Origin of the sequence: Pseudomonas boreofloridensis, assembly GCF_030580795.1 — a bacterium.
GTDB lineage: Bacteria > Pseudomonadota > Gammaproteobacteria > Pseudomonadales > Pseudomonadaceae > Aquipseudomonas > Aquipseudomonas boreofloridensis.
In genome coordinates this window covers 1-55706 of the sequence record NZ_JAUQOQ010000022.1, presented here as the reverse complement: position 1 = coordinate 55706, position 55706 = coordinate 1, and the positions used below count along the sequence as shown (strand labels likewise).

Below are 55706 nucleotides of genomic sequence, written 5' to 3'. Positions count from 1 at the left end.
TACTGCCGAACACCGCGGCACGCGGCACACCCACTTTCGAGGTGTGCTTGAGCAGGGCCGGCGCGTCGCCGCGCTTGGCCAGCGAGTACATCATGCGCGAGGCGATGTAGATCGACGAGTTCATGCAACTGGTCACCGCCACCAGCACCACCATGTCGACCATGAAGGCGGCGTTGGGGATGTTCATGATCTCCAGCGCGCGCTGGTAAGAACCCACCACGGCCAACTGCGGATCATTCCACGGCACCACCGAGATGATCACGAAGATCGACAGGATGTAGAAGGTGCTGATCCGCCAGATGACCGAGCGGGTGGCCTTGGCGATGTTGCGCGACGGGTCGCTGGACTCGGACGCGGCGATGGTCACCGCCTCGGTGCCGATGAAGCTGAACATCACGGTGATGAACGCACCGATCACCGCCGACCAGCCGTTGGGGGCGAAGCCGCCGTGTTGCGCCACCAGTGTGCTCAGGCCGCTGACTTCGCGGTTGGGCAGCCACCCCATCAGCGCGGCGAAGCCCAGGCCGATGAAGCCGAGGATCGCGGTGACCTTGAGAATGGCGAACCAGAATTCGAACTCGCCGTACTTGGCGACGCTGAACAGGTTGGTGCACGCCAATAGCAGCACCGAGGCCAGGGCGAAGATCCAACTGTCTACCTGCGGGAACCAGGCGTTGAGCACGTGCCCGGCGGCGAGCGCTTCGATGGGAATGACCAGCACCCAGAACCACCAGTACAGCCAGCCGATGGTGTAGCCGGCCCAGCGGCCAATGGCCTGGTCGGCGTAGGTAGAAAACGAGCCGGTGTCGGGATGGGCGACAGCCATCTCGCCGAGCATGCGCATCACCAGCACGACCAAGGTGCCAGCAACGAAATAGGAAAGGATGGTAGCGGGTCCGGCGGCCGCGATGGCGTGTCCGGAGCCGACGAAAAGTCCTGCACCAATGATGCCCGCGATGGACAGCATCGTTACATGACGTGGCTTGAAACCTTGAGCAAGGTTGCCATCAGTACCCACGGTGTTCATTGATATTGTTCTCTTTTTGCTGACACAAGTAAGGACGGGCAGGCGTAGGCGGAAACGATCTCCTTTTAAAACAATAAATTGCACGCAGTCCACGTGATGTTGTTGAGGTTGTTCACGGGTTGACGGACTGGGGCGTCGAAGTGGGCTTCATTCAAACAGTGCGGGTGCCGGGCTAATTGTTCGAGAGCGCCGCGAAGGTGTTCGATCACGACACCGTTTATCCGTGCACGCCACCGAGGGGGGCGCCGATGGCGGTGCGGGGTATGTCGGTGGCAGCAGGCTCACCCGCGAACGGGCGCCGCCTGCGTCAGGACTCAGCGCAGCGCCCGGTCCACCAGCACTTGCAGGCGGCCACGCGAGCATTGCTCGACCCGCGCCTCGACGCCGTACACCTGCGCCAGCAAGTCCGGCGCCAACACCTGGGCCGGAGTGCCGCAGGCCACCACCCGGCCTTTCTCCAGCATCACCAGGCAATCGGCATGGCTGGCCGCCAGGTTGATGTCGTGCAGCACCGCCACCGCCAGCAGGCGATGGCGCACGACGCGCTCGCGCACCGCATCCATCACCCGCAGTTGGTAGTGCAGGTCCAGCGCGCTGGTGGGCTCGTCGAGCAGCAGCACCTGGGGGTTGCGCGCCAGCAGTTGAGCCAGGGCCACCAACTGGCGCTGGCCGCCGGACAGGCTGTCGAGCCCCTGCTCGGCCAGGTGCTCGATGCCGAGTTGGCGCAGCGCCTCGTACGCCGTGCCCAGCACGTCCTGCGCCGCGCCCACGCGCAGGGCGGCGACGATGCTCTCCAATACGCCCAAGGCCAACCCCGGCGGCAACTGCTGGGGCATGTAGGCCAGGCGCCGGGCGCGCTCGGCGAACGGCAGGCGGGTGACGTTCTCGCCATCGAGATGCACGGCGCCCTGCATCCGCTCCAGCCCGGCCAAGGCGCGGAGCAAGGTGGACTTGCCGGCGCCGTTGGGTCCGACCAGCGCCACCAGGCTGCCGGCCGGCAGTTCCGGCAGGCTCAGGCCCTGGATGATCGAACGTCGGCCATAGGCCACCGAGACCTCGTCGATACGCAGACTCACAGTCGCCTCCCGCGCTTGAACACCAGCGCCACGAACACTGGCACACCGACCAGCGCGGTGACGATGCCGACCGGCACGATCACCCCCGGCAGGATCAACTTGCTGGCGATCGACGACAGCGACAGCAGCAGCGCCCCGACCAGGGCGCTGGCCGGCAACAGGAAGCGCTGGTCCTCGCCCACCAGCAAGCGCGCGATGTGCGGGCCGACCAGGCCGATGAAACCGATGGTGCCGACGAAGGCCACGGCGGTCGCCGACAGCAGGCTGATGCGCAGCAGCGAGGCCACACGCAAGCGTCGGGTATCCACGCCAAAACTGCGCGCGCGGTCCTCGCCCATGCGCAGCAAGGTCATGGCCGACGCGCTGCGCAAGGAAAACGGCACGACCAGCGCCAGCACCGCGGCGAGGATGCCAAGCTTCTGCCAGTTGGCCCGGGCCAGGCTGCCGAGGGTCCAGAACACCAGTTGCTGCAACACGTCCTCGGTGGCCAGCAGTTGCAGCAACGACACCAGCGCGTTGCAACTGAACACCAAGGCGATGCCGAACAGCACCAGGCTTTCGACCCCCGCGCCGCGCAGCCGCGACATGCCCTGCAACAGCAGCACCGACAGGCACGCGAAGACGAACGCCATCACCGTCACCTGGGCGCTGGGCGAGAGCCAGGCCACGCTCAGCGGGTAGGCGATGGCCAGCGAGGCGCCGAGCGCGGCGGCCGACGACACGCCCAAGGTGAACGGGCTGGCCAGGGGGTTGTCGAGGATCGCCTGCATTTCGGCGCCGGCCAGCGCCAGGGCCGCGCCCACCAGCACTGCCATCAGCGCATAGGGCAGGCGCACGTTCCAGATGATCACCCGCTCGGTGGCGCTCAGCGTGCTCGGGTCGAACACCCCGTGCAGCAATTGCCCCAGGCCCATGCCCGAGGCGCCGCTGGCCAGGTCACCGAGCACCGACAGCAGCAACAGCACGGCCAGGCCGCCGACCAGTGCGGTACGCCGCCACAACAGGCGTCGATACTGCCAGGCCGCCTGTTCGACGCCTGGCAGCGCCTGGGCCTGGGCCGTCACTGGGCGTCGATCCAATAGTGGCCATCCAGGCCGACTTCGAGCATCCGGTTGATCTGGCCCATGGTCGCCTGCGGGTCCAGGTCCTTGAAGCGCTCGGGGTGAATCCAGCGGGCCATGGCTTCGATGGCCAGGATGTTGAACGGCGAGTTGTAGAAGTCATGCCACAGGCCATGGGCCTGGCCCTCGCGGATCGGCCGCAGCGGCGCGAATTCGGGGCGCGCGGTGATCTTCGCCAGGCTCTGGCGTGCGCTGTCGGCGCTTACGCCAGCCCCGAGCAGCACGCCTGGAGCACGGTTGCCGGTGGCGATGTAGACGTCCGGGTCGGCCTTGAGCACGTATTCGACGCTGACATCGCCCAGCGCGCCGGGCACCACGTCGGCGGCGATGTTATGCCCACCGACCGCCTCGACCACGCTGCCCAGGCCGCTCTTGCCCGTGGTGTGGCCCGGCGCCTGCCAGACACCGGCCAGCAGTTCGAGGAACACCTTGGGCCGCTGGCTGGGCTCGAGCCCCGCCAGCGCATCGGTGACTCGCTTGAGGTGACTGTCGTAGAAGCTCAGGTACTGCTGCGCTTGCTGCTCGCGGCCGAGCAAAGTGCCCAGCGCTTGCAGGCTGACCCGGGTGTTCTCGATCGGGTGCACGCGAAAATCGATGAACAGCACGGGAATGCCCGCCTGCTCCAGCAGGTCGGCCACCGGGCTGTGCTGGGTCGGCCCTTCGCCGGCGATGCTGAAGATCGCCAGGTCCGGCTTGAGCGCCAGGATCTGCTCGGCGCTGACGCTCTGCTCCGAGGCCTGGCCGATCAGCGGCAGCTTGGCCACCTGTGGATAACGCTTGGCGTAGACCTCATAGGTGTGCGGGTCGAGCAGGCGCATGTCGTTCTGCCAACCGACCACTCGCTGGAACGGGTTGTCGCGGTCGAGCAGGGCCAGGGCGAAGAACAGCCGGCCCTCGCCGAGGACGATGCGTTGCGGCGCGTGGTCCATTTCGACCTTGCGTCCGAGCACGTCGGTGACTTGGGTGGCGCTGGCGGTCTGGGCGATGCCCAGTCCGGCCGCGAGGAAGACCACGAGCGGCAGCAACTGCCGCGCGCGACGGAGAATGGCGGACATGCAAGGGCTCCTGCGACTGCGGATGCGTGACAGAGAATCGGTCTCATTCAAGCCGCGCATTCTAGTCGCCGCCATGCCCTGGGCAGCGTGTGGGAATGTAATGGAATGTCATGCGCTGGCGCGGTGACTGTGAGGCCGTACCACCCCATGCTCCAGGGGTTTATGCGGACATCGCGCGGGCCAACTGTCTTTCACCTACCACCGACCCGCGGTCTTGCTCAACTTCTTGGGGGCTGCTCGATCTCGTGGGAGCGGCCTTGCGTCGCGATTGGACCGCAGAGCGGTCCCGGCAATGGCAGCGGCGAAGCTGAAAACCTGGGACCGCTACGCGGTCCAATCGCGACGCAAGGCCGCTCCCACAAAGCCGCGCTGGACGCTGGAGATCATGCGCTGCTGATGAACAGCAAACGCATGTTCACGCGGTGTCGCAATCTCGGCGCCAGCGGCCGTCAGTCCAACATCGCCTTCAAGGCCCGGCAATCCGCAGCGTGCCAGTCGGCCAGGCCCGGCCAAGGGTTGTCCGCCAGGTTCACCAGGACCGTGCCGGCACCGGCGGCGCGACCGCAATCCAGGTCGTGGCGGTGATCGCCGACCATCAGCAATTGCGTGGGAGCTACGCCCCAGGCCTTGGCGATGTGCAGCAGGCCTTCGGGTTCGGGTTTGGGCGCTGCTTCGTCGCGACCCAGCACCTGCTCGACGGGGAAACAGTCGGCCAAGCCAATCGCCTGCAAGGTGATATGCGCCAGCTCGCGGGCATTGCGGGTGAGGATCGCCAGGCGACAGCCCCGCGCCGCCAACTCGCGGACCAACTCCACGGCGCCGCTGGCGGCGGTCGAGGTCAGCGCCAGTTCGCGCTCATGCTCCAGCAGCCAGGCGTGCTTGGCGGCCGCCTCGGCCGGCGGCAGAGCGGCGAGATGGCCCAGGATGTCGTCCTCGGGCGGAATCTGCAGCGTGCGGCGGATGGCGGCGAAATCGTGCACCGCCACGGTGAGGGTGCCGTCCATGTCGAACACCCAGTGGCGCGCCTCGTGCAGCTTCATGCCCAGTCCTTGCGGTGGCGGATCAGGCCTTCCTGGGTGGTCGAAGCCACCAGTTGCCCGGCGCGGTTGAAGATGCTGCCGCGGCTGAAGCCGCGGGCGTTGCCGGCCCAAGGGCTGTCGGTGGCGTACAGCAGCCACTCGTCGGCGCGCAGGTCGCGGTGGAACCACAGCGCGTGGTCGAGGCTGGCGATCTGCATGTCCTTCTGCCACACCGAGCGGCCATGGGGCAGCAGCGCAGTGGTCAGCAGGCCGAAGTCCGAGGCATAGGCCAGCAGGTACTTGTGCAGCGCCGGAGTGTCGGCCAGGTTGCCGTCGGCGCGGAACCAGGCGTACTTCACCGGATCGCCGGGCTTGGGGTCGAACGGGTCACGCTCGGTGACCGGACGAATCTCGATGGGCTTGGCGCACAGCACCTTGTCGCGGATGCGCTCGGGCAGCTTGTCGGCCATGGCCCGGGCCAGTTCCACTTCGCTGGGCAGGTTTTCCGGCCCGACCACCTCGGGCATCGTCGCCTGGTGCTCGAAACCGCCCTCGTCGTACTGGAACGAGGCGCTGCAGGTGAAGATCGGATTGCCCTTCTGGATCGCCGTGACCCGGCGCGTGCTGAAGCTGCCACCATCGCGCACCCGGTCCACCGAGTACACCACCGGCATGCTGGCATCGCCCGGGCGCAGGAAGTAGCCGTGCAGCGAATGCACGTGGCGAGCGTCCTCGACCGTCTGGCTGGCCGCCGACAGCGACTGGCCCAGCACCTGGCCGCCATACAGCTGGCGGAAGCCCAGGTCCTGGCTGCGACCTCGGAACAGGTTTTCTTCGATGGGTTCGAGGCTCAACAGGTCGACCAGGTCGTCCAGTACGTGGCTCATCGGCGATATCTCCTACGGCATTGCGGCAATCGGTTGAATGGCGCGAATCATACAGAATTTGTCAGCGCCGCCGCGCGCGAGTGCCGTTCAGCCGCGCACGCTGCGTTCCCAATGCGCACGGTCCATGCGGTAGAGCACGTGCGGGCGCAGCGGATGGCCCTCGGGCAGACGCGGGTGCTCGAAGCGGGCCGCTTCGTCCTCACGCATGCCGATGGCCTGCATCACTTTCTGCGACGGCACGTTGTCCTGGCTGGTGAAGGCCACCACCTCGTCCAGACGTAACTGCGCGAACGCGCAGCGCAGGCAGGTCCACGCCGCCTCGCTGGCGAAGCCCTGCCCCCAGTGACGCCGGGCCAGGCGCCAACTGATTTCCACGGCCGGTGCGAAGGGCGCTTCGAAATTGACGTTGAGCAGCCCGGTCAGGCCGATGAACGCGCCGCTGTCCATGCGCTCCAGGGCCCAGAGGCCGTAGCCGTATTCGCTGAAATGCCCGCGAATGCGACCGATCAGCGCGGCGCATTCCAGGCGCGTCAAGGGCGCTGGAAAGTAGCGCATCACCTGCGGATCGGCGCACATCTCGGCAAAGGCCGGCAGATCGTCGTCGTGCCACTGGCGCAGGTTCAGGCGTGCGCTTTCGAGGGTGAGGATGGGGGTCATGGACGGGGCTCCGGCTGGCACTGGGCTGCAGTCTACAGCGTAGGCAATGGATGAAGATTTCCTCATGTGCCGGGGCCAATGGATTTTTCACAACGGCTTCACCGGGCTCCCACAGATCCGTTCGCACAATTGCCCCACACCCGCCGCCGCCCTGTTCGCGGCCCTTTCCTGCCGGAGCCCGCGCATGCTGTCGAGCGACACCTTCACCCCCTTGGTCATGCCCACGCGCCGTACGTGGCAGCGCCCGCCGCGCATCACCCTGGCCCTGGGCCTGGCACTGCTGTTAACCGCCACATCGGCACTGCTGTGGGCGTCGACGAGGACCGCCATCGTGAACCTGGGCAACGAACGACAACTGAACGCCAGTGGCCTGCTGCAGCAGTGGGCCGAAGGTGCGGTCATCGTGATGATCCGCCATGCCGAGCGCTGCGACAGCGCGCCCGGCCCGTGCCTGGACGACGCCACCGGCATCACCGTGGCCGGCAGCCAGGCCGCCAGCCGCGTCGGCGAAGGCCTGCAGCACCTGGGCCTGGCGGGCGCCGACCTGCTCAGCAGCCCGAAATTGCGCACCCGCCAGACCGCGCACTTCATCGTCGGTGACACGGTCACCAGTGAGGACTGGCTCGAAGGCTGCAACGCCCACTTCACCGAACAGGCCCTGGCGCACAAACGCAGCGGCCACAACCTGGTGCTCATCACCCATGACGGCTGCGTCGATCATTTCCAGCGCTCGCTGAGTGTCGCGCCCGGTCAACGCGACAGCGCCTACGCCAGTGCCCTGTTCGTCTCGGTCGATGGCAACGGCAAAGCGCGGATTCTGGGGCGCATGAACGAGCCGGACTGGCAGCGGGTGCTGGCCACGCGGCAGCGCTGAGCGCTCGTCTTGCGCCGCATCGCCGGGGACAGGCAAGATCAGCGCTGCCTTTCGCCGCGACCCTCGCCATGTCCCTGCCCCTGATCTACCACGACGACTACAGCCCGGAATTCCCGCCCGAGCACCGCTTTCCAATGGACAAGTTCCGCCTGCTGCGCGACCACCTGGTCGCCAGCGGCCTGACCCAAGACGAGGCGCTACTGCGCCCGGCTATCTGCCCCGATGACATCCTCGCCCTGGCCCACGACCGCGCCTACATCGACCGCTACATGAGCGGCGAGCTGTCGCGCGAAGACCAGCGCCGGCTCGGCCTGCCCTGGAGCGAGGCGCTGGCCCGGCGGACCGTGCGGGCCGTCGGCGGCTCGCTGCTCACCGCCGAAATGGCCCTGCAACAGGGTATCGCCTGCCACCTGGCCGGCGGCACCCACCACGCTCACTACGACCATCCGGCCGGCTTCTGCATCTTCAACGACCTGGCGGTGATCAGCCGCTATCTGCTCGAAGCCGGGCGCGTCCAGCGGGTACTGATCTTCGACTGCGACGTGCACCAGGGCGACGGCACCGCGCGCATCCTCGAGGACACCCCGGACGCCATCACCGTCTCGCTGCACTGCGAGCAGAACTTCCCGGCGCGCAAGGCGCGCAGCGACTGGGACATCCCGCTGCCACGCGGCATGGGCGATGCGGCCTACCTACAGGTGGTGGACGATGCGCTCAACTACTTGTTGCCGCTGTATCAGCCTGACCTGGTGCTGTACGACGCCGGCGTCGATGTCCACCAGGACGATGCCCTTGGCTACCTGCAACTGACCGATGCCGGGGTTGCCGCGCGCGACGAGGCGGTGCTGCGTCATTGCCTGGGCCGCGACATTCCGGTGGCTGGGGTGATCGGCGGCGGCTACAGCAAGGACCGCGAGGCCTTGGCCCGTCGTCACGGCATCCTCCACCACAGCGCAGCGCGGGTGCTGGGTTACGCACAATGACTGTGGAACCGCCTGTGGATAACCTGAGCGAAAGCCGCTACAGCCCTTTAACTGCCTGATCTGCAAGCATCTGATCATTTTTTGTACAGTGCCTGTGGACCCAGCGCTGGGGTAGAATGCCGGGTCTTTTCCACAGCCGCCTGCCGCCATGACCGATTCCTGCTCCGCTCGCCCTCCCCTCGTCGCCGTGATCGGTGCCGGTCCTGCCGGCCTCATGGCCGCCGAGGCGCTGGCCCAGGCGGGTGCGATGGTGGAGGTGTTCGACGCCATGCCCTCGGTCGGCCGCAAGTTCCTGCTGGCCGGCGTCGGCGGCATGAACATCACTCACTCGGAGCCCTACCCCGCTTTTGTCGGTCGCTACGGCGAGCGCCGCGACGCACTCGATGCGCTGCTGCGCGACTTCGACGGGCAGGCGCTACGCCAGTGGATTCACGGCCTGGGCATCGAGACCTTCGTCGGCACCTCGGGCCGGGTGTTTCCCACCGACATGAAGGCCGCGCCACTGCTACGCGCCTGGCTCAAGCGCCTGCGCGAAGCCGGCGTGGTTATCCACACCCGGCACCGCTGGCTGGGCTGGACTGCCGAAGGGGCGCTGCGCATCGGTTATCCACAGGGCGAACGGCACGTGCACGCCCAAGCGATGGTGCTGGCCCTGGGCGGCGGCAGTTGGGCGCGCCTGGGCTCGGACGGCGCCTGGGTGCCCGTGCTGGCCGAGCGGGCTGTGGATATCTCGCCCCTGCGCCCGAGCAACTGCGGGTTCGAGGTCGAGGGCTGGAGCGAGGTGCTCAAGGCCAAGTTCGCTGGGGCGCCGCTGAAGAACATCGCCCTGAGCGTGCCGGGCAGCGCGCCGCGCAAGGGCGAGTTCATCCTCACGGCACTGGGGGTCGAGGGCAGCCTGGTGTACGCCTGGTCGGCGCCGCTGCGCGCCAGCCTGGAACGCGAAGGTCGCGCCACGTTGTTGCTCGACCTGCTGCCGGACCGGCCTGTGGACAAGATCGCCCAGGCCCTGGCCAAGCCGCGCGGTTCGCGGTCCATGGCCCGGCACCTGCAAGGGCAATTGGGCATCGATGGGGTGAAGGCTGCGCTGCTGCGCGAACTGACCGACCCGGCGACCTTCGTCGATCCGCAGCGCTTGGCCGAAGCGATCAAGGCGTTGCCCATCGAGTTGCTGCGCACACGGCCACTGGACGAAGCGATCAGCAGTGCCGGCGGGGTGCGCTTCGAGGCGCTCGACGACGGCTTGATGCTCAAGGCACTGCCGGGCGTGTTCTGCGCCGGCGAGATGCTGGACTGGGAAGCGCCGACCGGCGGCTACCTACTCACCGCCTGCTTCGCCAGCGGCCTGCGCGCCGGACGGGCTGCGGCGCAGTGGGTCGCTGAACACCAGCCCGCCTCGACTAACCCATGACACCCCACCTGCCGTGCAGCCTCGTCTCGCGGTCGGCCTTGGGCCACTAGGGTTTGCGCTTACGCGGTCCGCCATTGAAACTCGGCACCTTGCGTACCGGCTTGACCGTCGGCGCAGCGTCCTCGGCGCTGTCCATCCACTTGCCCAAGCCGCGCTTGGCGCTGTTCTCCTTGGGCTTCTTGGGTTTCTTCGGCTTCTTCAGTACCTGGCCGCTGGCATCGGTCATCGGCACCCGGTGATCGGGGATGAAATCCGCCTCTTCATGGCGCGGCAAGGTCTGGCGAATCAAGGTTTCGATGGCCGACAGCAGTTGCACTTCATCGGCGCACACCAGCGAGATCGCCTCGCCCTTGTTGCCGGCACGACCGGTGCGGCCGATGCGGTGCACATAGTCCTCGGCGACGATGGGTAGATCGAGGTTGACCACCAACGGCAGGTCGTCGATGTCCAGACCGCGCGCCGCCACGTCGGTGGCCACCAGCACCTGGATCTCGCGCGCCTTGAAGGTATCCAGCGCGCGCTGGCGGGTGGCCTGGGGACGGTCGCCATGGATGCCGTCGGCCTTGATGCCGTCGGCGAGCAAGCGCTCGACCAGTTGATCGACACCGTTGCGCGTCTTGGCGAACACCAGCACCTGGCTCCAGCGCTGCTTGCGCAGCAGGTGGCAGAACAGGTCGGTCTTGCGCTTCTTGTCCACCGGCACCAGCCACTGCTTGACCGTGGTGGCGGCGGCATTGCGCGGGCTCACTTCGATACTCAGCGGATCGCTCAGCGCCAACCCGGCGAGCAGGCGGATCTGCTCGGAGAAGGTGGCCGAGAACAGCAGGGTCTGGCGCTTGCGCGGCAGCGCGGCGTACACCGCCTGCAATTCTTCGGCGAAACCCAGGTCGAGCATGCGGTCGGCTTCGTCGAGTACCAACATTTGCACCTGAGCGAATTTCAGGGCGTTCTGGCGGAATAGGTCGAGCAGCCGGCCGGGAGTGGCCACCAGCAGATCGACACCGCGGCGCAGGCGCATCATCTGCGGGTTGATGCTGACACCGCCATACACGGCATAGGTGCTCAGCGGCAGTTGCTCGGCATACTCGCGGATGTTGGCGTGGACCTGCTCGGCCAGCTCGCGGGTGGGCACCAGCACCAGGGCGCGGATCGAGTTGCTGTCCACCTTGCCGCCCTCCAGTGCCAGGCGTTGCAACACGGGCAGGGCGAAGCCGGCGGTCTTGCCGGTGCCAGTCTGGGCGGCGGCCATCAGGTCGCGGCCGGCCAGCACGGCGGGAATGGCCTGGGCCTGGACCGGCGTGGGAGTGGAATAGCCCAACTGCTCCAGGGTGCGCAGCAGCGGTTCGATCAGGCCGAGTTTGGCGAAAGTCATGGGTGTACCGTCAGAGGGGGTTCAGCGAAGGCGGCAGTTTACCGCAAGCCTGCCTTCGCTGTGGCCTTGCGCTGCTCACGCCACCTGACGCGGCGCCCGTCGCCACTGCGGCAAGCCGATCAGCACCACCGCGCCGACGATCACGCCCATGGCCAAGGCTTCCTCGGCACCGATCTGCTCGCCGGCGAAGGCGATGCCCAGCAGCACCGCCACCACCGGGTTGACGTAGGCATAGCTGGTGGCGGCAGCCGGGCGCACGTGCTTGAGCAGGTACATATAGGAACTGAACGCCACGATCGAACCGAACACCACCAGATACGCCAGCGCACCCCAGCCCGCCGCGCTCGGCATCTGCGTCAGGCGCTCGCCGCTGAGGGCGCTGCCCAGCAGCAAGGCGCCGCCACCGACCAGCATTTCCGCCGCGCTGGCCATGGCGCCCTGGGGCAGCGGCAGGGTCTTGCTCCACACCGAACCGAAGGCCCAGGCAGCGGCAGCGAAGATCAGCAGCGCCGCGCCCATGGGGCTGGCCTGCAGGTTCGAGCCCAGGTTGAGCAGCGCGATGCCGCCCAGCCCAAGCAGAATGCCCGCCCACTCCAGGCGCGAGTTGCGGTGGCCGAACCACAGGCCGAACAGCAAGGTGAACAGCGGCACCGTGGCCACCGCCAGGGCGGCAACGCCCGAGGCGACACCGGCATGCTCGGCCAGGGTCACGCCGCCGTTGCCGCAGCTGAGCAGCAGAAAGCCGATGGCGCCGGCCGAGCGCCACTGCGGCCAAGTGGGCGCCGGCACGCCGCGCCAACGCAGGAAGCCATACAGCAGGCTGCCGGCAATGACGAAGCGCACCCCCGCCATCAACATCGGCGGCCAGGATTCGACACCGATGCGGATGGCCAGGTAAGTGGAACCCCAGACCAGGTACAGCGCCGTGAAGGCGCCCAGGAGCAACCAGGGAAAGCGACGGGAGGCGGGCATGATAAAAGACTCGAAATCCGTTTGCGGGTGTCTTAGTTTAGAAAGGCGCCTGGGCAAACATAAGTTACAAAACAGGTTTAATCAGGCATGACACTTTTCAATCAACGGTAATTGCACGGATTTACCGTCGATTACCGGAACGAGGCTCCGATGGACAAGTACGACCGCATGCTGCTCGCCGCCCTGCTCGAAGACGGCCGCGCCTCCTACGCCCAACTCGCCCGCCAGGTCAACCTGTCACCCCCGGCCGTGGCCGAACGGGTGGCCAAGCTCGAGGCCAGCGGCGTGATCACCGGCTACACCGCCAAGGTCGATCTGGAAAAGATCGGCCTGCCGATCCAGTGCGTCATCGAACTGCGCCTGAACAGCCATGGCAACCAGCAGGCCTACGACGCCCTCACGCGTATTCCCCAGCTCACCGAATGCCATCGGGTCACGGGTGACCCCTGCGTGATCATGCAGGCGGCGGTGGCGTCGATGCCCGAGCTCGAAGCGCTGATCAATCAGGTGTCGCAACTGGGTTTCAGCAAGACCGCGATCATCTTGTCCAGCGCCGTGGAACGGCGGGTGCCGCTGGATCACCTGAAACCTGACGCGATGAGATCCACCACACATTCCACTAAGCGTTGAAGGGCGCATCAGTCAACGTAACAATGCCTCCAGACGCTGACAGCCCTCTTTATGTCGCTTTCAAGCGCTGCGTGCAATGGCGGGATTGCCGAGGGGCAGCAGCGATCCCACGTCGTCACGAACAGTTGCGCACCTTCAGGCAGCGACCGCCCACGGCAGGTCGAAGTCGCGTTGGATGGTTGGGGAGCGATGAGCAGGGCCTGCGAGCAGAGGCTGCAGGCCATGGGTCGCCTTCAGTGGCCCACATCGCCGTGACTCAACCCGCATCGAAACACTATGACCAAACGAAGTATCTATACACTTCAGCTACTAACTTTCCACCGTGTAGGCTATTTCCGACACTCAAATGAACGCCTACTTTCGCCTCAGCCCCTCGCTTGTAGATATAACAAAACGTTCACTGGACTTCCGACCAGCGGAGTCTCTCCACTGCAATCAATTGAGTTCATTGATTTTTATCAGGTGTTGATTATCACATTTGCATGCGGCCTTGCTGCATCCGCTTGACTGGACACTTGCACCGGGGGCGTTTCGAACTAGCCTAGTGAACCTGACCCGTCCTAGAAGACTAGTTAAAACACATGCATTGGATAATTAATCTACCCCCTCACAACTCTGATCTCGGTGACGCCAGAACATCGATCCCACGACCACTGGTCGAATGGAATTCAAAGGGCGGTGAGTTCGAGCGGTGAGTTCTAATTGTCGAACATGGAGAGTCGAACGATGAATGCACCCGTAGCATCCACCTCTACACACCGGGCCCTTGGGCTTCCCCACACCATGCAAGCGCACACGATAAGACCGGAGCGCTATGGCCCACCGCTGAAAGCGTTCGCCCTGGAACGTGTGACCCTTCCTCCGGTGGGAGACGATGAGTGCCTGGTAAAGGTCATGGCTGCAGGCGTCAATCACAATGGCATCTGGGCAGCACAGGGCCATCCGGTCGATGTCGTCGCACTGCAGGGTGGCGGTGGGCAGCAGCAGGGATTTCATATTGCGGGATCGGACGCCTCCGGGATCGTCGTCGCCATCGGGGAGCATGTAACCGACGTCCAGATTGGGGACGAAGTGGTCATGCATTGCGGTTGGTGGGATGAGGATGCGGTCGATGACCAGATCATGGACAGGTCTGCAAAGATATGGGGGTATGAAGTCAACTTCGGCGCGTTCGCCGAATATACCCGCGTCAAGCAAACAGCGTTGCTGCCAAAGCCCAAACATCTCTCTTGGGAGGAAGCGGCCTCCTACATGCTCTGTGGAGCGACTGCCTATCGAATGTTGTATGGATTCGCACCCCATACCCTGAAGCCAGGGGACGTGGTTCTCATCTGGGGCGGTAGCGGGGGTATGGGAACGATGGCTACCCAGTTGGTACGGGCGGCAGGCGGCATTGCAATCGTAGTGGTCAGCAGCGAGGAAAAAGCTGCGTACTGCATGGAGAACGGCGCGCACGGAACGATCAATCGCCGCGACTACAAGCACTGGGGGCCCCTCGATGACCTGCAAGATAGCGCGCTCTACCATGACTGGATGATGGAAGCTCGGCGCTTCCAAAAAGAAATATGGCGCTTGGTGGGTGCACGTAAAAACCCATCGATCGTGATCGAACATCCCGGCGAAGATACGTTCCCAACATCAAATTTCGTTTGCGCACCCGGCGGCATGGTCGTGATATGTGCCGGCACCAGTGGTTACAGGGGCACGTTCGATATCCGCTACCAGTGGATGAGGCAAAAGCGACTTCAAGGTTCGCACTTCGCCAATAGAAAACAGTGCGAGGCATTCAACGCCTTAGTTGAACAGAAAACAATAAGACCCTGTTTGACTCGAACTTTCGAATTCCACGAGCTTGCCCAGGCGCATCAACTCATGTTTGAGAATCGCGACCCCATGGGCAACATGGCCATTCGTATTGGCGCCGGTAATGGAGCATGAGCCATGGACTTTATCGAGCGGTTCATCGACATTGCACGTGCTCATCCTGAGCGTATTGCCGTTACCCAGACTGATCATTCATTGTCGTATCGGCAACTGTACCGCCGCGCTGCGGCACTGGCGCTCACCCTGCAAGCAGCCACCACCGCCCCGCTTATTGGCTTGATGATGGCAAAAAATATCAACTACATCGTCGCGCTGCTGGCGGTGCACATCTCGGGACGAACGGCCGTTGCGCTGGACCGCGGGTATCCCATCGAGCGTCAAAAACAGCTGGCCGATGCCGTTGACCTGGCGCTCTGCATTGTGGATCGACACGTCACCGAACCTCTCGACTTGGTGCGTGCTGGGACGGTCTTGCTCGACATGAGCGAAGTCCACCCCGGCACCGAGCCGTCCGAGCCCACGGGAGTCAACGAACGTCAGGAGGCTGCTGCCTACATAGTCTTTACCTCGGGCACGACCGGACGCCCCAAGCCGGTCATGGTGCCCTACCGCTCGTTGAGCGCACTGATCGCCGGCATGATCCAACCCGATACCGCACAGGGCTGCACGCTTTTCTATGCCGCGCAGGGCTTCGACGTATCTTTTCAGGAGATCTACAGCACGCTGTGTTGCGGCCACACCCTTCATTTGATTGAAGACGATATCAAGAAAGACCTGCACATCCTCTATCGCACTCTGCACGACAGGCAGGTCACCCGGCTGTTCCTGCCCACTTCCATGCTCATCCCTTTCACGATGTTTGATCGCAATGGCGCCTTTGACCTACCGCGGCTGACACAGATCCTGGTGGCAGGTGAACAGTTGAGGATCAATCCCGCAGTACGTAGATGGTTCCAGGAGCACCCAAACTGCCGGCTGATCAATCATTACGGGCCATCGGAAACTCACGTCGTGATGGAACATGTGCTCGAGCAGCCACCCAAGCAATGGCCCGATCTCCCTCCCCTCGGAGACGTGCTGCCTTGCAGCCGGGCCTGTGTACTGAACGAGGACCTGCAGCCGGTAGCGCCAGGCGCGTGCGGTCGTCTGTACATCGCCGGTAGATCACTGGCTCTGGGGTACTACGGCATGGCGCAGCAGACAGCCGACAGGTTCATCCATGATCCTGTATCCGGTGAGCGGATGTATGACACGGGCGATATTTGCTATCAGGACAGCAACGGCCTCTATCACTATAAAGGGCGTCACGACCGTCAGCATAAAGTGCGAGGGCATCGCGTCGAACTCAAGGAAATCGAGGTGGTGGTGTCCGACTCGGGCCTTGTTACGGACTGCCTGGTCGTTGCGCGCGAGTCGGGGGCCACGACGGTGTTGATCCTCTACTACACCACACACGCAGCGGATCAAGACGTCACCCTCGCTCTGCACACGCACTTGGCCGCGCAATTGCCTGAGTACATGCTGCCCTCTTTCTATCAGCGGATAGCCGCCATTCCGCTCAACCATAACGGCAAAGCCGATCCGCAACGTTTACCTCGACTCGGTAGCGCACGCGATCAACTCCCAGGGCATTACGAGCCCCCGCACGGCCCCATGGAAATTCAGTTGTGCGCAATCGCCGCCCCCTGCCTCGGACTGGACAAGGTCGGCGCACTCGACAACTTCATGGACCTGGGCGCCAGTTCAATCACTTTGCTGTTGCTCATGGCGGAGTTGCGTCATGCGCTGGGTCGCGATCTGCGTCTGACAGACCTGTATGAATTCCCCTGCGCACGCCATCTCTGCGCGCACTTGGCCCGTCCTCACAGCGTCACACCGCCGCCCGATAGACCGTTGCCGGTCAGTGATCGCAGGCAGCGCTGTGCTGCCATGGCAACTCTATCGGCCAAGAGGAGGCACTGAAGATGAGCGAGCTCAATGACCAACAGTCGGGATTCGAAGACACCGCGATCGCCATCGTCGGCATGGCATGCCGCTTCCCGGGTGCCAATTCGGTGCATCAATACTGGCAGAATCTCCTGAATGGCGTGGAGAGCATCGAGGTTTCCCAAGATCAGGCAGGCAGAATTCACGCCAAGGCGCAGATCACGCACATCGAGTGCTTTGATCACGAATTTTTCGGCTTCAGCCTCAAGGAGGCGATGTTGTTGGATCCGCAACAGCGGGTGTTGCTCGAATGTGCGTGGGAAGCGATGGAAGATGCCGCGCTACATGGCCGAACAGCAGCCACTGGGGTGTTCTGCGGTGCGGGTCCAAGTTCGTATTTCATTAACAATGTCTATGGCTTGCAAGCACACGACAGTGCATGCGCCCTGTACCAGTCCTCTGAAGCGCTCGCCCGCTTCATGGCCACTGACAAGGAATTCCTTGCCAGCAGAATTGCCTACAAACTCGATTGCCGTGGGCCGGCGGTGAATGTTCAGGCCGCATGCGCAACCTCTTTGTTTGGCGTCCAGGCTGCCGTACAGGCCCTGCTTCTAGGCGAATGCGAAAGCGCGGTGGTCGGCGCCAGTGCTATCTCGGTACCTCAGACGATTCCTTACTTCTTCGAGCCTGGGATGCCGTTCAGCTCGGACGGTCACTGCCGTCCGTTCGACGCCCAGGCCAGCGGCACCATCTTTGGTTCCGGGGCGGCGGTCATCGTGCTCAAGCGACTGAGCGACGCGCTTGCCCAAGGCGATGAGATTCATGCGCTCATTCGGGGTATTGCAACCAACAATGACGGTGCTCACCGGGCAGGCATGTCGGCGCCATCCGTGGCAGGCCAGACTCAAGTGGTGAGTGAAGCGTTGAGTCTTGCAGAGAGCTCGCCGGAACGCATCCACTACATCGAGGCCCATGGCACCGCCACGCCCATTGGCGACCCGATTGAAGTCAAAGCCTTGGCCAACGTCTTCGCTGAACGCTCCAGGCAGTCACTCTGCTATCTGGGCAGCGTCAAGGGCAACATCGGCCACTTGGGATGGGCAGCAGGCATGGCAGGACTGATCAAAGGGATCATGATCGCCAAGTACCGCAAGATTCCGGCGACGCTCCACCTACACACTTACAATCCAGAACTGCACATCGAAGACACGCCATTTGAAGTCAACCGGAACACGATTGACCTTGATGTCGATCGTGTCCAGATCGGCGTCAGCAGCTTCGGCTTGGGTGGCAACAACGCCCATTTGATCCTGGAAACGGCGCCTACGCACGCTCATGCCCCAGCAGTGCCCGCGCTCCCGGCAGGTCTCGTTCCTCTGTCAGCACGCTCCCCGCAAGCCCTACGTGAATTGATAGCGCAATACAGGGAGTTTCTACATACCCAGCCGGATGAGGCCTACGCCACATTCGTGGCCAACCTGTGGCAACGGCGCACGCACTTTGACCATCGCGCTTGCCTGGTCGCTACCGACCGCTCACAAGCCATGCAAGGCCTGCAAGACCTGCAGGACATCCCACTGCCCATCAGGCACTCGCAGCCGGTTCGAGTCGCTTTGATGTTCTCGGGCCAGGGCGGCGAACATCGGGGCATGGCGCGCGCGCTGTATGAGCGAGAGCCCGTTTTCCGCCAGGCAGTGGATGAGTTCGACGCGATCTGCAGCACGACGTTCGCGGCACGGGCAGCGCAATTACTGTTCGATGACCACTTCAGTGGCGCGCTCGAAACGGATATCTCTCGCTCCCAGCCTTTGATCTTCATTGTGCAAGTGGCGATGGCGCGCTTGCTCCTGAGCAACCTTCATGCACCTGACGCGTTACTGGGGCACAGCCTGGGAGAATATGCTGCGGCCTGCATCGCAGGCGTCTTCACCCCTGAGCAAGGCTTCATGATCGTCACCGAGCGCAGCCGTCTACTGCATTCGATCGGCGAGCAGGGCGCCATGCTGATGATCGCAACGGACCAGGAACAAGTCATCGGGCTGATGCAAGCGTGTGGCGTCAGCGCATCCATCGCGGCAACCAATACGCAGGCCAACACCGTAGTATCGGGAAGCGTTGCCGACATCGAGACCCTGATGCGACATGCTGATGCCTGCGCAGTCACCCACCAGCGCCTGAACATCAGCAGGCCGGGACATTCGGCGCTCCTGGAGCCCTTGCTGGAACAGTTCGAGGCATTCGTCTCGCAGTTCGAACTGGCCTCCCCGTCCATGCCGCTGATCTCGGGCCTGACCGGAACAATGGCAGACAGCACGGTGGCCCAGGCCGCTTACTGGCGTCGCCAACTGCGCGAGACCGTCAACTGGCAGAGCGCTTACGCCTGCGCCGTGGAGCGAGGGTGTACCCATTTCGTCGAGGTCGGCGTATCCAGTGCCTTGTCTGCGATGGCAGTCGGGCAATCCCCTTCAGAGGTCATCGTTCTTCCAATGACTCGCAAGGGGCGCGCTAGCGATCAGCAATACCTCGCGGTGCTCGCACGGCTCTACAGCCATGGCGCCCAACTCAGCAGTTCGCTGGCACCGTCGCCCCACTTGCTCGAAGGATTGCCAAGTTATCCATTTCAACGGGTGCGCTGCTGGATCGAAAGCAACGTCCCTGAGGCGAGCACACCAAGCCTTTACAAAACCACTTGGCATCCACTTTCCTGGGAAAATGCTCAATCGATCAGCTCGCCCCCCACGAACGTGTTGTTGCTCACCCCAGATTCGAATTCCAGATACGGCTCAGCACTGCAACGGGCTTTCGGCCACGTCTGGGCTGTGGACTCGGCCCCCTGGATAGGGGCTGCCCAAGGATCCGATCACTGCGCGCCTGCCGCAGTCGACACGCTTTGGCGAGAGTACCCGGAAGGATTCGACTGCGTTTACGCAGACCTCACTCATCTGCCGACAGACGAGCCAGACGCGGCAGTCGCGGTGTGTGCCTATCTTCTGGACCTCGTGCGTAGCCTGACGCGAACGTACGCACAACTGCCTCGGCTTTGTGCGATCTGTGCAAGTCCGGCCGCAATGGCCCATCCCGATCATCCTTCAGCACTCGCCACCAGCGTGGCCGCCTTGTTCCGCACTGTCATGATCGAATGTCCACAACTGCGGGCGTGCGTGGTGCATTTCGTCCAGCCTTCGCCTGCGCAACCGGATGATGAAAACGAGTGGAGGGTGTTACGGCAGGTGCTGCACAGCGATGAAGCGCTGGTGCACTGTAGCGACGGCACTGCTCAGGTCCCGCGCCTGGAGGCAGCGCACCTCGAGCAGACACCCATGAAGTTCGACAACGGCATAACGTATCTACTGCTGGGCGGCGGCGGAGGGATTGGCAGACATTTGATACAGCGTCTTGTGGACGATCATGTCAGCGCTATTCATGTGATTGGACGATCCCTGCGGCCGGCAGATGAACTGCAGGCAATCATGCGTTGCCATCCTCAGGTCCACTACCACTGTATGGATACCAGCAGTGAACAAGGGCGGGAAGAATGTCGTGCCTGGGCCAGCAGCGCTCGCCTGGGCAAGCTGTGCCTGTTCAATCTGGCGGTGGATCTGCAAGACAAGTTGTACGAAGACGTCAGCTTCGAGGATCTGCGACGGGCATTCGCAGCCAAGTGCACAGCCATCCTCACGCTGTGCACTGTGCTTGCCGAACGAGGCTTGCAGGTCCAGTGGGTGATCAACTTCTCCTCCGCTACTGCGTTGCTGGGCAATGGCGGACAAGCGGCCTACGGGGCTGCCAGCGCCTTCCTCGACGCATTGCCAACCCAGTGCTTTGGCACCGCAGCCAACGTCTCCACCATCAACTGGGGCGTTTGGCTCGACGCCGGAGCACTACGCGATCAGCCTCAACGTCAACACGTCTTGCAAGCCGGCGGACTGCTGGGGCACTCGAGCGCCCAAGGCATCGATTACTTGAGTCAACTGATGGCACAACCGCCTGGCAACAGCGCATTCATGAAGTTGGACGTCGAGCAGCTCGCTGCTCGCTCGCCCGCATGCGCCAGGTTGCTTGAGCAGTTGCCCCCCTCAGCCCAGGCCAGCGCGATCTCGACCCCGGATTCTCTCACCCTGGCTGAGAGGCTCGGTACCTGTCACGACGAGCGCGCCAGGCGCTCGGAGCTCGAGCCGTGGCTGATGAAAACTGTGGACAACCTGGTAGGACTGAACGCCTCTACACAACGCAGCTTCCAGGACATCAGCCAGGCGACGCTGGCCGAGTTGGGTTTTGACTCACTGGCGAAGGTGCAATTGCGCAATGCGCTCACCACGCAGTTGGGTATTGATTACAGCATCAAGCAACTGCAGCAGATCGCCAATATGGACGCGCTCGCGCAGGTGGTCGCAACCTTGACCGGGACCGAACAATGGCGGGCGCCCGGCGCTCGACCGCAGTCACTGGATAGCGTGGAAACAGGGGAGCCCCCCGTGTCGATCCAGCAGGTTCGCTGGCTTTCGCTGATCGCCAAAGGGTACGGCCTGCGGGTCATTCCCTATCGAATTCATGCGCCGCTTCAGCGCGAGCATTGCTATGCGTCCTTGTCTCAAGTGCTGGACGAAGAGCCGCTGCTGCGCACCTTTTTCCCGCAAGGTAGACCACAGATCCGCTCGACCCACGAAGTACTTGACAGCTTCGACGCGCTGTTCGTGGACCTGCGAGATGTCGCCGATCCAGCCCAGCAGCTTGGTGAGCAGGTGCGCGCAATGGCTCGCACGCTACCCCAGCCGCAGGTGAACGTGACCTGGGCACTGCGTTTCATTGACGTGGGAGAACCCTTTTTCATCGCGCTGCTAGGTGTGCAGCACCTGGAGTTCGATGGCAAATCGCTGACGCTGATGCTCGAGCGATTCGCCCATTGCCTGCACGCCTTCATGCGAGATCAAACGCCACGCGCACGCGCAGAGGGCCTGCGCTACGCCGACTACGCCAGAAGGCAGGCCCAGTACCAGAGCACTTGGGCGGAAGATGCCGCCTTCTTCCGGGGGCTGTTCAACGCCTTCGAGGGTCCCACAGCACTGCCTGACCACCCAGGGTTCACCTCGACGACGGTGGCGCCTTCAAGCCGATACAGTATTGAATTGCCATCGGCCAATCGGCGCCTGGCGACCTTGGGGGGCGAATACGGTTTCAGCGTATTCAATGCGGTCTTGTATGCCTATGCCTCCACCATGGCACACGTGTTGCGGTGCGACAAGCTGATGATAAGCACGATCAATAGCGGCCGCGGTCTCGAGGAGCTCAACGATGTCATTGGCCCCTTCACTTCGCCTTGGCCCATTCCAATTACGGTGCATCACCAGTGGCTTGATGGCATAGGGATGGTCGCACGCACGATCAACGCCATGCAGGACTATCCGTTGATGCACCCAAGTATGCTGATTGATGTTGTCCCAGCATTCGCGGGTATGGCACTGGATACCTACTTCTCCGATCTGGGCATCAACTTCCTCAACTATCGGCACACGGTCCCGGCGCCAGATCAGGTGCGTGTGGAAGGTGTAGAAATTCTCGGGCCCATCTCAGACCGTCTATTGGCCCAAGCGAATATAGAAGACATGCAGCGTGTCCCTGGCCTGCACTTGGTAGTCGAGATACTTGACGACGACCTGCGCTTGAATTTCTGGCATCACAGTCAGCGCTTCAGCCACAAGCAGGTAGAAGGTTGGGCACAGTTGATGAGCCAGAAGCTCGATGCCCTACTCCAACTGAAGGAGCGTGACGTGTGAGCCAGGACCGTATTTCATTGCTGTGTTTTTCCTACGCGGGAGGTAGCGCGAGTTTCTACGCACGCTGGCAACGTCTACTACCGATGGCCCAGGTCATACCTGTGGACTTGCCGCCACGGGGCCAGTCGCCCGGGGCCCCTGCGTTCAACAGCCGTGAAGCCACGATCACCTATCTGCTCGAACAGGTGCAAAGCCGCTGCCGCGGCCGGTTTGCGTTGTTCGGGCATAGTCTTGGCGGTCGGCTCGCCTTTGAGCTGCTCGTCAGTCTTGAGCAGCGTCTGGAACTGCGCGCAGAGGCACTGTTCGTCAGTGGCTGCCTGGCACCCGAGCGCTTCGCCGTTGCCATGGGCGCCTATGAACGTGATCTGAGCGATCAGCGCCTGCTGCAGGTTCTCCAGGACTTGGGCGGTACGCCGCCAGAACTGATGAGCAACCCTGAACTCATGCAACAGGCTCTGCCGGTCATACGCGCAGATTTTCAGCTGGCCATCGACCTCTCCAGATGCCCGCCTGCGCAGGTATCGGCGCCCGTTCATCTCATACTGGGCGATAACGACCCGGTGACCGATCAGCAGCCCGATTACTCGGGCTGGGCGCGTCAAACGTTGGGCAGGTGCCAATTGACGACGGTCGCAGGCGATCACTTCTTCATCCGTACGAACTTCGCAGCCGTAGCTGAGACGGTGGCACGAACGCTTCGTGAGGTCACCGCACATGCCTATTGAACTGCCCGCTCACCAGTACCCAGCGCGTTGCTCGACGATTCAGGACATTCATCAGTGCATGCTCACGCTGTCACGAACAGGGCCAGGTTGCGCTTATCGATGGTGCATCCTCGACTGGCAGACAGGCTCGCGCTTCGAACAGGCAGCCGATGCGCCATGCCCTGCCTCGAGTACCCGCAAACTGTTCATCCTCATTGCGGTACTGCGCGAAATCGAAACCGGTAGCTGGCGGCTCGACGACCGGCTTTGGCTCCTTCCGCAGGCGGCTGGCCAGCAGACGTGCGGGGCATTATGGCTACTGGACGAACCCCGCGCGTTCACCATTGCGGAGTTGCTCAAATGCATGATGGCCCTGAGCGACAACGTAGCCACGTTCCATCTCGTGCGTCGGCTCGGCCTGCAGCGGCTCAATGCGTTTTCAAAGACGTTGCAGTTGCAGCACACCCATCATGTCGGTGCCGTCCCCAACCCGCTGCTCGATGCAGACCATCCCCTGGAAGCGGTGAATACCACCACCGCTTCGGACCTGGTGAAAGCCCTGGAGTTGATGGTGCAGGGCGTTCAAGGCACCGGCAGGGGCCCCACATTCATTGCCCAAGAACTGTGTGAATTCGGCTTGGCGTGCATGCGTGGGCAACAAGACACCACGGCAATCCGAAGTTGGCTCGACGAGGCCAGTCACGTAGGTGATAAACACGGCATTGGTTATCGCAACTACAACAACGTGGGTTACTTCATGCGCCAAGGTCAGGTGAAGGTGATCGTTTCGGTCATCGTTGACGACCTGAACCACGTCGCTCCCACCACATGCGCCTTTGCCCACGCCAGGGACTTCATTGGGCTGTTTTCACGCCTGCTCGATGACTACTGCACACTTCAGCATGATTAACGGAGCCCGGACCCATGACCCTCTCATTGGCGAAGTCCTACAACGGCAAAACTGACGTGTACGAGCGCGCAAGACCGCTCTACCCCAGTGCCGCGATCACGTGGATCAATCAGTGCGTTCCACGCCTGTCCACGCTACCGATTGTCGATATCGGTGCAGGCACAGGTATTCTCACCCGCCAGCTTGGCGCTTTAGGGCTCCCCATGATCGGCATCGAACCCAATCGTCAGATGCTCGCTCAAGCGCGTGACCGTGACCAGAACGCAGACTATCGACAGGGATCTGCCGAAGACACCGGACTGGCCCCAGGCTCGGCCCGTGCAATTGTGTGCGGGCAATCCTTCCATTGGTTCGATACTCGGCGAGCGGCTGAGGAGTTTCGCCGAATCCTGAACGTCGGCGGACCGGTCATACTGGCGTGGAACATCAGAAGCCCTGACCACGACGCCTTCCATATCGCTTATGAAGCCATGCTCGCACAGAGCTTCGAGCACTATGCACAGACGCTCGAGATCGACCGGGAACTCGAGGACCGCGTGAACGACTTCTACGCTGGGCAGTTCGAAGAACGCAGATTTGCCAATGCCCAGCAGTTGGGAATTGATGAATTCATCGACAGAACCTTGTCGTGCTCGTACGCCGCGTTGCCGGGAACCGCCGAGTACGAAGCTGCGATTGCAGCCCTGCAAGCGCTTCATCGTCAATTCCAGGTGCAAAGTCAAGTATCGCTTCGGTACTCAACGCGTGTCGTCCATGGCGTTATCTAAACCTCTGGCGCTTGCGTCGCTGTTTCACGGCCGTGGATTGATCGTTCCTTTGTCGGCCTTGCCGACATTGGCGCGTGCCGCATTCATGGCCTACTTCCTGGTGTACTTGAAGGTCAACTTCGGCCTCGCAGTGGACCAAATAGGACTGTTCATCGCTGGCTTTGTCTTGTTCAGTTCACTGGTGAGCTTAGTGGCGGGAGCGCTGACCGATCGGCTAGGGCCCAAGTGGGTGATCGTACTTTCACCCCTGCTGCAAAGCGCGGCCTATGTGGGACTGCAACTGTGCGACTCGTTGATCGTCGCGTTCATGCTGTGTCTGATCCTGAACCTGGCGTACCTGGCTTCGGAGACTGCGGTGCGTCTGTGCATCGCTCGCTGGTTCGGTGCGCATCAGACGGCAGGCGTCCTCTCGGTGAAGTACAGCCTGACCAACATCGCCTACGCCGTCGGGCCATTGATGGGCCTTTGGTTGCACAGCCTCGGCGGAAATCCGCTACTACTGTGCGCAGTCATGGCTTCACTGTTGATGGCTGCAATCTTTCTCCCCTGGCAGCCAAGCGACTCTGGCAGCGACGACTCCACCCCCCAGGAAACGATGCGGTCGACCCTCAGGAGCATGGTCGCAGACCGAACATTACTGACCTACACGCTGGCGACTATCTTGCTCGCAGGCGTGTTTGGCCAGTTTCATCTCTACATCGGCCAATATCTGCTGACGCGCTACTCGGTCCAGCAGATGTACGAAATCATCAATGTCGTCTTCATCACTAACGCGCTGACGTCCGCCTGCTTGCAATATGTGTTGGGCCGTCACGTCTCAGTTGAACATTTCGCGCGCTGGATCGGACTGTGCCTGGTGGCCTTTGCCATTGGGCTCGTTGGCTTCGGCACGTCCAGCACACTGGTGGGATGGATACTGTTCACGCTGATATTCACCGTCGGCGAAATCATCGTGCAACCTGTCGAATTTCTGTTCATCACTGAGATCGCGCCGGCACACCGGGCCGGGGCCTACTACAGCTCGCAGAATCTAACGTATTTGGGTGCCGCTTCCACTCCGCTGGTGGCCGGGCTGATCCTTTCTCAGGCAAGCCCGATCTGGCTGTTGATTTATCTTCTGACATTGCTCGCCACAGGCGGGGGTATATTGCTGCGACACAGTCGGAAAATCCGCCCAACCGTACTCGTCGACGAGCACGGTGACGGACGGTGAGCCTAGGTTCAGTAGGACTTGGCAAATAGCGCCATTGTCTGGGTCGGTTGCCCAGTGAATAAACAATGGTGTGTATCGCCTGTTTGTTGCAGGGGCAGACAACGGACACTGACGCCCATGCCTGAGAGCCCCTCTTCTACGTGAGGATGATCTACAAAAGGCGCCAGTACGAATGGCGCAGTCTGCTGCTCTTCCTCGAACGCTCGCTTGAAATCGCTCAATGAAGTTACAGTGATCGTCCGCTCCAGTAAACGCTGACTGGCCTGTTCCAATAACCGGTCCTGTATCCCTTGAAGTCGCTGACTTACGCTATGGATAAAGTGTTCGACTGTCGAACTTTCAACCTCTTTGGGCTCGGTCCGAAGACTTAACGACACGGTGCTTGCCAGAACTTCCCTGGCGCCAATTTCAACCCGTATCGGGACACCTCGTTTAATGTGGTACCACTTCTTGTCCGCACCGCTTAGTTCTCGTTTATCCACCAGCGCTCGTACCGGCTGATCGTCCCAGCGCTGCGCTGACAGTCGCGAGCGCAGTACGTCGCAAGCCTCCAGGATCGACTGTCTGTCCGACTCATCGCGAACGACGGGCACGATGACTATCTGCACGGGCGCCACTTTGGGTGGAACCCGCAGACCATCGTCGTCACCGTGCGTCATGATCATTGCGCCGATCATTCGTGTGGACACCCCCCAGGAGGTCGTCCAGGCGAATGCTCGCTGACCGTCGCGATTGATGAAGCGGATATCGGAAGCTTTAGCGAAATTCTGCCCCAGAAAATGCGACGTACCCGCCTGCAACGCCTTGCCGTCCTGCATCATGGCTTCGATGGTGTAGGTATCGACCGCGCCAGGAAAGCGCTCCCAGGAGCACTTGAGGCCCTTGATGACCGGAATCGCCAGGTGGTCGTGGACGAAGTCCGCGTAGATATTCAACATTCTCAGAGTTTCCTCCAGAGCCTCCTCTTTGCATGCATGGGCCGTATGGCCTTCTTGCCACAGGAACTCCGAAGTTCGCAGGAAGATGCGCGGCCGCATTTCCCAGCGCAGCACATTGGCCCACTGGTTGATCAGCAATGGCAGATCCCGATAACTCTGTACCCAGCGAGCAAATGAGGCGCCTATCACCGTTTCGCTGGTCGGCCTGATGATCAGCGGCTCTTCGAGTTCACCGGCGGCGACCAGAGCACCCTCTGCGTCCTGCTCCAGACGATGATGGGTGACGACTGCGCACTCTTTGGCGAAGCCCTCGACATGATCGGCCTCCTTCTGCAGAAACGACAATGGAATCAATAACGGAAAGTAAGCATTGACATGGCCCGTCTCCTTGAAACGCCTGTCCAGTTCTTGCTGAATATGTTCCCAAATACCATAACCCCAGGGTCGAATGACCATGCAACCCCTTACTGGCGAATTCTCAGCCATCTCAGCGTGCAGGACGACTTGCTGATACCACTCTGGGAAGTTCTCGGCTCGCGTAGGTTTGATTGCAGTTTTCATACAGGCTCTACATAGCAGATGATTTGGAATGTAAAACCATCAGCATAGACGCGCTGCGGCAGAGCGCCACTTCACAGTTGCATCGCGTATTTCAGCGAAGTGTGTTTACACACCACGAATTCGATCGGCCCATATGTTCGGGAACCGTACCGGCTGCTGCACTATGAAAACAGCCCCCAAAACTGCGACGTGATCAATGTCGCTTGAGCAGACAGCCTTCGATGGGCACGTAGTGTGTCGCCTGCCTGATCAACGACAGAGCGGTCAGGCCCGGCGCGCCATAGACCTGAGTCTGCACACCGAAACGGCGCATCACCCGCTCCAGCAACTGGTCAAAATCGCCGTCGCCGGAGGCCAGCACCACCAGATCGACTCGGCTGGCGGCTTCGTACACATCCAAGGTGATGCCCACGTCCCAGTCACCCTTGGCCGAGCCATCGCTGCGCTGGATGTAGGGCTTGAGGCGCACCTCGAAACCCAGGTTGCGCAGGATCTGCTGGAACTGCTGCTGCTTGCTGTCACCGCGGTCGATGGCATAGGCCAGCGCCTCGACGATTTCGCCCTGGGCGCTGACCTGCGACCACAGCGCGCTGTAGTCGAAGTGGCAGCCATGGGCTTGGCGCACGGTGTAGTAGAGGTTCTGGACGTCGGCGAACAGGGCGATCTTTTTCAACTGGCAGCCGCTCCCGCTGGAATGCGCTCAATCGTGGCAGCGGCCTGGCGCCGCGAAAAAAGGGGCGCTGGGCGCCCCTGGAATTCGCGTCAGTATGCCTGAGGCTCAGACGAAGGTGTCGTCATCGTCGAAGAAGCCGCCGCCGCCGCTGTCGTAGTCGCTGTCCACGTAGCCGCCCTGATCCGTGTTCCAACTGCTGTCGTCGGCGACCTGGCGCTGGCTGTCCTGGTCGTTCCAGCCGCTGGTGTCGCTGGCCGGCGCCGGTTCGTCATGGATCACCTCGACCACCTCGTTGGGCTGCGAGTTGTGGTTGAACAGGCTGCTGATACCTTGCGCCAGCAGTACACCGCCCGCCACCCCGGCCGCCGTCTGCATGGCGCCGCCAAGGAAGCTGCTGGCGCCGCTGCGTGCCGGCGCCGCACCGAAGCCTTGCGCCTGGGCCTGGGCTTGCGGCGGCTGGGCGTAGGCTTGCGGGTCTGGTGCCGGGTCGCGCCAGCCACCGCCAGACGCAGGCGGTGCCACTGGCCGTTGCGGCTCGGGGGCGGGACTGCGCGGGCTGCTGCCGAAGATACTGGAAAGGAAGCCACCACTGCTGCGCGACGCTTCCGGCGCCTGCTCGCGCGCCTGCTTGAGCTGGGCCTCGAGGTCCTTGACACGGGCGTCGAGCTGCTTGAGCGCCGCCTCCTGCACCAGGATCGCCTGGGCCATGTAGTACGGCGCCGCCGGTTGCTGGCGCAGGTGTTCTTCGATACGCGCCTGGGCCTGAGCGTCGCGCGGCTGTTGCGGATCCTCGGCCTGCTTGATGCGGGTGAACAAGCCGTCGATCAGGGTTTGCTCTTCAGTGTTCATGGGCTACCTCGTGGGCCATGCGGAACATCGGACACCTGCAAAGATGGGGCGAGCAAGCGACGGATTCAATCGCCGGAGCGATGAAAGTTTTTTCAGGCAGGCGCGGCTGGGCTAAAGTGACGCACCGCTTTTTTCCTGCGATCCGAACCGATGAACCCGCTGACCATCCTGCGTGACTCCCTGTACTTCTTCCGCCGCCACTTCACCAGCATCGTGCAGCTGTGCCTGCCGCTGGTGGTGCTCGAAGCCCTGTTCACCCAGCTGCTCTATCGCCAGATGGGCGACAGCGCCTCGCCGGCTTACGGCATGCTGGTCAGCCTGCTGTTCTACCCGCTGTACAGCGCCGCGCTGATCCTCTATCTGGACACCCGCAGCCACGGCCTGAACACCCGCAAGCGCGACCTGTTCGCCCGCGCCGTGCAGCTGTGGCCAGCCCTGGCCCTGCTCATCCTGATCAGCTCGCTGCTGATCATGGCGGGCCTGGCGCTGTTCGTGTTCCCCGGCATCTGGATCATGATCAACCTGGTGTTCGCCGAATACCTGCTGGTACTGCGCGGACTACCCGTGATCGAGTCGATGCGCACCAGCGCACGCATGACCACCGGCCACTTCCTGCGCATCCTGATGTGCGTGCTGGCGGTACTGGCGCCGCTGTGGCTGCTCGACGGCCTGCTGCTGATGGCCTTCCCCGAGCCGCAGCCTGGCGTGCAACTGGCGCTGGACAGCCTCAGCGGCTTCCTGCAGTTGTTCAGCAGCGTGGTGCTGTATCGGCTGTTCATGTTGCTGGAGGACAAGGCTCACGCGTGATTCATCGACGCTGTGCAGGTGGGGTACAGGTTGAAGCTTTTGACCCTGCCGCCTCGGCAAGCGGCCCTCTAGTCTGGGGCCTCTTCCCTACTCCGAGCCGCTCACCATGCATTCAGACATTCTCGCCCTGTATGGCCGCTCTTTCCGCGCCCAGCTTTATCTCAACAGTGCGCGCAGCCTCAAGCCCCTGCGCCTGAGCCGCTCGGACGACAGTTTCAGCTGGACCGGCATCGCCGAAGATGGCTGGTTGCAGGTCAGTAGCGATGGACAAAGCCCCGCCATGGACTTCGTGTTTCACCACAGCAGCAGCGACAGACTGTATTTCGACATCACCCTGCCGGGTTCACCCCGCGACAGCAGCGGCCAGGGCTCGGCCAAGCGCCTTGGCATAAGCATCAATGGCTTCCTGGGGTTCTAGTGGGTAGCTGACGTGACCGAGCCCTGGAAAATCGAGCCGCTAGCGATGGACGAATCGGGCTTGCTCTGCCACTTGCGAGACCACCTCGGACAGCGGGTGGCGATACGGCCAGGCAACAAAATGCGTAACGGCCAGCGGGCGCAGTGGCTGAACCCCCTCGAGGGCCAGGTGCAGACCTTCGTCCTGCGCCAGGCTTGAACCCAGAGCGTCGTACAGGACGAGCGCCTATTCAGGAGAGCCGGAGCGCGGTGATCCTCCGCGCCCCAGTGGCCTCCGACTGCCTATGCCTCGACGGACTGCGCCCCAAGCCAGAGGCCTTCGCCACCCTGGGCATGAGCTGTGGCAGCCATGATTACCGCCAGGGCACCTTCGAGGGGGGATGCTGCTGTCGGAGAACAGCAAGGCCGCGCTGCGGGTCCACGGCCTGCTTTGCGACAGCAACGACCAGTGGCGCACCGCGTTCAACCTCAAGAACGTGTTCGACCGCCGTTACTACGCCGGAGGCCTGGCCCAAGCCGTGGCGGTGGGCGATGAGCGCACGGCGCTGATGTCGGTGGCTTACAGCTTCTAAGTGAGGCGGCACGGCCCGCGCGGGGTCAGGACTTCCTGGGCTTGGCCCGCGCGGTCGCCTCGGCGACCAGCGGGTCGTCCGGCCAGTAGTGCTTCGGGTATCGGCCTTTAAGATCTTTCTTCACTTGCGCGTAGGTGCTGCGCCAGAAATTGGCAAGATCCTGTGTAACTTGCACCGGCCTACGGGCCGGCGACAGAAGATGCAGAATCAACGGCTGCTTGCCCTGGGCTATGCGTGGTGTTTCTGCCAGGCCAAACAGCTCCTGCAGCCGCACTGCGAGGATCGGTGGATGCTGCGAGTAGTCGATACGTATATTCGAGCCTGACGGCACCTGGATCGCCTGAGGCGCCTGGGCGTCCAGCTCCTGTGGAAGCGGCCAAGGCAGCAGGTTTCTGACCATCGAAGACAGATCCAGCTGGCTGAAGTGGCTGAGCCTCGTGACTTTACCCAGGTACGGCGTGAGCCACTCTTCCAGCGTGTCGAGAAGGTTGGCATCGCTGAGATCTGGCCACTTACTTTCTGCCTGGCCACTCTGGACATCCAGCTGACGCAGTAGGTCGACCCGCGCCTGCCACTGCCGTAGCTCGGGGCTCCACGGCAGGAGCTCGATGCCCTTGCGCCTCACCAGGTTGACCAGGGCCAGCGAACGGGTTTGCTCATCAAGACTCGGCAGGGCTTTCGTCGACAAGATCAGCTGCCCAACCTTCAACTGCCGCTCAGCCTTCAGAACACCTTCCCTTTCGTCCCAGTCGACCTCATCGACAGACCTCACAAGGTCAATCAGCTCGTCATCGAACAGAACCGGATCGAGGTCACTCGCCAAATAGATCCGTTCCTCACGCTGCCCTTGCCGGCTACCCAGATCGGCCACCACCAGCCACTCGTGCTTAGTGAGAGCATCGGGCTCTGAGAACACCGCAGCACGACCATTGGAGAGACGGTATTCGGATGCACTTGCACGCCTCTGCAGGCCGATTCGATCAGGGTAGGCGAACGCCAGGAGGCAACCTACCCATCTTGGATGATCGGGCTCGCTGACAGGGCTGGAGGCCTTCCCGCGCAGCAGGGATTGGTACTGCCGAGCAGACTGCTTCACCCGCTGGAAGGAACTACCACTACGACGTGAATGTTGCTCGCCTGACAGGGCACTCAACCTGGTGTGAAGGTCAGCACCGGCTCCACGGAGGATGTCCTTCTCACCGAGCAGCGCCGCGATGTTGCACGCCAGGTCATCCAAGCCCATCGCATTGCCTTTGATGAGCAGGTGGGCGATACGTGGATGCGCTGGGAGCTCGCTCATCGCCGAACCGTGCGGTGTGAGCTGTCCAGCATCGTCGAGTGCACCCAAGCGCTTGAGCAGGTCTCTGGCTTGGCCGAACGGAGCTGATGGAGGTTGGTCGAGCCAGGTCATCTCTTCCGGCTTCATTCCCCACCTGGCCAACTGGAGTGCCAAGGCGGCGAGATCCGCGTGCAGGATCTCAGGCGTGCTGTAGCCAGCCATTTGCTCGTGTTGCGACTCCGACCACAGGCGATAGCAGACACCTGGCTCCAGGCGCCCTGCCCGCCCAGCACGCTGGGTAGCACTGGCCTTCGAGATACGCTGGGTGTCGAGTCGGGTCATCCCACTGCGAGGATCGAACTTCGGCACTCGCTCCAGACCACTGTCCACCACGACCCTGACGCCTTCGATGGTCAAACTGGTTTCGGCGATGTTGGTGGCCAGTACGATCTTCCGGGAGCCTTTGGGTGCTGGGTCAATAGCAGCACGCTGGGCGTTCAGGTCGAGGTCACCGTACAACGGGCATACGCTCACGTCTGGACGGCTGCTGAGCTGCTCCTTGAGGTCTTCCGCCACACGCCGAATCTCTGCCTGCCCAGGAAGGAAAACCAGAACGCTTCCCGACTGTTCATCGATGGCGGTCAAGCAGGTGTCCGTGACTCGCGCATCGATTCGCTCACCCGGCTGATAGGGGTTACCCCAAACCGTCGAAACCGGATACATCCGCCCTTCACTGGTGACCACAGGCGCATCATTCAGCACCTTTGAAAGGCGAGCGCCTTCCAGCGTTGCGGACATCAGGAGGAGCTTCAGCGGAGGCTCATCACGTAGCAGTTCGCGGGCACTCAGGCACAGAGCCAGCGCAAGGTCAGAGTCAAGGTTTCGAAGGTGGTACTCATCGAAGATGACCACGCCCACGCCATCCAGTGCAGGGTCATCTTGGAGCCGGCGAGCCAGGATGCCTTCGGTGACCACCTCGATCTGGGTGCGCGGGCCTATCTTGCTTTCAAGGCGAATTCGGTAGCCGACAGTCTCACCAACCTTCTCACCCAGCTCACTCGCCAAACGCTCAGCCGCCGCCCGCGCCGCCAGGCGGCGCGGTTCGAGCATGACGATGCGCTGTCCGGCCAGCCACGTTTCATTCAACAGCTCCAGCGGCACGCGGGTGGTCTTGCCCGCGCCTGGCGGGGCTTGCAGCACTACCTCGTCGCGCGCTTGAAGGGCTTTGAGAAGGGCCGGCAAGGCGGCATCGATTGGCAGCGGTGGCATAAGGTCTCCCGAACAAGCGCAGGAGTATATCGAATCGACAGAGGGCATTTGCTTCATTGAAAGTGACCAACGGTCATGTACTCGGCAAGCGGCGCAGTCACATAAGTGACCAATCAGTCAAGATATGGTCAATTGGTTTTTATTCCTTGCTATTTCAATGACCTAGCTCGACCGACGGTGCAAATGCGAAAAAAACGTCAGTTTTTCGTGAAAGCCATGTGCTGCACCGTTTAGCTGAAACGTTGAACTTCTGCGCTAGAGCCCATGAACTTTTTTTCATGCAAATCTCTAAGCCTGCGTAGCAAGCCGGGATGGGTCTGAAGTTCGGTCATGCCGCGGCGCGGGAGTTTTCCACGTGCCTTGATCGAGAATCTACCGACCTCCGATGAGAACAAGAATGGAGTCGTCAGTGATGCCGAAGCTGCTTTGCGCTGCACTTTCCACGACCTATAAAGAGGATGCACTGAACCTTGAGGCCTTTGCCCAAAGCGTCGCCCCGCTGATGGTCGACGTGCTGTTACGCGGGGAAACCGGGACGGGCAAGGACACGCTGGCGGAGAAGATCCACCGCATGTCCGGGCGCTCCGGCAAGTTCGTCGCCATCAACTGCGCCGCCATACCCGAGAGCCTGGCCGAGAGCCAACTGTTCGGGGCCAACTCCGGCGCATTCACCGGTGCCAGCCAGAGCCGCGCGGGGTTCGTCGAGGCGGCGCATAACGGCACGCTGTACCTGGACGAAGTCGACAGCATGCCTCTGACGCTGCAAGCCAAGCTGCTGCGGGTGCTGGAATCACGGACCGTCCAACGGCTGGGTTCGACCCAGAGCATTCCAGTGAACATGCGGGTGATCGCGTCGGCCCAGTGCCCGCTGGCAGAGATGGTCGAACGCGGAGAGTTTCGCCGCGACCTGTACTTCCGGCTGAACATCGTCAGCCTCAAGCTGCCGCCGCTGCGCAGCCGTCGGGAACGCATCGTGCCGCTGTTCCTGTCACTGGTAAAGCGCGAAGCCGCCGCCCTGGACCGGCCCTACCTGGCCCCCTCGCCGGGGTTGCTGTCACACCTGGTCGGCCACGCCTGGCCGGGCAACATCCGCGAACTGCAATCGGCTGCCAAGCGCTACGTGCTCGGCCTGCCGCCGCTGCCGCGCGCTGAACTGGCGGAGCGTTGCAGCAGCGCCACGCTCAACCTGAAAGAGCAGTTGCAGCAGTTCGAGAAAGTGCTCATCGAAGACTGCATGCGCCGTCACCACCGCCATATCGACACCGTCATCGCCGAGCTGGGCATCGCCCGGCGCACGCTCTACTACCGGATGAAGTGCCTGGAAATTTCGACGAGTTGAGTGACCGGCGTGGAACCGTTTGTAGCTGAACGGCCACCCAGGTTTCGAGACAGTCACACGCGTCTCGCCATTCAACCGATCCGGAGACACGACTATGAGTTTTGGTGGAGCTTCTCTTGCGGCCTCCATGGCGGCCATGCAGCAGATGGATGCGACCTCGGCCGCGATGACGACCATGAAATCCCAATTCGACCAGCAGAAACTGGTCGCCGACACCATGAACGCCATCTCGGCCGAGTCCATGGACAGCGCCACCAAGGCCATCACGGCCATGGGGGAGGCGTCCAAGAACATACGCTTCTGACGACCCGCTTCAAGCCCCGCTGCGGCGGGGTCTCTTCGAGCGCGATGAGATCAGACCCATGCCTATCGACCGGCTGAACAGCCTTCGCCCCCCTGCTGCCCTGCAGCCTGACGCCCACACGCCGCGCCGCGACTCGGTCACCCAGCGCGTGGCCGATGCGCTGACCGAGCACGTCACCCGCCATGCCGGCAGCGGCCGACTGAAGGAGTCGCTGCTGCGCTGGGGCGCCGAACATGCTGGCGCAGGCGGGCGCTCGCCTTTGGCCTGGCAACCGCCCCAGCAGGACCTGGCGCTGCCCACGCAAAGTCCGCTGAACCTGGTCCTCACGGACATCCTGGAAGAAATCAACGGCGGTACCGGCCAGAACCTGGAAGTGGACATCGACGACGCCTATTGCGATGAAGACCTGCTCGGCGACCTGGCGCAGATGCTCGCCCCGCGCAGGCCGCCGCTGGGTGACAACGACATTGGCAACCAGAGCGATTTCGGCAGCGCCAACAACCCGTTCTGCGGCGCCCTGTTCAGCGCCTGGGAGAGCGGCGGTGCGCTGGACCGCAGCCGCGCGAGTCTGCGCTTGCTGCTCAGGCTCATCGCCTTGCTGGGTCGACGCAAGCTGCTGGTGCTGCTGGACCTCGACGACCGTACCGGCCAGGCGCACTACGCCTCGGACGATCAGGACCTGCTGTTCGAAGTCGCAGGCTTCATGGATCAACACCCGCAACGCTACCCGTCGCCTGCCGCCGCCGACGGACACGCCGGCACCTGGACCGAGCGCATCGCCCTGGGCACGCCGCTGCAGGATCGCGAAGTCCGGCTGTTCCAGTTGGCGTTGGAGCAACTGGACCTGGCACTGGCCCGCCTCGCCGGGCAGGCCCCACTGGCGCGCCGCCGCGTCAGACGCAGCCGCGAGGCCGTCGAATTCCATCTGAGCGTGACCGGCAGTGCCCGCAACGTGCTGCGGCTGATGTGCGCCTGAACGGCCGCGCCCTTTTCGCTACGCCCCAACCCGATTGGAGACACCCATGGAAATCCAAGCCGTCGATACCCAGCAACTGGCCGCCACCAGCAAGACCGGCGCCAAGCCGCAGGCCAGCGCCGAGACCAGTGATGTCAGTTGGTTCAGTGCGCAGATGCGCGAGAAGCCGCCCGCGCCAGACAACCCGAACAACGTCGCAGCCCGCATCATCGACTCGTTGTCCAGCCGCTCCAGCGAACTGCAGCGTCTGGACGAGCGAGCCAACCGTGATCTGGTCAAGGCCATCCGCACCGCCGACCCGCAGGACATGCTGCAGTCGAACCGCTCGTTGTCGTCGTTCCACCTGGAAAGCCTGATGACCGCCAAGCTGGTCAGCAAGGGCTCCCAGGCCATCGAGAAACTCACCAACCTCCAGTGAAGGAATTGCCGGCCATGTTCATGCGCGCCTGCTCGACGTTGTTGCTGTGCCTGCTGCTCACCGCCTGCGAGGAGCGCTCGACGCTGCACAGTCGTCTCTCCGAGCAGGATGCCAATGAAGTGATCGCGCAACTGGCGGACAACGACATCCAGGCCAGCAAACGCACGGAAAAGGACGGCATGAGCGTCCTGGTCGCGCCTGCCGACCTCAACAGCGCTGTGCGCGTACTCGAAGCGGCCGGCCTGCCACGGCGCTCACGCGCCAGCCTGGGCGATATCTTTCGCAAGGAAGGGGTGATTTCCACGCCGTTGGAGGAACGCGCGCGCTACATCTACGCGCTGTCCCAGGAGCTCGAATCGACCCTGTCGCAGATCGACGGCGTGGTGCTCGCCCGCGTCCACGTGGTCCTGCCGGAGCGGGTCGCGCCCGGTGAGCCGGTGCAGCCGGCGTCGGCCTCGGTGTTCATCAAGCACACCGGCGCGCTGGACCCGGACAGCATCACGCCACGGGTGCGCAACCTGATCGCCAGCGGCATCCCCGGCATGGCCGACGCCGCGCATAACACCAGCAAGTTGTCGGTGGTGTTCGTGCCCACGTTGCCTTATCAGGAGCGGCGCGAGATGGCGCCGTTCGGGCCGTTCCTGATGAAGGCCGAAGACGTCGGCTACTGGCGAACGGTCATGGTCGTGACCGGCATCGTCTTGCTGAGCCTGCTGCTGGGGGTCGGCTACGGGCTCTACCGACTGTGGCGCACAGGTGCCCTGACGCTGCCGCGCGCGCTGCAACAGAAGCTCGCCCGCCCCGGCACCGCACCGGGCAATCCAGCAGCCACCTTGTTCGCCGTGAAACCCGCGGGCGCTGCCCCCCGTGACAAGGGCTCGGCTGCATGAGCGCGGCGCTGACCTGGATTCACTGGTGGCACCACGCCTGGCAACTGGCCGCCATCGACTGGCAGCCACCCGGCCTCGACCGACTGAGCACCTCGCAGTTGCACGCCCTCGCCCGTGGGCACCACGCCGCGCTGGCGAAGGGCTTGGGCATCACGCCGTGCATGCCGCCCGAACCGAACCCGGCGATGCAGGCCCTGCTGTGTACGCCCGCCACCTTGACGCTGGCCTGCGAACTGGTGGCCGCCACCTGTTCACCGCGCTCGGCAGCCCCGATGTTGTCGACGCAGGACCGCGCCTGGTGCGAGCGCACAGCCAAGGCGCTGCGCCCCGGACACTGGCTCGAACCGGACCAGGATTCTCTGGCGCTGCTGCGGGCCTGGCTGGGTGAGCCGACCTGGCAACGCGCGCGCCTGGCCTTCCCCCGCGCCAGGGTCGAGGCCCTCGAGCGCTGGGCGACGCCGCAGCCGCCAGCCGCCAGGCTCGACACGCTGTGGCAGTCCGTCTACTGGAGGACCGGGCAACGCCCGGCGCCCATCACCCCGCCCGCTCACGACACGGAGACACCCGATGCTCGCCCGTCGCTCGCTTGAACTACGCCCCAACGCTCAAGGCCTGCTGCAACCCTGCATCGCCCGCGAAACCCTGGTCGATTGCGGTCGGGCGCAACGGGTCATCGAACAGGCCCAGGAGCAAGCCGCGCAAGTGCTCGAGCAGGCCCGTGACCTGGCCGAGGCCGAGCGGCTCGACGCCCAGGCGCGGTTCTGGGAAAACGCCGAGGCCGCGCTCGCCGCCTGGGAAGCACAGCGCCAGGCCATGTGGGAGCAGATCGAAGCCAGCGCAGCACGGCTGGTCAACGAGGCGCTGCGCACGCTGCTGGACGAGGTGCCGGAACCGGCGCGCATCGACGCCCTGGTGCGCCAGTTGGCCAGCGGGCAGCGCGAGCCGGCCAGTGCCACCCTGCACTGTCATCCTGACGATCTGACGAACCTGACCCGGAGCCTCGGCAACACGGCCGCGCAGCCCTGGACGCTGGTGGCCGATGCCGGCATGGACCGTCACCAACTGAGGCTGCAGACCCCCGCCGGCACCTTCCTGCTCGACTGGCCGAGCACCGTGCAAGCGCTGCGCGTGCCGGTGCCGTCATCCAACACCGTTCCTCTGTAGGAACCGCCTTGCCTCGCAATCATCCTGAACGCCGGCGATGACTGACTTTACGGCCGCTTCGCGCCCGATCGCGGCGCAAGGCCGCTCCCACAAAAGCCACGCTGGACTCTGGAAATCATGCGCTGCGGATGAACAGCCAATGCACGATCACCCGGTGTCGCATGCCGTGCCCAAGAAGTGAAGCGAGCGCAATCTTGGTGGGAGCGGCCTTGTGTCGCGATCGGGCGCGCAGCGGCCGTGAACCAGGCGACCGATATCGTTCCGAACGCCCGCGATGACTGACTTTACGGCGCAAGGCCGCTCCTGCAACGGCCCAGATCACGACACACGATCACCGGAAAACAGTCGATGGTTTTCCGCCCCCAAGTGGAACCACCTTGGGCTTGACCGCCACTCACCCGGTGAACACGCCCAAGCCCGGAGAATCCGTCCATGTCCTCGATCGATGCCCTGCAGCGCCGCCTCGACAGCTACTTCCAGCGCGCCACCGACAACGTCAACAACGCCGCGATGAACGCCGCGCAGTCCCAGTCGCTGGACGATATGCACACCTTTCTCACCAGCATGAACGGCATGTCGGTCGCGGTGACGGCAGCCACCCAACAGACCACCGCGCACCACAACCTCGCCAAGGCGATCATCGATGCAATGCCATGAGCTGCGCACGCAGCTCATCCGCTGGAGCGCCGACGCCGAACAGCCCGAGCACCTGAAGCTGCTCATCGACGACGGCGAAGTCACCTTCGCCCACCTCGACGACGCGCTGCTGGTGTCGGTCGAGCTGCCCACCGAGGTGTCCCAAGGAGCGTCCCTGGAGCAGGTACTGCGCCTGGCCCATCCAAGCCTGTCGCGCTTTCCCGGCGCCCTGGCGCGCGGCCCCGACGATGCCCGGTTATGGCTGATGGCGCAGGTGGCCCGTGACGCCCACATCGACGACTTGGTCGAGCTGCTCGAAACCTTGCTCAACCAGCGCGATACCTGGCAATCGATGCTGCACAAGGCGCCACGCGGTGCAGCGGCCCCGGTGGCGCGACGGCCCTCGCACGCCCATTTTCTCGGAACAGGACTTCGACATGCCTAACCCGTGGTTCAGACCGTACCGCTGGATTACCGCGAACAGCACGCGCCTTCGCCAGGCACCGTCCGCGTTGCTGGCGTTGCTGCTAGCCGGCTCGCTTGGCCTGGCCACGCCGAGCCAGGCGGCAGCCCCCACCGACTGGAAGAACACCCCCTACGCCTACGACGCCCAGGACACACCGCTGACCAAGGTCCTCGACGACTTCGCCAACACCTTCGGCGTGCAGTTGGTGATCGACGGCACCCTTGCCGGCACGGTACAGGGCCGGATGCGCGCGGAAAGTCCCCAGGCGTTCCTCGACCGACTGGGCCTGGAGAATCGCTTCCAGTGGTTCGTGTATGGCAGCAGCCTGTACGTCAGCCCGCTGAAAAATCAGCGCTCCAGGCGCCTGGAGGTGTCCGCCGATGCCGGGCCGGACATGAAACAGGCGCTGACCGATATCGGTCTGCTGGACCCGCGTTTCGGCTGGGGTGAATTGCCCGATGAAGGCGTGGTGCTGATCACCGGCCCCGAACGCTACGTGCGCCTGGTGACGCAGTTCGCCAAGGCGCGCAAGACGCCCGAGGAGAAGCAGGAAGTCATCAGTTTCCCGCTGCGCTACGCCAGCGCCGCCGACCGCAACATCAAGTACCGCGGCGAGACGCTGGTCATCCCCGGGGTCGCCAGCATTCTCCGGGGCCTGCTGGAAAACCGCGGCTCGGCCACCGGCGCGGCGCCAACCGCCCTGCCCCAGGCGTCCATGCAGGGCATGCAAGGCAATCAATCGATGGCCATGGGCAGTCTCGAACAGTTGGCCTTCAGTGGCATGGGCCAGCCTAACACCCGCCGCGTGCAGCCTGGCCAGAGCAGTGGCGGCAGCCGTGGCAAGATCCGCGTCGAAGCCGACGTGCGCAATAACGCCGTGCTCATCTACGACGCGCCCAAGCGCCGGGAAATCTACACCCCGCTGATCCGCGACGTGGACGTGCCGCGCAAGCTGGTGGAAATCGACGCGATCATCCTCGACATCGACCGCACCCAACTGGCCGAGCTGGCCGCCAACTGGAACGTCGAAAGCGGTGACCTGATCGGCGGCGCCTCGATGCTGCGCCCCGGCGCCAGCTCGACGGTGTTCATCCAGGACTACGGCGACTTCGCCGCGCAACTGCGCGCGCTGGAAGGCCGCGGCCTGGCCTCGGTGGTGGCCAACCCCTCGGTGCTGACCTTGGAGAACCAGCCGGCAGTCATCGACTTCAGCCGCACCGAATACCTCTCGGCCGTTGGCGAGCGAGTGGCCAACATCGAGCCGATCACCGCCGGCACCAGCCTGCAGGTGGTGCCGCACGCCATCGAGACCGGCGGGCACAAGCAGATCCAGATGGCCCTGGACATCGAGGACGGCCGTATCGAACCGTCCGCCGTCGGCCAGCGCACGCCCAGTGTGCGCCGTGGCGTGGTCAGCACCCAGGCGGTGATGGGCGAAAGCCGCTCGCTGGTGGTTGGCGGCTTCCACACCGAGGAAACCGGCGACAACCTGGAACGGGTGCCGTGGCTGGGGCGCATCCCACTGGTAGGGCCGCTGCTGTTTTCCTCGACCACCCGCCAGACCAGCCGCCGCGAGCGGGTGTTCATCCTCACGCCACGCCTGATCGGCGACCAGGTCGATCCGGCCCGCTACATCTCCAGCCTCGACCGCCAACAGGTGGACAACGCCATGGCCCGCGTGGAAGAGCGGCGCAACGGCAAGCGTCCGGTCGGGCGCCTGGAGGTCAGCGAAGTCCTGGCGCACCTGGCCGACGGCAACATCCCGGCCTCGTTCAAACAAGCCGAGTCGATTCCCTACGCGCCCGAGACGCTGTGCGCCCTGCAGCCCGGATTGACGCTGGATGCCGCGCGCGCGCAATGGTTCGCCGGGCCCGACTACGGCATCGCCGTGGGCGTGGTGCGCAACGAGGGCCAGCGCCGCGTGCGTTTCGATGAAGCGAGTTGCGGCAGCCGCTGGACCCTTGCCGCCTCCGCCTGGCCGAAGGTCTGGCTGGAGCCGGGCGAGGAAACCGAAGTGTTCGTGGTCATGAACCCGCCGGCTCGCCTGCCGGGCAACGAACGCCCCTCCCTGCTGCACACCACTGCGAGGCTGAACCCATGAAGCGCACCCCCTTGCTGCTCGCCGTACTCCTGAGTCTGCCGGTCTTCGCCGGCTGCGCCAGCCGATCCGGCTGCCAGGGCGCGGCCTGTGAACGGGCCGAGCCCGACCACGGGCGGATCGTGGTCTGGTGGGCGCCGGGCATGCGCGGCGGCCTCGGCACCCCCGAACACCCTCTCGACCACAGCGTCGTCCCTCTGGAGAACTGACCCGGCATGTCTTTTTCGGTGCACAGCGCAAGCACGCGCCAGGCGTTCCAGAAGAACGTCATCGCTGGCATTGCCAGCTACTGGGAAATCGCCCCCGGCATCGAGTTCGGCTTGCGCCGCGAGGCGCACAGCGTAGGGCTGGCGCTGCAAGTGCAAAGCCAGGTGCTGCGCGCCAACCAGATCCAGCAAGCGCTGGAACGGCGCTTCGCCCACCCGCAGGACTACGCGCACCTGTACGTGTTCCTCGACCCGCAGCGCGCGCTGGTGGTGTGGCAGGCGCTGCCGGACGTTCCTTTGACCCCAGAGCTGCTCGACGACCTCCAAGCCCGGCAACTGTCGCTGCTGGGCCTGGAAGACCTCGACGAGCGTCCCGCCACCTATTGAGGTTGACCATGACCGCCGACGCCGTTGCCCAACGCTTGATCTCGGCCCTCGCCGACCACCTGCACGCCGACTTGCACCTGGAGCACGGCGTGTGCGCGCTGTATGACGCGCACGACCGCGAAGCGGTGGTCATCGAACTGCCCGAGCACAGCGACCTGGCCATCCTGCATTGCGCCATCGAGCTGCCCGCCCACGCCCCCGGTCTGCACAAGCGCCTGCTGGAGCTCAACTTTCGCCTGGACCTGCTCGGCGGCAGTTGGCTGGCCCTGGACGACAAGGCCTGCGTGCGCCTGTGCGCGCACAGTGCATTGTCGGGCCTGGACGAGACCCGCTTCTGCCACTGGGTGGTCGGTTTCGTCGCCCAGGTCAACGAGGTACGCCCGCGCCTGCTCGACCTGGCCAAGGCGGTCGAGCCGCGCCCGGCGAGCCTGACCATGGGCCGCACACGCCTGGGTTGAGGCATGCGCAAAAGCCCCACCAGGCGAACCTGGCGGGGCCAAGGGTAACGCTGGACGTCAACGCAGCTTCATCGCTTCGCCTCCTTTTTCCATGACCTTCTTGGCACTGTCGAGGAAGCCGTTGGTGACCTCGCTCACCGTATCGGCGAACAGCTTGGTCATGTCCGCGGAGGTCTTGACTTGCAGCATCATCGCCTGGCGCTCCTCCATGCCGATCTGCATCGCGAACTGTTGCTCCATCAGTTTCTGCTGACGGGATTGCATGTCGTCCAGGTGCGCCTGCTCCGAGCTGGGTACGGGCGGCGGTGTCGTGCGCTCGGACTCGGCCGGGGGCCGCGCCCCAGGCGAATGAGACCTGGCCCGCGCCGCACGGGTGTCATCTCGGCTGCGGGTTCGACCGCGCTGATGCAGCGCCGGCGGCGCCGAGGACGAGCGCCCTCGCGCTTGCAGGCTCTGGCTGCTGCGCGTGTGTTGGGCCTCGATGGGTTGCTGAGTCAAGGAGGGTGAAGAGGATGACGGGGGACTATGCACCCCGTGCAGGGCACCTGCGCGCCCGACAAGGCTCGGATCAGGAGGCATGGACAATCTCCAGTGAGTGGTTGGGGTCACCGAGTCGGCAGCGCAAAGGCGGTCCGACTCCTCTGCTGAGTGGCAGCGCCGCGTTGGTCGGTTCCACCCACCGGCTCAGCGCCGGTCCAGCTCGGGAATCTCGATCACCTCGTCCTTGGCTTCATCGTCGAGCTCGCGCAGCACGCGGTAGATATGCGCCACAGCCTGGAGGGTCTCGCGGGGGATGAATGCGCCGACGTCCTCACGGTAGATCGTGCGCGCCAGCCAGATGCACTGGATCACCGGCACCCGCGCCGCCTTGGCCCGCTCGATCAACGCCCGGGCTTCGGCGTCCACGCCCTTGACGATGAGCTGCGGCAGCGCCGCGTCCTCGGGTCGGTAGCGCAGGGCGACGGCGAAGTGGGTGGGGTTGACCACCAGCATGTCGGCCTCTTCCACCGGCTTGGCCTCAGGCTCGGCGGATTGTGCGACCAACTGCCGGGCCAGGTTGCGGCGGTGCATCTTGACGTGCGGGTCGCCCTCCATTTCCTTGAACTCCTTGCGCACCTCTTCCTCGCTCATGCGCAGGCGCTTGGCGAAGAAGTACTTCTGCAGGCCGAAGTCGACGATGGCCAGCACCAGCAACACCGCCAGGCAGGTGTGCATGATGTGCCGGAACAGGCTGGCCAGGCCGCGCCAGTAGGTGGGCAGGTCGCTGTTGACCAGGCTGACCAGCGCCCCGAGCGCCGGCAGCGTGACCAGGTACAGCACGGCGGCGATGAACACCGCCTTGACCAGCCCCATGAACAGGTTGATCAGCGCTTGCCCGGAAAACATCTGCTGCGCCTGGTTCACCGGGTTCAGGCGATTCGGGTCTGGCCGCAGGGCCTCGGGGGAAAACAGGAAACCGAACTGTATCCAGCCCGCCACCAGGCGCGTGGCGATCGCCAGGCCCACGGTCATCAGGGTGAAGCTGAGCAGCACGCCGCCGGCATGGGCGAGGGTTTCTTCCAGGGCGCGGGTGAAGTTCACCGCCAGGCGGTGCAGCGGGAAGGCCACCAGGTCTTGCAGCGTCTGCAGGCTGTCCTCGGCCAGGGTCAACGCCACTTCGGTGATCACCGCCAGCACCATCAGGCTGCTCAGGTCCTGGCTCTGGCCGACCTGGCCTTTGTTGCGGGCATCGCGAATCTTCTTCGGCGTTGCGCTCTTGGTCTTTTCGCCACTGTCTTCGCTCATGGGTCAGTCCTGGGTCAGGGCGTCTGCAACAGCAGGTCGAGCAGATGCCGCACTTCGCCATAGCGCAGCAGCCGGCCTGTCATCGCGTCCCACAACGTGGGCAGGTAGAACAGCAGAAAACCCAGGCCGATCAGGCTCTTGGCCGGCATGGCCAGGATGAACACCTGCAGTTGCGGGCTGTACAGGCTCAACAGCGCCAAGCTGGCTTCCACCAGCAACAGCAGGCCAATGAACGGCGCGGCATAGAGCAGCATGTGCATGAACATCTCGCCGAGCAGGCCGAGGAACACGCCGAAGCCTTCGGCACCGGGCAGCGGAAACCAGGTGGTGGGCGACCAGACCAGGTAGCTGTCCCAGATCACCTGGGTCAAGGTGCCGATGCCCAAGGTGGCGACCAGCAGCAGGATGGTCATCTGCTTGAACAGGTGGCCCAGGGGCGTGGTGTCGGTGCCCAGCGACGGGTTCAACTGACCGCCGATCAACGCCCCGCGCTGGTTGTCGAGCAAGGCGCCGACCGACTCGTACAGCCAGAACGGCATCGCCAGCAGCACCCCGAGCAACAATCCCAGGATCAGTTCCTTGAGCATCAGGCCGCCGAGGGTCAGCCAGTTGACCTGGGCGTCGAGCAGCGCCTGGCGGATGCCGGGGGCGGGCAACATGGCCAGGGCGAAGACGATGGCATGGCGCGGCAGACCACGCAGGTGCTGAAAGCAGAACACCGGCACCAGGTACGCCACCGGGTAGATGCGCGCCATGCCCAGCGCCACCGACAGCAGCAGGTCGAAGTAGGGCAGCAACGCCGAGCTCGCCATCAGGTGTTGGCCATCATTTCAAAGGCCCGGCGCAGCAAGCCGAGCAGTTCCCCGCCGACCCAGCGGCCGGTGACCAGCAGGGTCAGCCCCACCGCCACCAGCTTGATACCGAAGGGCAGGGTTTGGTCCTGGATCTGCATCAGGGCCTGCACCAGCGAGGTCAGCACCCCCACCAGCACCGCCACGATCAACGGCGGCGCCGAGAGCAGAACCACCAGCAACATGCCTTCCTTGAACAGCGTCATCGCGTCCATCGCCGGGCCTCAGAGGTAGGAATAGAAAAGGCTGTCCAGTAACTGCGTCCAACCCTGGGCAAGCACGAAGATCAGCAGCTTGAGCGGCAACGAGATGGTCATCGGCGCCACCATCTGCATGCCCAGCGCCAGCAGCAGGTTGGAGACGATCAGGTCGATGACGATGAACGGGATGTAGATGAGAAAGCCCATCTGAAAGCCCGCCTCCAGCTCCGACAGCATGAACGCCGGGATCAGCAGCATCAGGTCGTCGCGGCTGGCCTGTTCGGCGCGCTCCTTGGGCCACATGCGCTGGGTGTTCTCCAGCAGGTGGGTGAGGATGTCCGGGTTGGTGTTGCGCGACATGAAGGCTTGCAGCGGCTTGAGCGCGTTCAGGGCCGATTCCTGCAACGCCTCGCTGTGGCTGAAGTCCAGCGGCCGCTCCTTGAGCGCTTCGGCCACGTTGTGGCCGACCGGCGCCATGATGAACAGCGTCGCCGCCAGGGCGATGGCGTACAGCGCCATGTTCGGTGGCACCTGCTGCACGCCGATGGCGTTACGCGCGATGGTCAGCACGATGGCGATCTTGAGGAACGCGCTGCAGATGATCAGCAGCAGCGGCACCAGGGAAATGCCGCCGATGAACAGCGCCAGCAGGAAGGGGTCGACCCCCTGGAAGCTCATCCAGCCACATCCATGCGCACGATCTGCAGGCCCAGGCGGCCGTCGATCTGCACCAGCTCGCCCTGGGCCAGCGGCTGTTCGCCATGGAACAGGGTGGCTGCCCCCGCCGCCACGCCATGCACCTGCAGCACGGCGCCGGGGGCCAGGTTACGCAGCTCGCCCAAGGTCAGGTTCAGGTGACCGCAACGCACCGTCAGCGCCAGCGGCAGCGCGTCGAAGCGGTCCGGGTGCTCGGCCCCAGCCTGCTGTTCAGTTGCTGAGGCTTGGGCGTCGTCAGCGCTGTCGGTCTGGGCCAGGCTGGCCGGGTCGAAGGCCCCGGCGTCCTGCTCGTCTGCGCCGTAGTGGGCGGTGTCGTCCCAGTCGGGCGTCAGGATATCGGTGTCGGGGGTGTCGTTCATCTCGGTCTCCTCAAGCGCGAGTACGGTCAGGTGCAACGGCGCGGGGTGCTGCTGCGCCTGCACCTGCAAGCAATGCCGGCCCAGGCGAACCTGGCCGTGGCCGGCTGAATCGAACAGGGCGGTCTCGGGAATCACCACGTCGCCAGGACGCAGGGCGGCGAGCTGACCGCTGGGCAACGTCAGGTGCCCGAGCAACAGCGGCACGCGCACCCCGAAACCTTCGCTCCAGGGCGTGGCCTGGCGCTGCCAGGGGGCGGCGTCGAGCAGGCCCAGCAGGGTCTGCCCAGGCAGCCGCAGATGACTGGCGACGCGCGCATCGCCAACGCGCACGTCGAGGCGGCAGGCAATGCCCTCGACCTCGCTCGCGGCCAAGGGCTTGAGAAACCCGAAGGCCTCGCGCAACGGCGCGCTCAGCACCTGATGGAACAGCGACCAGAACCAGTCGTCAGCCGGCTCCGGCTCGGCGGGCACCACCACCGGGCACTCACCGAACAGGCTCAGCACCGGGCCGGGCTCGCCCAGGGCGAAGGCCCCGTGGGCACAGGCGAACACCGCAGGCGCTGCGCCGCTGGGACCGTTGCCCAAGGTCAGCGTCAACGCCCCCGCCTCGCCCGCCACCTCGAACGGCAACTCGACGCCCGCCCCCAGCCGCTGCCGGGCGGCGGCCTCATCAGCGCTGACCGATGGCAGCGACAGTGCACAGGCACGCATGTCAGTAATCCTCTTCAATGCGTGCCACCTGCACGCTGATCGGTTGGCCCAGGCTCTGCGCCAAGGCGTCTTCGAGGTGGCCACGGCGGCTCGCCAGGCGCGCCTGTACCGTCTCGTTCTCGCCGCTCAGGCCGATGTCCCAGCCGGGCCCGGCCTCCTGCCGTCGTGCCAGCACCTTGATCCGTCCCAACTGCGGCAGGTGCAGCAGCAGGTCCAAGTGCAGGTCTTGGGTAGCGCGCAAGCGCGGCGTGAGCTGATCGACGAACGCTTCCACCTCGCTGCCCTCCAGGCCCGTCGAGGCCGAGAGCGAATGTGCCCCGGCGGTGTCCTGGTGCAGACCGCCGTCCACCGCCTCGACCCATTGGCGGAACCAGTAGCCATCGCTGCGAGCGATCGACGCTTCAGGATCGCGCTCGGCGCCGGGGGCGTTGTCGCGCGAAGTCGAGCGCGCCACCCGGCTCGCCTGGGCCGGCGCCGGTTCGGCGCCGCGCAACGGCGGGCGACCCAGTGCCGGTGGCGGCTCACGCCGAGGCAGCGGTGCATGAATCACGGGACGTTCATTCATCGCCGGTCTCCTGCCCCAGGCGCGCCATCAGTGCCTTGAGCTTTTCCAGGTCGCGACGCCGTCCACTCAGGCGTTGCTGCGCCGCGTCGGTGTCCTGGGCCTGACGTGCCTGGGCAGCCTCCAGTGCCTGCACGCGTTGGGCGTGTTCGGCCAGCTCGCCGATCAGGCGGCGCTCCTGGGTGCTCCAGGCGTTCAACTCGACCACGCTCAGCGCGCGCCCGCGATGCGCGTCGCCCAAGGCCGCGCGCTCGGCCATCTGGCGCTCGCGGGCGGTCTGCAAGTGCGCGCGGGCGGCGGCGGTTTCGGCTTCGCATTCGCGCAGCCGCTCACGGGCCTGGCGCCAGGCCCGCTCGGCCTGGCCTTCGCGGTGACGACGCACCGGCACCAGGGCTTGCACGTCAGCCCGGCACATAGGCGGTCAACTGCTGCAGGTGCGCGAGGGTCGAGGGCAGCGGCTCCGGCTCGCGCAGGTCCTGGCGCAGGAAGCCGTCCAACGCGGCGCGCGACTCCACGGCCAGGTCGGTCAGCGGGTCGGCGCCAGCCTGGTACTCGCCCAGGCGCAGCATCAGCTCGATCTGGTCGTAGGCCGACAGCAGCCGCCGCAGGTTGACGCCGGCCCGCAGGTGTTCGCCGTCGGCCACGTTGACCAGGGTGCGCGACAGGCTCGCCAGCACGTCGATGGCCGGGTAGTGACCGCGCTCGGCGAGCGTGCGCGAGAGCACGATGTGGCCGTCGAGCAAGGAGCGCACTTCGTCGGCCACCGGATCGTTCATCGAGTCCTGCTCGATCAGCACGGTGTACAGCGCGGTGATGGCGCCGTCGTTGCTCAACCCGGCCCGTTCCACCAGACGCGGCAGCAGGCTGTAGACCGACGGTGGCAGGCCGCCGCGGCCCAGCGGCTCACCGGCTGCCAGGCCGATTTCACGCTGCGCACGGGCGAACCGCGTCAGCGAATCGATCAGCAGCAGCACGCGCTGGCCTTGGGCACGAAAGCCCTCGGCCAACGCCGTCGCCGTGAACGCGGCGCGGGCGCGCTCCATGCTGGAGCGGTCGGAGGTGGCGCACACCAGCACCGCGCGGGCACGCAGTTCGTCGTCGAGTTCGTGATCGAGGAATTCGCGCAGCTCGCGCCCGCGCTCGCCGATCAGGCCGAACACGATGACGTCGCACTCGACATTGCGGGCGATCTCGGCCAGCAGCGTGGTCTTGCCGCAACCGGCACCAGCGAACAAACCCACGCGCTGGCCTTCGCCGAGGGTGAGCGGTCCGTCGATCGCCCTAACGCCGGTGGTCAGCGCGTGCTGGATGCGCGGCCGAGCGGTGGGCGCAGGCGCTTCGCCGATCACCACCGAGGCGTGCAGCACCGACGCATCGGCGAACGCCCCGACACCGCCGTCGAGCAGTGGCCGGCCAAAGCCATCGAGCACCTGGCCCAGCAACTGCGGCCCCACCTGCACCCGGTGCGGCATGCCCAGCGGCTGCACCGCCGCGCCAACGCGCACGCCTTCCAGGCCACCGAGCGCACTGAGCAAGGCGTCGTGCTGGTCGAAGCCAACGATCTCGGCCAGCAGCGGCTCACGAGCATCGCGCTCGACCTGGCACAGATCGCCGATCTGCGCCTGGGGCAGGCGGCATTGCAGCAGGATGCCGTTGACCCGTTGCACCCGTCCGCGCACCGCGACCGGCGAAAAGCGCTGCAGGCGTGCGTACTGGTCCGTTTCCCAGGCCTGCAGACGGGCCGCTGCGGCGTGTGTCATCACCAGGTGACCTCGTAGCGCTGGTCACCTTCGAAGGTCACTTTGTCGTTGCCGATGGCGGTCAGGCGCAAGCCATCGATCTGGTCACCGAGAAACAGCCGGCGACCGTCGGAGGTGACCACGTGGCCACGCTTGCCACCGACGATCTGGGCGATCTGGAACGGCAACTGCGTGAGGTGCTCCTGCACCTTGGCCAGCACCTCGACCGAGGGTTGATAGCGGTCGTGGAAGCGCTGCAGCAGGCGCTCGACCACCGCCAGGCGCTGGCGCGGCAACTCGCCCACCAGCACCAGCCGATCGCCCTGCGACTCGACCCGTACCTGGGTGGCCAGGTCACGCTCCTGGAGCATGCGCTCCAGTTGCAGACGCACCGTCGCCACGCTGTCCAGCGCCACCTTGCTGCGCGTGAGCGGCGGCGTCGGGCTCACGGCCACGGGCGGGGTCGGTTGACTGGTGAAGGCCCAGGCACTGGAGGCCACGGTAATCACCGCCGCCGCGATGGCCAAGCGCCTGGACCACGAGGGCCGCGCCGCCGCTTTCGGGCTGAGCGCACTGCCCGCCGCCGACGCAGCACTGTCCAGGGCCTCCGGCGGCCACGGCTGGTCGGCCGAGGCGAGGCACAGCCAGATGCCGGCGACGGCAAACGGCACATCGACCGGCAGTGCCTGGGCCGGCGCCCAAGGTTGGCCCTGGGCGTCGCACACCGCGCCGTCCAGCGGTTCCAGCCGCCACTGCTGATCGCTGCGTTGCAGGCACACGTGGCGGGTGCAGATGCCAGGATCGTAGAGCGCCAGATCGGCCTCCTCGGCCGCCCCCACGACCCATTCGTCGCCCACCAGGGGCAACGCCGCACCCCGGTGCAGACCACTTAAAACGCGCAGCTCGAACATGGCCAATTTCCTCACCTGTTATCGGCAGGCCGCCCGCAAGCGCCTGCCTTCGTTGTATGCAATGGTCTTGTGACGCGACTGGCCCTCAGGCGGCCGCTTCCACCTGCAAGTGATCCTGCTCCAGGTCGAAACGGCCCAGGACGTTGACCTGGGCGTTGCTGTGCAGCTCGCTGTAGGCGAGCACCGGGACGTGGTTGAATTCGTCGCGCAACAAGTCGCGCAGCGGCGCGCGCAGGTCCTGGGCCACCAGCAGCACGGCCACGCGCTTGGCGCGCAGGGGGAAGCCTTCGCGCAGTTGCAGCACCAATGCCCGGGTGTGCCCGCTTTCCAGGGCGAAGAAGGTTTCCGTCTGGGTCTGGCGCAGCGCCTCGCGCAGCAGCGTTTCGCTTTCCGGGGTCAGCAGCCAGGCATGCAGGCCCTCGGCGTCGCGGTACTGGTGATAGATCTGCGACTTCAGGGCGATGCGGGCGTAGTCGGTCAGGGCGCCGACGTCGCGTTCGTGTTGCCCGTGCTCAATCAGCGACTCGGCGATCAGACGCACCGCCCGCAGCGGCACGCCCTCCCCAGCCAGGCGTTGCAGCACGGCGGCGAAGCGCGCCAAGGGCATGGTCCGCTGCAACTCCTGCACCAGCTCTGGCTGGCCCGCTTCGAGCCAGCTGAGGATCGACTTGCTTTCCTGCAAGCCCAGGAACTGCGGGCCGGTGGCGAACATGGCGCGGCTCATGCGCTCCACCAGCAGTTCGCTGGCCGATACCGCTTCCACCTGCTCGTGCGCCAACAGCGGATCGTCGGGCAGCAACCACAGCCACTGCTGCTCGTCGCGCACCTCGCTGCCCACCTGCGCCTGGCGCGGCTCGAACGGCAGCGGCCCGCGCGCCACGGCCACGCGCTCGCCGAAGGTGGCACGCAACATCGGCACCTCGTGCACGCAGAAACGACACTCGTCGTCCTCCAGCAGCGCGCTGTATTCGATCTCGAAGGGCGGCAAGGTCAGGCCGAACCCGGCCACCAGGCCATTGCGTTTCTTGCGCAGGGTCTGGATCGCCCCGTCGGTGGCCGGGTGCCCCTGCATGGCCACGGAGAACTGCAACAGGTAGGCGCGGGTCGGGTCGAAGCTGCGCAGGTCCTCGGCACCGTTGTCCTCGGGCGCCACCGCCGTGGGCGCGTCGTCGCCCTGGCGCGCCTGCCGGGCGCGGGCATACAGCTGGACGACCCCGGCGCTGCCGGTGATCAGGGCGATGACGATGAACACCAGCGTCGGCATGCCGGGCAGCGCAGCGAAGCCCAGCATGCCCACCGAGGCGATCACCCAGGCCTTGGGCTCGGCGGTCAACTGGCTGGCGATCTCCTTGCCGATGCTGCTGCCGGCCGGCTGCCCCTCCGGCGATACACGGGTGATGATCATGCCGGCGGTGAGGGAAATCAGCAGTGCAGGAATCTGCGCGATGAGGCCGTCGCCGATGGTCAGCACCGAATACAGGTGCATCGATTCGGCGGCGCCCATGTCGTGCTGCATCATGCCCACGGAGAAGCCGCCGATCAGGTTGATCACCACGATCACCAGGCCGGCGATGGCGTCGCCCTTGACGAACTTCATCGCCCCGTCCATCGCGCCGAACAGCTGGCTTTCCTTGTTCAGCTCTTCGCGGCGGCGACGGGCTTCGCTGACATCGATCAGGTTGGCGCGCAGGTCGCTGTCGATGGACATCTGCTTGCCCGGCAACGCGTCCAGGGTAAAACGGGCGGCCACCTCGGCCACGCGCTCGGAGCCTTTGGTAATGACCAGGAAGTTGACCACGGTGAGGATCAGGAAGATCACCAGGCCCACGGCCAGGTTGCCGCCGACCACGAAGTTGCCGAACGCCTCGACGATATGCCCGGCGTCGCCCTGGAGCAGGATCAACCGGGTGGTGGCCACAGAGAGCGCCAGACGGAACAAGGTGGTCAGCAGCAGCACGGCCGGGAATGAGGAAAAGGCCAGCGGGCGCGGCAGGTACAACGACAGCACGATCAGCAGGCAGGAGATGCAGATGTTGATGGCGATCAGCACGTCGACCACCGAGGTGGGCAACGGCAGGATCAGCATGAACACGATGCCCAGCACCACGAATGCACCGGCCACTTCGATGCGCCGCACCGCCGCGCCCGCAGCGCGGTTCAACAGGGCGATCATGCGAACACACCTTTGATCGGGGCGGCGGTCTGTCCGCGCGTTTCGCCACGGGAGCGCTCATCGAGCAGCACCAGCACCGTCTTCAGCGCACTCTGGCGGCTCTTGCCGTCGCGCCAGAGCGCCAGCGGCAGGCGCTTGAGCATGGCGTACAGGCCGTTGAGCGACACCAGTTGATCGCGCTCCTGTTCGCCACCAAGTTCACGGCCTATGCGGCGCACTTCGGCCGCCGACACACCACTGGCCGCCATCCCGAGCAGGCGCTGCAGCAACAGCACCGCCGTGAGCTGACTGGCCGGGCAACCGTCGGCCAACTGCTCCAGCAATTGCCGGCAGCTGTGCAGCACGCTGCCCAGTTGAGTGGAGACGGCCAGGCCGATCAGCAATGCCCGCAGCTTGGCGGTGGGGCTCGACGGGGTCTGCGCGGCGATGTCGTCGGCCAGGGCGCGGCGCATCATGTCCAGGCCGGAGACGAACGCGGTTTCGCCGAACAGGCCGAGCAGCGCCTGCATCATGCTCGGCAGCGACTGCTTGAGCACCACGGTGTCGTAGTAAAGGCGGCGCACGGCCTGGCGCAACTCGGGGTCGCCGCCAGCGGCGCGCAAGGCCTCGGCGATGTTCATGCCGGCCTGGATCTGCGCGCCATATTGCTCACGCAGCCGTTGCAGGTAGTCGCGGGCGCGCTGGGCTTCGACCTTGCGCCCTTGCGCCTCGGCCTCGCGCAGCACCTGCTGCAGGATCAGGTCGGTGCGGGCCGGATCTGCGCCGCTGGCCTGCACCAGGTCTTCGAGCACCGGCTCGCCGTAGAGCAAGGCGCCGACCTGGGCGGCCATGGCGCTCAGGCTCAGCTTGCCGGGATGACCGAGCTGGTCGTACCACTCTTCCAGGCGCTCGCGCGTTTCGATCCGGGTCTGGCCCACCTCTTTACGCGCACTGCGAATGCGCCGCTGGCTCAGGGCCTTGGTGCTGCGCTCCACGTGATGGCTGAAGGTCATGCCGACCTCCTCCATCGAACTGGACTGCACGGCCTGCTGCGTTGGCGCTGGCGTGCTCAGTTGCGCCAAGGCCGAAACGGCCTGGGCCAGTGGCACGGCACTGCGCATATGTCTCGGCGCTTCTACTTTCATGATGACCATGAGCGTGGTTTCGGATGCTCAGTGGGTGGCAGCACTTCGGCGTTCGGTTCCATCCTCCCCAACGGCTTTTTCAGCGCCTTTCGCCGGATGGCGATGGCGGGCATTTTTACGCGGCCGGGCGGTGCAAATTCTTGCAGTAGCGCTGGGCTGGCCTGTGCAGCGGCCTGCACGAACCGTATGCAACCGTAAAAACAAAATCGTTATTTATCAGTTGCTTATTGAGTAATTTGGGTTTGGCACAGGTTCTGCTGATAGGGCTTGTCGACATCGGATCGACGTTATGCACCTATCAGAGGGATTTACTGATGGCTTGTCTGAACTTCGCGTCAACCCAGAACACGTCCGCGCCCGGCATCACCTTCGGCGAGCAGCGCAAGCTGCGTCTGTTCATCCAGAAACGCGTGCTCAACCAGGACGACGCCGATGACCTGATCCAGCTCACGTACCTGGAGGCCTGGCGCAATCAGGAGAAATTCAAAGGGCTGGCCAAGCCGGACACCTGGCTGTGCGGCATCGCCTTGAATCTGATCCGCAACCATTTCCGCCGGTACTACGCGCAGCCGCCGCTGTGCGCCTTCGATGAAAGCGAATGCCACGAAATGAGTGACGACATCGACCTGGGCGAGCAGTGCGACCATCATCGACTGCTGGACCGCACGCTGACGGCCATGGACGCGCTGCCCAAGGAAATGCGCGAAACCCTGTTGACCGCCGTGGACACCGAGAGCAGCTACCGCGACGCCGCCGAGCGCCTGGGCGTGCCGATCGGCACCGTGCGCTCGCGCCTGTTCCGGGCCCGCGAACACCTCAAGCGCAGTGTGTTCGGGGAGGCTCGCGCATGATCGCCAACCGTTTGAACAGTCGCTCCGAGCTGCCCCCTGGGGTGCGTCGCTACACGCCCGAGGACCTGCCGACGATGACCGCGATCTTCAACGAAAGCGCTCTGGGGGGCACCAGCTCCCCCGTGCTCAGAGCGTTTTCCCTGGAGGAAATGACCTTCTTCGTCGACTGCTTCGTCAAGGAGGGCGATCCGATCTATGTGCTCGAACGCGGCGGCGAGGTGGTCGCCTGGCTGATCGTCAATCGCTTCAGTTGGGGCGCCCAGGCGTGCCGGCTGACCGGCGAGGTGTCGATCTACGTGCGCCACGACCACGTCGGCAGCGGTGTAGGCATACGCCTCGGCCAGGCCGCGGTGGTGCTGGCCCGACGCTACGGCTTCGAGACGCTGGTGGCCTGGATCATCGAGCATAACGCGGCGAGCAAACGTGGCGTGCAAGGGCTGGGGGCCGCGCAATGGGGGCGCTTTCCTGGCATCGCCCGCTTCGCCGAGCTGCGTGCGGATGTGGTGCTCTACGGGCTGCACCTGACCTCGGAAACTTCTACAGACTCCGGTGTGCGTGTGGAGCAGGCTTGTCGGGCGGATGGCACGGGCTTGATCCGTGATCGCGCGACACCCCCGCCCCCAAGGGCAGCCAGTGCAGGACCCGACAGCCCGCGCTGAAGCCTAGTTCGAGTCACTGTCCGGCTCAATTCCTGCAATCTCGCACGCCCTCGTGGGAGCGGCCTTGTGCCGCGATTGGAGCGCGCAGCGGTCCCAGGTTTTCTACTTAACCGCTGCCATCCTCGGGACCGCTTCGCGGTCCAATCGCGACACAAGGC

Annotated in this window: 55 protein-coding genes (1 of these 55 running past the window's edge); 30 read left to right on the top strand and 25 right to left on the bottom strand. The window is 64.4% G+C overall.

Annotated elements, in window-relative coordinates; genetic code table 11:
• From gabP to Q6A47_RS20560, 7 genes are all read right to left on the bottom strand, one after another.
• Positions 1-1027 carry the 5' portion of a GABA permease gene (gene gabP / locus Q6A47_RS20590; RefSeq protein ID WP_029614685.1) on the bottom strand. It extends 365 nt beyond the left edge of the window, so the window shows 1027 of its 1392 coding nt (coding positions 1-1027); the start codon lies at positions 1025-1027; the stop codon falls past the left edge of the window.
• A 314-nt stretch (positions 1028-1341) separates the two neighbouring features.
• Positions 1342-2103: an ABC transporter ATP-binding protein gene (locus Q6A47_RS20585; RefSeq protein WP_304485232.1), complete on the bottom strand. Its 762-nt coding sequence runs from the start codon at positions 2101-2103 to the stop codon at positions 1342-1344.
• Positions 2100-3167: a FecCD family ABC transporter permease gene (locus Q6A47_RS20580; protein WP_304485237.1), complete on the bottom strand. Its 1068-nt coding sequence runs from the start codon at positions 3165-3167 to the stop codon at positions 2100-2102. Before Q6A47_RS20580 ends, Q6A47_RS20585 begins: the two co-directional genes overlap by 4 nt.
• The gene (locus Q6A47_RS20575) at positions 3164-4279 is read right to left on the bottom strand and encodes an ABC transporter substrate-binding protein (RefSeq protein ID WP_116889294.1); all 1116 of its coding nucleotides are present in this window, start codon (positions 4277-4279) and stop codon (positions 3164-3166) included. The genes Q6A47_RS20580 and Q6A47_RS20575 overlap by 4 nt, the downstream gene beginning before the upstream one ends.
• A 449-nt stretch (positions 4280-4728) precedes the next feature.
• Positions 4729-5319, bottom strand: a complete 591-nt coding sequence (locus Q6A47_RS20570) for an HAD family hydrolase (protein WP_039580441.1) — start codon at positions 5317-5319, stop codon at positions 4729-4731.
• Positions 5316-6185 carry an acyl-CoA thioesterase II gene (gene tesB, locus Q6A47_RS20565; protein ID WP_039580443.1) on the bottom strand — a complete coding sequence of 290 codons (870 nt, stop codon included), beginning with the start codon at positions 6183-6185 and terminating at the stop codon, positions 5316-5318. The genes Q6A47_RS20570 and tesB overlap by 4 nt, the downstream gene beginning before the upstream one ends.
• 87 nt (positions 6186-6272) lie before the next feature.
• A complete protein-coding gene (locus Q6A47_RS20560) occupies positions 6273-6842 on the bottom strand; it encodes a GNAT family N-acetyltransferase (RefSeq protein ID WP_304485231.1) in 570 nt (189 codons plus the stop codon).
• Between the two features lie 184 nt (positions 6843-7026).
• On the opposite strand from Q6A47_RS20560, the gene pmrG reads away from it, so the two are divergent.
• From pmrG to Q6A47_RS20545, 3 genes are all read left to right on the top strand, one after another.
• A complete protein-coding gene (gene pmrG / locus Q6A47_RS20555; protein ID WP_369811573.1) occupies positions 7027-7716 on the top strand; it encodes a lipopolysaccharide core heptose(II)-phosphate phosphatase PmrG in 690 nt (229 codons plus the stop codon).
• A 68-nt stretch (positions 7717-7784) separates the two neighbouring features.
• Positions 7785-8699 (top strand): histone deacetylase family protein, encoded by a 915-nt coding sequence (locus tag Q6A47_RS20550; RefSeq protein ID WP_295488478.1) that lies wholly within the window; start codon positions 7785-7787, stop codon positions 8697-8699.
• Between the two features lie 148 nt (positions 8700-8847).
• The gene (locus Q6A47_RS20545; protein WP_304485230.1) at positions 8848-10107 is read left to right on the top strand and encodes a TIGR03862 family flavoprotein; all 1260 of its coding nucleotides are present in this window, start codon (positions 8848-8850) and stop codon (positions 10105-10107) included.
• Between the two features lie 46 nt (positions 10108-10153).
• On the opposite strand, the gene rhlE1 is transcribed toward Q6A47_RS20545, so the two are convergent.
• Positions 10154-11479 carry an RNA helicase RhlE1 gene (gene rhlE1 / locus Q6A47_RS20540; RefSeq protein WP_304485229.1) on the bottom strand — a complete coding sequence of 442 codons (1326 nt, stop codon included), beginning with the start codon at positions 11477-11479 and terminating at the stop codon, positions 10154-10156.
• 75 nt (positions 11480-11554) lie between these two features.
• Positions 11555-12451: a drug/metabolite exporter YedA gene (gene yedA / locus Q6A47_RS20535; protein WP_304485228.1), complete on the bottom strand. Its 897-nt coding sequence runs from the start codon at positions 12449-12451 to the stop codon at positions 11555-11557.
• Between the two features lie 150 nt (positions 12452-12601).
• Here yedA and Q6A47_RS20530 point away from each other — a divergent pair, with 150 nt between their 5' ends.
• The 8 genes from Q6A47_RS20530 to Q6A47_RS20495 all read left to right on the top strand — a co-directional run bounded on the left by Q6A47_RS20530 (position 12602) and on the right by Q6A47_RS20495 (position 26199).
• On the top strand, positions 12602-13081 hold the full coding sequence (locus Q6A47_RS20530; protein ID WP_039580461.1) for an Lrp/AsnC family transcriptional regulator: 480 nt from the start codon (positions 12602-12604) through the stop codon (positions 13079-13081).
• A gap of 726 nt (positions 13082-13807) precedes the next feature.
• Complete coding sequence (ccrA, locus tag Q6A47_RS20525) at positions 13808-15019, top strand: crotonyl-CoA carboxylase/reductase (protein WP_039580462.1); 1212 nt, start codon at positions 13808-13810, stop codon at positions 15017-15019.
• Positions 15020-15022: 3 nt separating this feature from the next.
• A complete protein-coding gene (locus Q6A47_RS20520; protein WP_304485227.1) occupies positions 15023-16867 on the top strand; it encodes a non-ribosomal peptide synthetase in 1845 nt (614 codons plus the stop codon).
• 2 nt (positions 16868-16869) lie between these two features.
• Complete coding sequence (locus Q6A47_RS20515; RefSeq protein WP_304485226.1) at positions 16870-22605, top strand: type I polyketide synthase; 5736 nt, start codon at positions 16870-16872, stop codon at positions 22603-22605.
• Positions 22602-23330 (top strand): thioesterase II family protein, encoded by a 729-nt coding sequence (locus Q6A47_RS20510; RefSeq protein ID WP_304485225.1) that lies wholly within the window; start codon positions 22602-22604, stop codon positions 23328-23330. The genes Q6A47_RS20515 and Q6A47_RS20510 overlap by 4 nt, the downstream gene beginning before the upstream one ends.
• Entirely contained in the window at positions 23320-24219 is a 900-nt protein-coding gene (locus tag Q6A47_RS20505) for a serine hydrolase (protein WP_304485224.1), read from the top strand. The genes Q6A47_RS20510 and Q6A47_RS20505 overlap by 11 nt, the downstream gene beginning before the upstream one ends.
• Before the next feature lie 14 nt (positions 24220-24233).
• Positions 24234-24986, top strand: coding sequence for a class I SAM-dependent methyltransferase (locus tag Q6A47_RS20500; protein WP_304485223.1), 753 nt, complete (start codon positions 24234-24236; stop codon positions 24984-24986).
• Positions 24973-26199 carry an MFS transporter gene (locus tag Q6A47_RS20495; RefSeq protein ID WP_304485222.1) on the top strand — a complete coding sequence of 409 codons (1227 nt, stop codon included), beginning with the start codon at positions 24973-24975 and terminating at the stop codon, positions 26197-26199. The genes Q6A47_RS20500 and Q6A47_RS20495 overlap by 14 nt, the downstream gene beginning before the upstream one ends.
• 8 nt (positions 26200-26207) lie before the next feature.
• On the opposite strand, the gene proS is transcribed toward Q6A47_RS20495, so the two are convergent.
• The 3 genes from proS to Q6A47_RS20480 all read right to left on the bottom strand — a co-directional run bounded on the left by proS (position 26208) and on the right by Q6A47_RS20480 (position 29220).
• Positions 26208-27698, bottom strand: a complete 1491-nt coding sequence (proS, locus tag Q6A47_RS20490) for a proline--tRNA ligase (RefSeq protein ID WP_039580477.1) — start codon at positions 27696-27698, stop codon at positions 26208-26210.
• Between the two features lie 193 nt (positions 27699-27891).
• The gene (locus tag Q6A47_RS20485; RefSeq protein WP_039580479.1) at positions 27892-28371 is read right to left on the bottom strand and encodes a LabA-like NYN domain-containing protein; all 480 of its coding nucleotides are present in this window, start codon (positions 28369-28371) and stop codon (positions 27892-27894) included.
• Between the two features lie 105 nt (positions 28372-28476).
• Entirely contained in the window at positions 28477-29220 is a 744-nt protein-coding gene (locus Q6A47_RS20480; RefSeq protein ID WP_304485221.1) for a DUF2076 domain-containing protein, read from the bottom strand.
• A 150-nt stretch (positions 29221-29370) separates the two neighbouring features.
• Between Q6A47_RS20480 and Q6A47_RS20475 the strand changes: the two genes are divergently transcribed.
• From Q6A47_RS20475 to Q6A47_RS20460, 4 genes are all read left to right on the top strand, one after another.
• Positions 29371-30027, top strand: coding sequence for a YciC family protein (locus Q6A47_RS20475; RefSeq protein WP_304485220.1), 657 nt, complete (start codon positions 29371-29373; stop codon positions 30025-30027).
• Positions 30028-30133: 106 nt separating this feature from the next.
• On the top strand, positions 30134-30445 hold the full coding sequence (locus tag Q6A47_RS20470) for a hypothetical protein (protein WP_304485219.1): 312 nt from the start codon (positions 30134-30136) through the stop codon (positions 30443-30445).
• Between the two features lie 12 nt (positions 30446-30457).
• Positions 30458-30643 carry a hypothetical protein gene (locus Q6A47_RS20465; RefSeq protein WP_304485218.1) on the top strand — a complete coding sequence of 62 codons (186 nt, stop codon included), beginning with the start codon at positions 30458-30460 and terminating at the stop codon, positions 30641-30643.
• 181 nt (positions 30644-30824) lie between these two features.
• Complete coding sequence (locus tag Q6A47_RS20460) at positions 30825-31016, top strand: hypothetical protein (protein WP_304485217.1); 192 nt, start codon at positions 30825-30827, stop codon at positions 31014-31016.
• A gap of 25 nt (positions 31017-31041) precedes the next feature.
• Here the strand turns inward: Q6A47_RS20460 and hrpB are convergent, their stop codons facing one another.
• Positions 31042-33564 carry an ATP-dependent helicase HrpB gene (hrpB, locus tag Q6A47_RS20455; protein WP_304485216.1) on the bottom strand — a complete coding sequence of 841 codons (2523 nt, stop codon included), beginning with the start codon at positions 33562-33564 and terminating at the stop codon, positions 31042-31044.
• 412 nt (positions 33565-33976) lie between these two features.
• Here hrpB and Q6A47_RS20450 point away from each other — a divergent pair, with 412 nt between their 5' ends.
• From Q6A47_RS20450 to Q6A47_RS20390, 13 genes are all read left to right on the top strand, one after another.
• The gene (locus Q6A47_RS20450) at positions 33977-34903 is read left to right on the top strand and encodes a sigma 54-interacting transcriptional regulator (RefSeq protein WP_304485215.1); all 927 of its coding nucleotides are present in this window, start codon (positions 33977-33979) and stop codon (positions 34901-34903) included.
• A 94-nt stretch (positions 34904-34997) separates the two neighbouring features.
• A complete protein-coding gene (locus Q6A47_RS20445) occupies positions 34998-35207 on the top strand; it encodes a type III secretion system major pilin HrpA (protein WP_029612820.1) in 210 nt (69 codons plus the stop codon).
• Positions 35208-35265: 58 nt separating this feature from the next.
• Positions 35266-36183 carry a type III secretion protein gene (locus Q6A47_RS20440; protein ID WP_304485214.1) on the top strand — a complete coding sequence of 306 codons (918 nt, stop codon included), beginning with the start codon at positions 35266-35268 and terminating at the stop codon, positions 36181-36183.
• A 46-nt stretch (positions 36184-36229) separates the two neighbouring features.
• Positions 36230-36601 carry a type III secretion system inner rod subunit SctI gene (gene sctI / locus Q6A47_RS20435; protein ID WP_304485213.1) on the top strand — a complete coding sequence of 124 codons (372 nt, stop codon included), beginning with the start codon at positions 36230-36232 and terminating at the stop codon, positions 36599-36601.
• A gap of 14 nt (positions 36602-36615) precedes the next feature.
• Positions 36616-37491 carry a type III secretion system inner membrane ring lipoprotein SctJ gene (sctJ, locus tag Q6A47_RS20430; protein WP_039580501.1) on the top strand — a complete coding sequence of 292 codons (876 nt, stop codon included), beginning with the start codon at positions 36616-36618 and terminating at the stop codon, positions 37489-37491.
• Positions 37488-38081 carry a type III secretion protein gene (locus Q6A47_RS20425; protein ID WP_304485212.1) on the top strand — a complete coding sequence of 198 codons (594 nt, stop codon included), beginning with the start codon at positions 37488-37490 and terminating at the stop codon, positions 38079-38081. The genes sctJ and Q6A47_RS20425 overlap by 4 nt, the downstream gene beginning before the upstream one ends.
• Positions 38059-38655: a type III secretion system stator protein SctL gene (gene sctL, locus Q6A47_RS20420; protein WP_304485211.1), complete on the top strand. Its 597-nt coding sequence runs from the start codon at positions 38059-38061 to the stop codon at positions 38653-38655. The genes Q6A47_RS20425 and sctL overlap by 23 nt, the downstream gene beginning before the upstream one ends.
• 432 nt (positions 38656-39087) lie before the next feature.
• The gene (locus tag Q6A47_RS20415; RefSeq protein WP_039580508.1) at positions 39088-39312 is read left to right on the top strand and encodes a type III secretion protein; all 225 of its coding nucleotides are present in this window, start codon (positions 39088-39090) and stop codon (positions 39310-39312) included.
• Positions 39299-39736, top strand: a complete 438-nt coding sequence (locus Q6A47_RS20410; protein ID WP_304485210.1) for a type III secretion system chaperone — start codon at positions 39299-39301, stop codon at positions 39734-39736. The genes Q6A47_RS20415 and Q6A47_RS20410 overlap by 14 nt, the downstream gene beginning before the upstream one ends.
• Positions 39729-41858, top strand: a complete 2130-nt coding sequence (sctC, locus tag Q6A47_RS20405) for a type III secretion system outer membrane ring subunit SctC (protein ID WP_304485209.1) — start codon at positions 39729-39731, stop codon at positions 41856-41858. Before Q6A47_RS20410 ends, sctC begins: the two co-directional genes overlap by 8 nt.
• Positions 41855-42064 (top strand): HrpT family type III secretion system protein, encoded by a 210-nt coding sequence (gene hrpT / locus Q6A47_RS20400; RefSeq protein ID WP_029613981.1) that lies wholly within the window; start codon positions 41855-41857, stop codon positions 42062-42064. The genes sctC and hrpT overlap by 4 nt, the downstream gene beginning before the upstream one ends.
• Positions 42065-42070: 6 nt before the next feature.
• Positions 42071-42448, top strand: a complete 378-nt coding sequence (locus Q6A47_RS20395) for a hypothetical protein (protein ID WP_029613980.1) — start codon at positions 42071-42073, stop codon at positions 42446-42448.
• An 8-nt stretch (positions 42449-42456) separates the two neighbouring features.
• Positions 42457-42906 carry a type III secretion system chaperone gene (locus Q6A47_RS20390; RefSeq protein ID WP_304485208.1) on the top strand — a complete coding sequence of 150 codons (450 nt, stop codon included), beginning with the start codon at positions 42457-42459 and terminating at the stop codon, positions 42904-42906.
• A 57-nt stretch (positions 42907-42963) separates the two neighbouring features.
• On the opposite strand, the gene Q6A47_RS20385 is transcribed toward Q6A47_RS20390, so the two are convergent.
• The 12 genes from Q6A47_RS20385 to sctW form a co-directional block, all read right to left on the bottom strand.
• A complete protein-coding gene (locus Q6A47_RS20385) occupies positions 42964-43404 on the bottom strand; it encodes a type III effector (protein WP_304485207.1) in 441 nt (146 codons plus the stop codon).
• A 186-nt stretch (positions 43405-43590) separates the two neighbouring features.
• A complete protein-coding gene (gene sctU / locus Q6A47_RS20380) occupies positions 43591-44691 on the bottom strand; it encodes a type III secretion system export apparatus subunit SctU (RefSeq protein ID WP_039580522.1) in 1101 nt (366 codons plus the stop codon).
• Between the two features lie 14 nt (positions 44692-44705).
• A complete protein-coding gene (gene sctT / locus Q6A47_RS20375) occupies positions 44706-45503 on the bottom strand; it encodes a type III secretion system export apparatus subunit SctT (RefSeq protein ID WP_304485206.1) in 798 nt (265 codons plus the stop codon).
• Positions 45503-45757, bottom strand: a complete 255-nt coding sequence (sctS, locus tag Q6A47_RS20370) for a type III secretion system export apparatus subunit SctS (RefSeq protein WP_029613975.1) — start codon at positions 45755-45757, stop codon at positions 45503-45505. Before sctS ends, sctT begins: the two co-directional genes overlap by 1 nt.
• 9 nt (positions 45758-45766) lie before the next feature.
• Positions 45767-46420 carry a type III secretion system export apparatus subunit SctR gene (sctR, locus tag Q6A47_RS20365; RefSeq protein WP_029613974.1) on the bottom strand — a complete coding sequence of 218 codons (654 nt, stop codon included), beginning with the start codon at positions 46418-46420 and terminating at the stop codon, positions 45767-45769.
• On the bottom strand, positions 46417-47529 hold the full coding sequence (gene sctQ, locus Q6A47_RS20360; protein ID WP_304485205.1) for a type III secretion system cytoplasmic ring protein SctQ: 1113 nt from the start codon (positions 47527-47529) through the stop codon (positions 46417-46419). Before sctQ ends, sctR begins: the two co-directional genes overlap by 4 nt.
• 1 nt (position 47530) lies before the next feature.
• Entirely contained in the window at positions 47531-48094 is a 564-nt protein-coding gene (locus tag Q6A47_RS20355; RefSeq protein WP_304485204.1) for a type III secretion protein, read from the bottom strand.
• Positions 48087-48506 (bottom strand): type III secretion system stalk subunit SctO, encoded by a 420-nt coding sequence (sctO, locus tag Q6A47_RS20350; RefSeq protein ID WP_304485203.1) that lies wholly within the window; start codon positions 48504-48506, stop codon positions 48087-48089. The genes Q6A47_RS20355 and sctO overlap by 8 nt, the downstream gene beginning before the upstream one ends.
• On the bottom strand, positions 48493-49851 hold the full coding sequence (locus tag Q6A47_RS20345; protein WP_304485202.1) for a FliI/YscN family ATPase: 1359 nt from the start codon (positions 49849-49851) through the stop codon (positions 48493-48495). The genes sctO and Q6A47_RS20345 overlap by 14 nt, the downstream gene beginning before the upstream one ends.
• Entirely contained in the window at positions 49851-50741 is an 891-nt protein-coding gene (locus tag Q6A47_RS20340; RefSeq protein WP_304485201.1) for an FHA domain-containing protein, read from the bottom strand. The genes Q6A47_RS20345 and Q6A47_RS20340 overlap by 1 nt, the downstream gene beginning before the upstream one ends.
• An 85-nt stretch (positions 50742-50826) precedes the next feature.
• On the bottom strand, positions 50827-52914 hold the full coding sequence (gene sctV, locus Q6A47_RS20335) for a type III secretion system export apparatus subunit SctV (RefSeq protein WP_304485200.1): 2088 nt from the start codon (positions 52912-52914) through the stop codon (positions 50827-50829).
• The gene (gene sctW, locus Q6A47_RS20330) at positions 52911-54047 is read right to left on the bottom strand and encodes a type III secretion system gatekeeper subunit SctW (protein ID WP_304485199.1); all 1137 of its coding nucleotides are present in this window, start codon (positions 54045-54047) and stop codon (positions 52911-52913) included. Before sctW ends, sctV begins: the two co-directional genes overlap by 4 nt.
• Positions 54048-54352: 305 nt before the next feature.
• On the opposite strand from sctW, the gene Q6A47_RS20325 reads away from it, so the two are divergent.
• A complete protein-coding gene (locus Q6A47_RS20325) occupies positions 54353-54889 on the top strand; it encodes an RNA polymerase sigma factor (protein ID WP_029611911.1) in 537 nt (178 codons plus the stop codon).
• Complete coding sequence (locus tag Q6A47_RS20320) at positions 54886-55548, top strand: GNAT family N-acetyltransferase (RefSeq protein ID WP_116889339.1); 663 nt, start codon at positions 54886-54888, stop codon at positions 55546-55548. The genes Q6A47_RS20325 and Q6A47_RS20320 overlap by 4 nt, the downstream gene beginning before the upstream one ends.
• Positions 55549-55706: the final 158 nt, after the last annotated feature.

Excerpts from the sequence above, each read along its gene's own strand:
- Q6A47_RS20575 (WP_116889294.1), bottom strand. The coding sequence starts at position 4,279 with ATGTCCGCCATTCTCCGTCGCGCGCGGCAGTTGCTGCCGCTCGTGGTC.
- Q6A47_RS20570 (WP_039580441.1), bottom strand. The coding sequence starts at position 5,319 with ATGAAGCTGCACGAGGCGCGCCACTGGGTGTTCGACATGGACGGCACC.
- tesB (WP_039580443.1), bottom strand. The coding sequence starts at position 6,185 with ATGAGCCACGTACTGGACGACCTGGTCGACCTGTTGAGCCTCGAACCC.
- Q6A47_RS20560 (WP_304485231.1), bottom strand. The coding sequence starts at position 6,842 with ATGACCCCCATCCTCACCCTCGAAAGCGCACGCCTGAACCTGCGCCAG.
- pmrG (WP_369811573.1), top strand. The coding sequence starts at position 7,027 with ATGCTGTCGAGCGACACCTTCACCCCCTTGGTCATGCCCACGCGCCGT.
- Q6A47_RS20550 (WP_295488478.1), top strand. The coding sequence starts at position 7,785 with ATGTCCCTGCCCCTGATCTACCACGACGACTACAGCCCGGAATTCCCG.
- Q6A47_RS20545 (WP_304485230.1), top strand. The coding sequence starts at position 8,848 with ATGACCGATTCCTGCTCCGCTCGCCCTCCCCTCGTCGCCGTGATCGGT.
- rhlE1 (WP_304485229.1), bottom strand. The coding sequence starts at position 11,479 with ATGACTTTCGCCAAACTCGGCCTGATCGAACCGCTGCTGCGCACCCTG.
- yedA (WP_304485228.1), bottom strand. The coding sequence starts at position 12,451 with ATGCCCGCCTCCCGTCGCTTTCCCTGGTTGCTCCTGGGCGCCTTCACG.
- Q6A47_RS20530 (WP_039580461.1), top strand. The coding sequence starts at position 12,602 with ATGGACAAGTACGACCGCATGCTGCTCGCCGCCCTGCTCGAAGACGGC.
- ccrA (WP_039580462.1), top strand. The coding sequence starts at position 13,808 with ATGAATGCACCCGTAGCATCCACCTCTACACACCGGGCCCTTGGGCTT.
- Q6A47_RS20520 (WP_304485227.1), top strand. The coding sequence starts at position 15,023 with ATGGACTTTATCGAGCGGTTCATCGACATTGCACGTGCTCATCCTGAG.
- Q6A47_RS20515 (WP_304485226.1), top strand. The coding sequence starts at position 16,870 with ATGAGCGAGCTCAATGACCAACAGTCGGGATTCGAAGACACCGCGATC.
- Q6A47_RS20505 (WP_304485224.1), top strand. The coding sequence starts at position 23,320 with ATGCCTATTGAACTGCCCGCTCACCAGTACCCAGCGCGTTGCTCGACG.
- Q6A47_RS20500 (WP_304485223.1), top strand. The coding sequence starts at position 24,234 with ATGACCCTCTCATTGGCGAAGTCCTACAACGGCAAAACTGACGTGTAC.
- Q6A47_RS20495 (WP_304485222.1), top strand. The coding sequence starts at position 24,973 with ATGGCGTTATCTAAACCTCTGGCGCTTGCGTCGCTGTTTCACGGCCGT.
- proS (WP_039580477.1), bottom strand. The coding sequence starts at position 27,698 with ATGAAAACTGCAATCAAACCTACGCGAGCCGAGAACTTCCCAGAGTGG.
- Q6A47_RS20480 (WP_304485221.1), bottom strand. The coding sequence starts at position 29,220 with ATGAACACTGAAGAGCAAACCCTGATCGACGGCTTGTTCACCCGCATC.
- Q6A47_RS20475 (WP_304485220.1), top strand. The coding sequence starts at position 29,371 with ATGAACCCGCTGACCATCCTGCGTGACTCCCTGTACTTCTTCCGCCGC.
- Q6A47_RS20470 (WP_304485219.1), top strand. The coding sequence starts at position 30,134 with ATGCATTCAGACATTCTCGCCCTGTATGGCCGCTCTTTCCGCGCCCAG.
- Q6A47_RS20460 (WP_304485217.1), top strand. The coding sequence starts at position 30,825 with ATGCTGCTGTCGGAGAACAGCAAGGCCGCGCTGCGGGTCCACGGCCTG.
- hrpB (WP_304485216.1), bottom strand. The coding sequence starts at position 33,564 with ATGCCACCGCTGCCAATCGATGCCGCCTTGCCGGCCCTTCTCAAAGCC.
- Q6A47_RS20450 (WP_304485215.1), top strand. The coding sequence starts at position 33,977 with ATGCCGAAGCTGCTTTGCGCTGCACTTTCCACGACCTATAAAGAGGAT.
- Q6A47_RS20445 (WP_029612820.1), top strand. The coding sequence starts at position 34,998 with ATGAGTTTTGGTGGAGCTTCTCTTGCGGCCTCCATGGCGGCCATGCAG.
- Q6A47_RS20440 (WP_304485214.1), top strand. The coding sequence starts at position 35,266 with ATGCCTATCGACCGGCTGAACAGCCTTCGCCCCCCTGCTGCCCTGCAG.
- sctI (WP_304485213.1), top strand. The coding sequence starts at position 36,230 with ATGGAAATCCAAGCCGTCGATACCCAGCAACTGGCCGCCACCAGCAAG.
- sctJ (WP_039580501.1), top strand. The coding sequence starts at position 36,616 with ATGTTCATGCGCGCCTGCTCGACGTTGTTGCTGTGCCTGCTGCTCACC.
- Q6A47_RS20425 (WP_304485212.1), top strand. The coding sequence starts at position 37,488 with ATGAGCGCGGCGCTGACCTGGATTCACTGGTGGCACCACGCCTGGCAA.
- sctL (WP_304485211.1), top strand. The coding sequence starts at position 38,059 with ATGCTCGCCCGTCGCTCGCTTGAACTACGCCCCAACGCTCAAGGCCTG.
- Q6A47_RS20415 (WP_039580508.1), top strand. The coding sequence starts at position 39,088 with ATGTCCTCGATCGATGCCCTGCAGCGCCGCCTCGACAGCTACTTCCAG.
- Q6A47_RS20410 (WP_304485210.1), top strand. The coding sequence starts at position 39,299 with ATGCAATGCCATGAGCTGCGCACGCAGCTCATCCGCTGGAGCGCCGAC.
- sctC (WP_304485209.1), top strand. The coding sequence starts at position 39,729 with ATGCCTAACCCGTGGTTCAGACCGTACCGCTGGATTACCGCGAACAGC.
- hrpT (WP_029613981.1), top strand. The coding sequence starts at position 41,855 with ATGAAGCGCACCCCCTTGCTGCTCGCCGTACTCCTGAGTCTGCCGGTC.
- Q6A47_RS20395 (WP_029613980.1), top strand. The coding sequence starts at position 42,071 with ATGTCTTTTTCGGTGCACAGCGCAAGCACGCGCCAGGCGTTCCAGAAG.
- Q6A47_RS20390 (WP_304485208.1), top strand. The coding sequence starts at position 42,457 with ATGACCGCCGACGCCGTTGCCCAACGCTTGATCTCGGCCCTCGCCGAC.
- sctU (WP_039580522.1), bottom strand. The coding sequence starts at position 44,691 with ATGAGCGAAGACAGTGGCGAAAAGACCAAGAGCGCAACGCCGAAGAAG.
- sctT (WP_304485206.1), bottom strand. The coding sequence starts at position 45,503 with ATGGCGAGCTCGGCGTTGCTGCCCTACTTCGACCTGCTGCTGTCGGTG.
- sctS (WP_029613975.1), bottom strand. The coding sequence starts at position 45,757 with ATGGACGCGATGACGCTGTTCAAGGAAGGCATGTTGCTGGTGGTTCTG.
- sctR (WP_029613974.1), bottom strand. The coding sequence starts at position 46,420 with ATGAGCTTCCAGGGGGTCGACCCCTTCCTGCTGGCGCTGTTCATCGGC.
- sctQ (WP_304485205.1), bottom strand. The coding sequence starts at position 47,529 with ATGCGTGCCTGTGCACTGTCGCTGCCATCGGTCAGCGCTGATGAGGCC.
- Q6A47_RS20355 (WP_304485204.1), bottom strand. The coding sequence starts at position 48,094 with ATGAATGAACGTCCCGTGATTCATGCACCGCTGCCTCGGCGTGAGCCG.
- sctO (WP_304485203.1), bottom strand. The coding sequence starts at position 48,506 with ATGTGCCGGGCTGACGTGCAAGCCCTGGTGCCGGTGCGTCGTCACCGC.
- Q6A47_RS20345 (WP_304485202.1), bottom strand. The coding sequence starts at position 49,851 with ATGACACACGCCGCAGCGGCCCGTCTGCAGGCCTGGGAAACGGACCAG.
- Q6A47_RS20340 (WP_304485201.1), bottom strand. The coding sequence starts at position 50,741 with ATGTTCGAGCTGCGCGTTTTAAGTGGTCTGCACCGGGGTGCGGCGTTG.
- sctV (WP_304485200.1), bottom strand. The coding sequence starts at position 52,914 with ATGATCGCCCTGTTGAACCGCGCTGCGGGCGCGGCGGTGCGGCGCATC.
- sctW (WP_304485199.1), bottom strand. The coding sequence starts at position 54,047 with ATGGTCATCATGAAAGTAGAAGCGCCGAGACATATGCGCAGTGCCGTG.
- Q6A47_RS20325 (WP_029611911.1), top strand. The coding sequence starts at position 54,353 with ATGGCTTGTCTGAACTTCGCGTCAACCCAGAACACGTCCGCGCCCGGC.
- Q6A47_RS20320 (WP_116889339.1), top strand. The coding sequence starts at position 54,886 with ATGATCGCCAACCGTTTGAACAGTCGCTCCGAGCTGCCCCCTGGGGTG.